The organism is Aeromonas sp. FDAARGOS 1407 (genome assembly GCF_019048725.1).
GTDB lineage: Bacteria > Pseudomonadota > Gammaproteobacteria > Enterobacterales > Aeromonadaceae > Aeromonas > Aeromonas enteropelogenes.
This window is the reverse complement of record NZ_CP077399.1, coordinates 565001-620851: the sequence shown is the minus strand read 5'-3', so window position 1 is coordinate 620851 and position 55851 is coordinate 565001. Positions and strand designations below refer to the sequence as shown.

The following is a 55851-nucleotide window of genomic DNA, read 5'->3' as shown; positions in this document are numbered from 1 at the left end:
CCCGCTTCGATGCGCAGGATATCGAGCTCAACATCGTCTATGAAGATGAACACATTCTGGTGATCGACAAGCCGGCCGGCCTGGTGGTTCACCCGGGTGCAGGCACGCCGGATGGCACCATCCTCAATGCCCTGCTGCACCGTTACCCCGGCATCGCCGAGGTGCCCCGTGCCGGCATCGTGCACCGTCTGGATAAAGACACCACCGGCCTGATGGTAGTGGCCAAGACGGTACCGGCCCAGACCCACCTGGTGGAAGCGCTGCAGGCGCGCCAGATCACCCGTGAATACGAGGCGATCGCCATCGGTCACATGACCGCCGGCGGCACCGTCGATGCGCCCATCGGCCGTCACCCGACCCAGCGTACCCATATGGCTGTGGTGCCCAATGGCCGCCCCTCCGTCACCCACTACCGGGTGCACGAGAAGTTCCGTGGCCACACCCGTCTGCGTCTGCGTCTGGAAACCGGTCGTACCCACCAGATCCGTGTGCACATGGCCCACATCAAGCACCCGCTGGTGGGCGATCCGGCTTACGGTGGTCGTCTGCGCCCGTTGCGCAACGCCACCCCGGAACTGACTCAGGCACTGCGCAACTTCCACCGTCAGGCCCTGCACGCCACCATGCTGCAGCTGGCCCACCCCATCACCGGTGAGGTGATGCAATGGCACTCTCCCACGCCCCAGGACATGGTGGAGTTGATGGAAGTGCTGCGCGCCGACACCCTGGCCAACCCGGACGAGCTGGTCTGGAAATGATGCAGAGGGCGGGGACGGGCTGACGCCGATTGTCGTGCCGCCTCCTGCCAAAACGGGGCCCCTTGACTTGTAGCCAGGGGCCCCGTTTTTATATGAATGAATGCAAAAGGAGCCACAGATGAAATGGATTGAACCCGACTGGCCGGCACCGGCCCATGTCCGGGCCCTCTCGACCACCCGGGACGGGGGATTGAGCGAAGGGGTCTTCGCCGGTCTCAACCTGGGGGCCCATGTTGGCGATGAAATGGCACTGGTCGAGGCCAATCGGGCCCGCCTGCAACAGGAAGCCGTGATCCCCGGGCCACTGAACTGGCTCAACCAGGTGCATGGTATCGTCGTTCATCCGGTCAGCCATCAGTATGAGAGTGCGCCAGATGCTGACGCCGCCTGTGCCCATGAGGCGGGGCTGGCCTGTATCGTGATGACAGCCGACTGCCTGCCGGTGCTGTTCTGCGATCGTGCCGGCTCCCGGGTGGCCGCCGCCCATGCCGGCTGGCGCGGACTGCATGCCGGTGTGCTGGAGGCGAGCATCAATGCCATGGGCTGCGAGCCTGCCGAGATCCTGGCCTGGCTCGGCCCGGCCATCGGCCCGCAAGCGTTCGAGGTAGGTGGCGAAGTGCGCGAGGCCTTTATAGCGGAGCAGGTTGAGGCGGTGAACGCCTTTACCCCTTCAGCCAACGCAGGCAAGTGGCTGGCGGATATCTACCAGCTGGCCCGACTGCGCCTCGCCCGTGCCGGCGTGACCGCCGTCTATGGCGGTGAGTACTGCACCTTCAACGACGGGGAGCAATTCTACTCCTACCGTCGTGACGGCCAGACCGGCCGCATGGCCTCGATTATCTGGCTCGCCGAGTAAAGCGTTACCGGTTCCCTCCTCATGAGGGGGCCGGGATCCTGCCAATCCCTTGTTTGCAGAAAAAATAACCACTCCTGCCCCTTGAAATAGCCCGTACGGGCCTCATCTTTCATCTCAGAAAGTTATGTTGTTTGCCGCGCACGCGGCGTCTGTTTGAAGGGGGAGTGCAATGCGCCTCGATCGCCTGACCAGCAAATTCCAGATTGCTATTTCCGATGCCCAGTCTCTGGCACTGGGTCGTGACCACCAATTTATCGAACCCGTCCATCTGATGTCTGCCCTGGTCAACCAGGATGGCGGTTCTATTCGTCCGCTGCTGACCCTGACCGGGATGGATATCAATGCCCTGCGCTCGCGCCTGGGTGAAGAGCTCGATCGCCTGCCCCGCGTCAGCGGTGTGGAAGGGGATGTGCAACTGTCCAATGGCCTCGGCCGGCTGCTCAACGTCTGTGACAAGCTGGCCCAGCAGCGCAAGGATCAGTTCATCTCGTCCGAACTCTTTGTGCTGGCGGCCCTCGACGAGAAGGGGACCCTCGGCGAGCTGCTGCGCGCCCAGGGGCTGACCAAGGAGAAACTGGAAGCCGCCATCGACAAGGTGCGCGGGGGCAAGAAGGTGGACGACGCCAACGCCGAGGAGAACCGCCAAGCGCTGGAGAAGTACACCATCGATCTCACCGAGCGGGCCGAGATCGGCAAGCTCGACCCGGTGATCGGCCGCGATGACGAAATTCGCCGCACCATCCAGGTGCTGCAGCGCCGCACCAAGAACAACCCGGTGCTGATCGGCGCCCCCGGTGTCGGCAAGACCGCCATCGTCGAGGGGCTGGCCCAGCGCATTGTCAACGGCGAAGTGCCGGAAGGGCTCAAGAACAAACGGGTATTGTCGCTCGACATGGGGGCCCTGGTGGCCGGTGCCAAGTACCGCGGCGAGTTCGAGGAGCGGCTCAAGGCCGTGCTGAACGATCTGGCCAAGGAAGAGGGCAACGTCATCCTCTTCATCGACGAGCTGCACACCATGGTCGGTGCCGGCAAGGGCGAAGGGGCCATGGACGCGGGCAACATGCTGAAACCCGCGTTGGCCCGTGGCGAGCTGCACTGCGTCGGGGCCACCACCCTGGATGAGTATCGCCAGTTCATCGAGAAGGATGCCGCCCTCGAGCGTCGCTTCCAGAAGGTGCTGGTGGAGGAGCCGAGCGTGGAGGACACCATCGCCATCCTGCGCGGCCTGAAAGAGCGTTATGAGCTGCACCACCATGTGCAGATCACCGACCCTGCCATCGTGGCGGCGGCCCAGCTGTCGCACCGCTATATCGCGGATCGCCAGCTGCCGGACAAGGCCATTGACCTCATCGACGAGGCCGCAGCCAGCATCCGGCTGCAGATCGACTCCAAGCCCGAGTCTCTCGATCGTCTCGAGCGGCGCATCATCCAGCTGAAACTCGAACAGCAGGCGCTGATGAAGGAGGACGACGACGCCAGCCGCAAGCGGCTGGAGCTCATCAATCAGGAGATCGGCGAAAAGGATAGGGAATACAACGAGCTGGAAGAGGTGTGGAAGGCCGAGAAGGCCGCCCTCGCCGGCACCCAGCACATCAAGGCGGCGCTGGAGCAGGCCCGTCAGGATCTGGAGGTGGCACGTCGCGCCGGGGATCTGGGCCGCATGTCCGAGCTGCAGTACGGTCGCATCCCCGAGCTGGAGAAACAGCTCGATCTCGCCACCCAGGCGGAGATGCAGGAGACCAGCCTGCTGCGCAACCGGGTCACCGACGTGGAGATCGCAGACGTGCTGGCGCGCTGGACCGGCATTCCGGTCGCCCGCATGCTGGAAGGGGAGCGGGAGAAGCTGCTGCGGATGGAAGATCAGCTGCATAGCCGGGTGATCGGCCAGGAGGAGGCGGTGGACGCCGTCTCCAACGCCATCCGCCGCTCCCGCGCCGGGCTGTCTGACCCGAACCGTCCCATCGGCTCCTTCCTGTTCCTCGGCCCCACCGGGGTGGGCAAGACCGAGCTGTGCAAGGCGCTGGCCGAGTTCCTGTTCGATACCCAGGATGCCATGGTGCGGATCGACATGTCGGAGTTCATGGAGAAACACAGCGTGGCCCGTCTGGTAGGCGCGCCTCCGGGATACGTGGGTTACGAGGAGGGGGGTTATCTCACCGAGGCGGTGCGCCGTCGCCCCTATTCGGTGATCCTGCTGGATGAGGTGGAGAAGGCTCATCCGGATGTGTTCAACATCTTGCTGCAGGTGCTGGATGACGGTCGCCTGACCGATGGTCAGGGTCGCACCGTGGACTTCCGCAATACCGTGGTGATCATGACCTCGAACCTCGGCTCGGATCTTATCCAGGAGCACCACAGCGAGAAGGACTACGACGAGATGAAGGGCATGCTGATGGAGGTGCTGACCCGCAGCTTCCGTCCCGAGTTCATCAACCGGATCGACGAGACCGTGGTGTTCCACCCCCTCGGCGAGGAGCACATCAAGTCCATCGCTCGCATCCAGCTCAAGAGCCTGATGGGCCGCCTGGAGGCCCAGGGTTACGAGGTGGAGGTGACCGAGGAGCTGCTGACCAAGCTGGTTCACGCCGGGTTCGACCCCGTCTACGGGGCGCGTCCCCTCAAGCGGGCGATCCAGCACAAGGTGGAGAACCCGCTGGCCCAGGCGCTGCTCTCCGGCCGCATCGTTCCGGGCAAGAAGCTGGTGCTTGGAGCCGACAGCAACGGCTTGACCATGAGTCAGTAACCTCTCCTTTGTCCGTGTTTACAACGCCAGCCCTCGGGCTGGCGTTGTCATATCCATGAAATGGAAATAAAAAAACGGCAATCCTAGGATTGCCGGGAGGAATGTATTCAATGCGACCTGACGTGGGTTGAGCGGGTCGCAGGGGCTAGCCCCGGTTTCGCAGAGGGACAGGATGGCCGCTCTGCTTACAGCCTGCCCGGACTGCGCTCGCTCAGTCCGCACCGCCACACTTTTGCTGCGTCCGGTTCACTCGGCCGGACGCACTCCATTCGTTACAGCATGCCCTGAACGGCTGCCTTCATCTCGGCCGGCCAGACACCAACCTGCACCTGACCGATATGTTCCTTTTGCAGCAACAACATGGCCAGACGGGATTGGCCGATACCGCCGCCGATGGTCTGGGGCATCCGCTCTGCCAGCAGATCCTGGTGCCAGTCGTACTGCAGGCGATCCTCGTCGCCAGTGATGGCGAGCTGACGGCGCAGCGCCTCGGCGTCTACCCGGATCCCCATGGAAGAGATCTCGAAGCTGTCTTCCAGCACCGGGTTCCACACCAGGATGTCGCCGTTCAGACCCGCCAGACCCAGTTCACTGTGGCTGCTCCAGTCGTCGTAGTCCGGGGCGCGCACGTCGTGGCGCTCACCGTGGGAGAGGGCTCCGCCGATGCCGATCAGGAACACGGCACCCAGCTCCTTGGCGATGGCTCGCTCGCGCCCCTTGGCATCGAGATCCGGGTAGCGGGTCAGCAACTCTTCGCTGTGGAGGAACTGAATTTCGCTCGGCAGGAAGGGGGTCAGTTCGTGCTCGGCACAGACGGCGCGCTCGGTGGCCTTGATGGCGGCCCAGATGCCGCGCACGGTTTCCTGCAGATAGGCCAGATCGCGGCGCTCGCTCGGCATCACCTTCTCCCAGTCCCACTGATCCACATAGACGGAGTGGATGGGGCTGAGTCTGTCTTCGTCCGGGCGCAGGGCCTTCATGTGGGTGTAGATCCCTTCGCCTGGCGCGAAACCGAAGCGACCCAGGGTCTGGCGCTTCCATTTGGCCAGGGAGTGCACCACCTCGTAGCTGTGCTCCGGCAGAGTCTTCACCTTGACCTGCACTGCATTCTCGCTGCCGGACAGGTTGTCCTGGGTACCGTCACCGACCCGGCTCAGGATGGGGGCTTGCACCTCCATCAGACCCAGCTGTTGGGCGAGTTGGCGAGAGAACATCTCCTTGACGAAGCAGATCTGCTGTTGGCTGCGAATGTAGTGCTGTTTCATTGCTGAATTCCTGTTTCAAACCCCGTTGGATGTGGTGATTCTTCAACAGTCAGCAAGCTAAATTCAATATTCGATAATAAAAATAGGCTTTGTGTGTTTTTTTCTTCAAAATATGCCGGTTTTTAATGAAAGATCGTCAACGGGAGTAGAAAAAAGTGCCGGAAAATTATCGGATCGATAATCTCGATCAGGCCATCCTCACCGCATTGATGGACAATGCGCGGATCCCATACGCCGAATTGGCCAAGCAACTGGCGGTCAGCCCGGGCACCATTCATGTGCGGGTGGAGAAGATGAAGCAGGCGGGGATCATCGAGGGCACCCGAGTGCAGGTGAACCCCAAGAAGCTCGGCTATGACGTCTGCTGCTTTATCGGGATCAACCTCAAGAGCGCCAAGGACTACCCGTCGGCCCTGGCCAAGCTGCAGGCGCTGGACGAGGTGGTGGAGGCCTACTACACCACGGGTCACTACAGCATCTTCATGAAGGTGATGACCCGCTCCATCGATGAGCTGCAGATCGTGCTGATCAACAAGATCCAGACCATTGACGAGATCCAGTCCACAGAAACGCTCATTTCGCTGCAAAACCCCATTCTGCGGGACGTGAAGCCTTGAGTCGGGTTGCATGAGAGGGGCGTAGAGATCCCTCTCCCGTGCGAAACCCTGATTTCACGGCAAAACCGTATCCTGCGGGATGTGAAGCCCTGATGAAGCAGGTTGGCCGGGATCAGGGCTCGATATAGGGGATGCCGTACTTGTTGTAGAGGGCTTTGAGGCGGCCATCCCGCTTCATGTGCAGCAGTTCTCTATCATAGGCGGCCATCTGGGCAGGGGTCTGTGCGTCGGCGCGGGCACGGGTCCAGGTATTGAAGTAGGGGCTGCTCTTGAGGGGCCTTGGCAGGTAATCCACCAGAGCGCCGAGTTTCTCCTCATGGATCTGGGCGAAGGCGGTGACCAGCGGCATGGGGACGACATCAATGCGATTGGCGATCAGCTTGCGCAGTTGCAACTGGTTCATGGTGACCTCCTGGAAGTGATAGCTTGGGTCTGCCATGGCGGCGGCCAGTTCGGGGGTGTAGGAGAAGTCTTTGGTGACGCCGATGCGCCAGGGTTTGAGGTCGGCCAGGGTTTCATAACGGATCGTCAGCAGATCGCTCTTGCGCACAAAAAAGTGCCAGCTGTGGCGCAGGTGCGCCTGCTGCGGATAGAGCAGATAGCTCTCTCGTTCAGGCTTGTAGGAGTGGGTCATCACCACATCGCAGACACCGCTCTCGGCATTGCGGGTGAGACGGGCACCGGAGTCGGTCAGTTCTATCTTGATGGGGAGCCCAAGCTTGCCAAAGATGGCGGTCACTATGTCGATATCGAGCCCCTGCGGCTGCCCGGCGGCATTCATGAACTTGAGCGGGGCTTCCAGAGTGCCGCAGATCACCAGCTCTCTGGCGTTAAGCCAGAGCGGGAAGAGTAGCCACAGCAGGGGGATCACGCGCACACTATGCCTCCTGACCCCTCAGGAAGATGATGTTGGGGGCCTGCTCCCAGTATATTGGTTTATAAGGTGTAAAGAGGTGATCCCGCATGGCAAACCCTGAAATCGAAAGCCCGCTCGATGGTGTCGACAAGCTGACGGTGCTGCTCTACCGCATCGGCCTGAGTGGTGCAGCCTTGCTACTGCTCGGGCGCGGGGCATCGCTGCTGAGCGGTATCGAGCCGATTGCGCCAGCCAGCTGGTTGAGCCTGCTGGCACTGGCCAGTGCGCTTTGCAGTTTCTCCATCCATCTCTATGACAAGCGTATCCGTCTGATGCTGCAAGGGTTTGGCTGGGGAGCGCTGGCGTTCGCCGCGCTGGGGGCGCCGGATGCTCTGGTGCTGGGAGCGGCACTGGCCACCCTCTCAGGTTTGGCATTCAAGGAGCAGTTCTGCTTCGCCATCCCGGGGATCAGGTTGGTGCCCGTGTTGCTACCGCTGTTATGGTTGCTGGAGTGGGGTCGGCTGGAGTGGGCCGCTGCCCTGGCAGCGCTGGTCAGCGGGGCCTTGTTAACTCTGCTGGCGCTGGCCAAGTGGCGAATGCCCCTGCACTTCGACATCGGTGACAAGGGGCGTTACCAGATTTAGAAGGGATGGTTGGCGCAGCCACTGGAGTTGCGCCAACTTGCCGGCTGTCTTTAGGTCTGCTGGCAGACTTTGAGCTGCTGGTTGAGGGCCTGCATGACCTGGCGACGGCTGATGATGCCGATCACCTTGCCCTGCTGCAGCACGGGGTAGATCTTGGGTTTGGCTCCCGTCATCTGGCGTGCCAGCTCCAGTATGCTCTCGTCTGGGCCCACCGAAAGCGGTGCCCGGTTCATCATGTCTTCCACCCGGGTGTGGGTATCGCAGTGGTAGCTGCCGGTGAGCAGGCTGGGAATGCAGTCCTGCTCTGACAGAAAGCCGATCAGCTGCTTCTCGTCGTCCAGCACCGGCAGGCCGCTCAGGCCCGAGTGATGCAGGCGATCGAGCGCTTCGGCCAGGCTCAGTCCGGCGGTGAGCGAATGAGTCAGGCGGCTCATATGATGGTGAACTTTCAGCATGGTGGTGGCTCCCTTGGTGTGCATGGGGGCTACTATGGCGGAGCCGTGGGGCGGTGCGCCAATGGCTTGTACCGCAGGGATTGATAGGCAGCGGAAATGGCTGCTGAAGCGGTGGGATTGCCGGGGTATTCATGGAAGAGGAGATCTTATGAGGGCATTGGTAACGGGCTGTGGTCGGCGACTCGGCTTCTATCTGTGCGAACAACTGGTGGCGGCGGGATGGCGGGTGACCGGCAGTTATCGCAGCGAGCGGCCCGAACTGGCGCGGCTGCGCGAACTCGGGGTCGAACTGGTGCAGGCGGACTTTGGCTGTGAGGAGGAGGTCAGCCGACTGATTGAGGTGCTGGCCACCCACCGCGATCTGGGGCTGGTGATCCACAACGCCTCGGCCTTCGAGCCCCAGGCGGCAGATCCTGCCGCACAGCTGGCCCAGTTCGAACAGTACTACCGGGTGCACATGGCGGCCCCCTTCCAGCTCAACCGGGCACTGGCGCCCCAGCTGGCGCGCAACGACAACGCCAGCATCATCCATATCACGGATATCTACATCCATGCCCCGCCCCCGCATTTTGCCAGCTATGTGGCCACCAAGGCGGGAGCCCATTCGCTCGCCATGAGTTTTGCCCGCGAGCTGGCGCCGGCCGTGCGGGTCAATACCATAGAGCCCGGCCCCATCCTGTTTCTCGATGAGCATGACGATGCCTGGCGTCAGCAGGTGCTGGCGAAGACGCCGCTGGCCCGTGAAGGGGGGCTTGAGCCCATCTGGCAGGCGGTGCAACTACTGATGCAGAACAGTTACATGACGGGGGCTAGCATCAAGGTGGATGGGGGCCGTGCCCTGGCCACCCTGTGAGGCCAGCTGCAGGGTGACTGGGTGCAGGCCAATCTGCTGATTATGGCCGTGGCCCGCAGCCAGCGGGCTGCGTAGGGAGAGCGCCACCTTGGCGGCGTGTACCTCGCCGGTGCCATACCATTCGGCCAGCAGGGGGGCCAGGTAGCTATCGACTCTGGCCGTCGCAAAATCAGCGTTCGGGCTGCTGGCCAGGATATCGATATCGAGCGGTCGGTCGTGCACCTTGCACAGGGGGTCATTGCGATCCCGTCCGTGGGCCACTTCAAGGGTGACAAACCACTGCTTGAGTACTGTGGTTTCCAGCCGGCTTTCAATGACAAACAGGCAGTTGAGAAAATCGTGGCGGGAGTGCATGCCCACCGGTTTGGTCCGGATCACCGAGCTTAGCTGTAGCCAGCCAAACTGGGTGATCAGCTCGTCCAGCGCCTGGCCGACATGGCGGTGGGGCTCGAGATTGGATCCTATGCTGCACAGATAGAACATGCTCACCTTCCCTGGGTTGGGCTCATCTGAAATGTATACGCAGTTCACGGTTATCATATTAACTATGACGTAACATGGATTTATCTATTGTGATCCGGCACTGATTGGCAGAAGGAGACTTGCATGAGTGTGGAACTGAAATGGGCACTGCTGACGGCTGCAGGCGCGCTGGCGATGATCTTGGTTATCTGTGTGGCCTCCGTCGGTCTGGCGTGAATCACGCTCTCGTTCGTAGCATCAACCGGCCTTTGGGCCGGTTTTGTTTTTTGAGCTGTGCGGCTATGCTGGCGCACCGGTGAAAATGAAGAGAAGAGATGATGGCCAAGGTTCGCCCGCGTTCCCTGCTGCAGGTGGTGTTGATGGGATTTGTGCTGGTACTGATGCCGCTTGGCGGCATGATCTGGCATAACAGCAATGCTCTTTCCCACCTCAGCAAGCTGACCAGCGACGAGATGGAGCGGGCAGTCAAGGATACCCGCCGTGCCACCTTGCTGACGGCGCAGGCCATCGATATCGAGCGAACCCTGCGTCGTTATGTGGTGCTGGGGGATATCAGGAGCTTGGCCAGCTACCGCCAGCAGCTGTCGAGTTACCGCGAGCTGCTGGCGGAGCATCGCCACTCCATCGCCGACAGCGATGTTTACGGCGGACTTGAACAGGCGATCGAGTGGCTCGGTAGCCTGCAGGATATGACTCAGGCCAGGGCCGCGGTGGAGAACGACAAGCTCGTCCATTTCAATCAGCTCGGCCAGCAACTCGAACAGGTTACCCGCAGCCGGGTTGATGAGCGGATGGATCGGGTCCGCCTTACCATCGCCGGGCTGACCCGCGAGATCTGGTGGGTGAGTGGTGTAGTGGCCGTGCTCAGCCTGCTGCTGGTGCTGATCTTCACCTACCTTATTATTCACCCGGTGCGACAGATTGAGTCGCGCATTCTGAGCCTGGGGGCCGGCGTTGAACCGGATGCGGAGCCGGTGGATGGGCCGGCCGAACTGGTCTTGCTGGGAGAGCGGATCGTCTGGTTGCACGGCAAGCTCAAGGAGCTGGAACAGCAGAAGTACCAATTCCTGCGTCATGTCTCCCACGAGCTCAAGACGCCGCTGGCGGTGCTGCGGGAAGGATCGGATCTGCTCTGCGAACAGGTGGTTGGGCCGCTCACGCCGGATCAGTTGGAGATCTGCCAGATGCTGGACGAGAACAGCCGCCGTCTGCAGACCCTGATCGAGCGGCTGCTCGACTTCAACCGCCTCAGCCAGCAGGAGGTGTTCGAGCTGGAGCCGGTGCCGCTCAACCCTATTCTCGACAAGCTGGTCGCCGAATACCGGCTGGCATTGGAGTCCAAGCAGATCCGTGTACACTTGCCGACCGAGCCGGTGAGCCTGCTGGCCGAGCCCTATCGGCTGCAGTTGATCCTCGATAATCTGTTTTCCAATGCCGTCAGTTATGGTGCCAGTGGCGGCAATATCTGGATCCGCGCTGGCGAGGAGGCGCAGGGACACTGGCTGGTGGTCGCCAATGAGGGGCCCGAGATCCCCGAGGCCGATCAGCAGCGGATTTTTGAACCCTTCGAGCAGGGTAGCACGGTACGGCAAGGCATTCTGAAAGGCTCAGGCATGGGCCTCTCCATTGCCCGCGAGTCTGCCCACAGCCTGGGAGGGACATTGGTTCTGGTGAAAGATGAACAGGCGGATGTCTGTTTCAGGTTGACGTTGAAATGAGGACTATGAAGATACAACGCGTATTGCCAGCCCTGATCGCAGGGTTGATAGCGGGTTGCTCCTTGCTGCCACAACATGAACAGCGGGAGTCCTCCGATATCGCTTTTGCCAAGCGGATGGAGTTTGCCAACAAGGAGATGCAGGTGCGCCTGCAATACTCCGACTGGTTGCTGGCCAGCCATCCCCAGCAACGGGTCCAGGAGCGTCAGCGGCTCAAGGGGGCCGATGATCTGGAGAGCCGGGTCAGTCTGGCCATGGTGGACTCCCACCCGGCCGAGTCGGTGGCCAACCGCCGTGCCGGTCTGGCCAGACTCAAACAAATGCTGCCCGAGCTCGGTCTCGATACCCAGGCGTTTCTGCGCAGCTGGATTGCCCTCGGCGAGGCGGTCTTGGAACGGGATAGCCGGCGTGACGACCAGAGCCAGGAGATCCAGCGGCTGCGCCGCCAGATAGAGCAGCTTTCCGCCATCGACGACCAGCTCAACCAGCGCAAGCTCAACGAACATCGCGAGGTCCTGCCATGAGCCGGATCCTGCTGGTGGATGACGACGTCAGCCTGCTCAAGCTGATGAGCATGCGCCTGCGCAGTCAGGGTTATGAGGTGGATACCGCCGACAGCGCGGAAGGGGCCCTCGACCGGTTGCGCCAGCAACGGGCTGACCTGGTGCTGAGCGATCTGCGGATGGCGGGCATGGACGGTCTGGCACTGTTCGAGCGGATCCAGACCCAGTGGCTGGGGCTGCCGGTCATCATCATGACTGCCCACGGCACCATCCCGGATGCGATCCAGGCGACTCGCTCCGGGGTGTTCAGTTTTCTCACCAAGCCCGTCGACAAGGACGAGCTGTTTGCCACTATAGAGCATGCCCTGAGTCTGACTCGTCCCAAGCAGCAACAGGAGTGGCAATCGCTGATCCTGACCCGTAATCCCCAGCTGGAACAGGTGCTGATCCAGGCTCACAGCATGGCTGCCATGGAGGTGCCTGTGCTGATCATGGGGCCGTCCGGTTCAGGCAAGGGGGTGATGGCCCAGGCGCTGCATCAGGCGAGCCACCGCAGTGACAAGCCGCTCTATACCATCAACTGCGCCGCCATCCCCTGGGCTTCGCTGGATCTGCAACTGTTCGGTGAAGACGGTCACTCCGGCCTGTTCGAGCAGGCCAGGGGGGCGACCCTGTTTCTCGACGAGATCGGCGGGTTGTCGGAGTCGCTGCAGGCCAAGTTGCTGCAGGTGATGGAAGAGTACGGTCAGGGAACCCCCGAGGTGCGGGTGCTCAGCTCCAGCCATCAGGATCTGGTGAAGGCGATGGAGGAGGGACGCTTTCGTGAGGATCTCTTCTATCGCCTCAACGTGGCCAACATCACGCTGCCGTCGCTCAGCGCCCGCAGTGAGGACATTCCCCTGCTGGCTCGCCAGGCGCTCGATGAGTATCGCAGCCGCCACGAAGAGTGCGCCGTCATGGGCTTTTCGCCGGAGGCGCTGGCCATGCTGGCCGCTGCCGCCTGGCCCGGCAACGTGCGCCAGCTCTGCAACGTGGTGGAACAACTCGCCAGCCTCTGCTGCAGCCCGGTGATCGGCGCCGCCATGGTGGAGTCGGCCCTGAGTAGCGGTGGGGGCGGCATTCCCTCGTTCAACGAGGCGCGTGCCGAGTTCGAGAAGGAGTATCTGATCCGCTTGCTGCGCACCACCGAGGGTAACGTGACCCTGGCGGCCAACATGGCGGGCCGAAATCGAACCGACTTCTACAAGTTATTGAACCGCCACGGTATCGAGGCGGCCAACTTCAAGTCGAAGGGGTGACGGGGAAGAGACGGGAAAGCGGGCCTGGCAGCAGGCCCGTTTGTTTATCCGGAAAGCCGGCCCGGATCGGGGGAAGGGCTCAGGCCGGATCGGCCACGCCGGCGTCGGTCTGGGTCTTGCGGGAGAGCCAGAGACCGCTTGCCTTCATCAGATAGCCGAACAGGGCACCGATCACCAGAGAGGGCAGCACCAGCCGCCACTCACCAGCCGCGCCGAAGGTGGCACAGCAACCGGCAAAGGTGCCGGGAATATAGCCGAGCCACTGTTGCCTGGCCTGCACGCACATCAGGGTGGCCACCACGCCGGTCATCACATACCCCGCCACGCCGGCACCCCACCAGGCTTCGCCATTGAGCAGCAAGAGCGCCCACAGCATGCCGCTGGCATTGCACAGCAGGGTCTGCAGCAGCGCCTTGTAGCCGCCGCTGGAGGCAAAGTAGCTGGTACAGCCGAGGAAACCGACCCAGGAAAGCAGGCCGAACGCGACGGCAATCCAGCCCCAGAGGGCGGAGAGAATACCTGTGGTGATGGCGATGGCGATCAGTGGGCTCATGGCGCGATCCTGCTGTGGATTTCGAAGAAAAAGCAGCCTACGCCTGACTGGCGGGGCGGCAAGCGGGGGGCGAATTGTGTGTGATCTGCATCACTCTTTGCAACTCGGGAATACGCTTGCGCTCGCGAAAAAAATTCACTGGCGACCGGTCTGGCCCTGTTCCATAGTTAGGGGCCCTGTCCTGCTCATGGAGTGAGTCTGATGGTGCCAAATGTGCTCGTGCCCCTGCTGGTGTGCGTACTTCTGTTTCTGGTCGGAACCATGGCCAAGGCGCTGCCCCTGCACCCCCTCATGTAAATTTGTGTGAAATAAAAATCTGCCGGGGCGGGTCTTATCTGTATCGCCTCTATTCGTCGCCCCGGGAGTTTTTCATGCTGATCAAACGCTCTTCTTCACATCACCTCACCGAACGGGATGTTACCCCGGAAGCCGTCTATCAGGATCGCCGCCTGATCCTCAAGGGATTGGGCCTGGGGGCCGCGACCCTGGCATTCCCGACCCGGGCGGGTGTGCTCGATCTGTTTGGTGCTGACAAGGCATCCCCTGCGCCTGCAACCAAGGCGCTCAACAGCCCGCAGGCCGCGAGACCGGCTGGCATGGTGCTGACGCCGGAAGAGAAAGCCATCAGTTACAACAACTTCTACGAGTTGGGGACCGACAAGGGGGATCCGGCCCGCAATGGCCACAGCCTCAAACCCGAGCCCTGGACTCTGAAGGTGGAGGGGGAGGTGGCCAAGCCCTTCACCCTGGATGTGTGGGATCTCATCAACAATACCGAGCTGGAGGAGCGCATCTACCGGCTGCGCTGTGTCGAGGCCTGGTCCATGGTGCTGCCCTGGAACGGCATCTCGCTGGCGGATCTCATCCGCCGGGCCGAGCCGACCAGCCGTGCCAAGTTCGTGGCATTCGAGACCCTGTTTGACCCGAAACAGCTGCCGGGTCAGGCCTCCCGCAGCCTGGGGGGCGGCATCGATTATCCCTATGTGGAGGGACTGCGCATCGACGAGGCGATGCACCCGCTCTCCTTCCTGGCGATGGGGCTCTATGGCAAGACGCTGCCGGCCCAGAACGGGGCGCCGATCCGGTTGGTGGTGCCCTGGAAGTACGGCTTCAAGAGCATCAAGAGCATCGTCTCCATCCGGTTGGTGGAGGAGATGCCTCCCACCACCTGGAACCTGCTGGCCCCCAACGAATATGGCTTCTACGCCAACGTCAATCCACAGGTGGATCACCCGCGCTGGAGCCAGGCCAGCGAGCGCTTCATCGGCGAAGGGGGGCTGTTCGGTGCCAAGCGCCAGCCAACCCTGATGTTCAACGGCTATGCCGACGAGGTGGCCTCGCTCTATCAGGGCATGGATCTGCGCAAGTGGTATTGAGACAAGTTGGAGCTGACACCATGACATTGCGACTGACGGCGCGTCACATCACCTTGCTGCGGGCGTTGGTGCATCTGGGAGCGCTCGGCTTTTTGCTATGGCTGGGGTTTGCCATTCCGGCCGGACGGCTGGGGGGCGATCCCGTCCCCGAGCTGATTCATTATCTCGGCAAGGGGGCGCTCAACCTGCTGCTGCTCACCCTGCTGGTGTCGCCGCTCGCCAAGCGCTGGCGTCAGGGGCAGCTCATCAAACTGCGCCGCCCCCTTGGCCTCTGGTCTTTGGCCTGGGCCCTGCTTCATTTCATGACCTGGCTGGGGCTGGATCTGCAGTTTGACTGGGGGCTCATCGCGGGGGAGCTGGTCAAGCGCAGCTACATAGTAGTGGGCATGGTGGCGCTGCTGTTGCTGATTGCGCTTGGCATCACCTCGCTGCCGGCCTTGCAGCGCGCCATGGGGCCGGCCTGGCAGAAGCTGCACAACTGGGTCTATGCCATCGCCCTGCTGGTGCCGGTGCATTACTGGTGGTCGGTGAAAAGCGGCTGGCTGGAGCCCCTCATCTATCTGGCGCTGGCCTGTGCCTTGCTGCTGCCACGGCGGGACAGGTTGCTGCGCCCCTGGCGCGGACGCTGGAAAGCAAAAGAGGCCTAGTCGGCCTCTTTTTGTTTGATCTCGCCGGTGTAGGCATCGACGATGAGATGGACTTTCTCGTCCTGGCGATTGAGGGTGCGGACCTCGAACTTGTCGCCTTCCAGCTCCACTTCCCGGATGTCGTGATACCCTTGAGCCAGCAAGAGTTTGACCAGTCCGGCCATGTCGAGACGGTTCTCGAGCGCCCAGCCTGTGGCACTGAAAAGGCAGAGGATTAGCAGGAAACTGCGCGGGATCATATTCATTCCGGATTCATGGCTGGCAGACTATAAACCCCATTATGTTAGGTTTTTGGAGATGAATCATCCATGAATAGAGCGCTCCCTCTGCTCGGGCTCTTGTTGCCGGTACTGGCGCAGGCGATCACGCCTGATGAGGCCCAGTTGCAACAAGCTGTCCGCGAGGGACGGGTTCGGCCCTTCCAGGAGATGATGGAGGTGGCAGCCAGATTGCCGGTACGGGTGCTGCGGGTGGATCTGGGGGAAGAGGATGGTGTCTGGCTCTATGAACTGCGAGTGATCGACCGGGAGAACAGCGTGCTCAAGGTGGCCTATCGGGCCGACAACCTGGAGATGGTGTGGGCCAAGGGTCACCACCTGGAGCGGCTGTTCGTGCCCAGAGCGGATCCGGTTGACGAAGAGTAATCCCTGTTTGGAAAGCTGCTGATGCGAATTCTGATAGTTGAAGATGAAAAGACCCTGGCGGGCCAGTTGGCGGAACAGCTGAGGCTGTCCGGTTTTGTCACCGATCTCTGCCACGACGGCAACGAGGCGGGCTTTCTCGGCGAGACCGAACCCTATGACGCCATCATTCTCGATCTGGGTCTGCCGGGGCGCGATGGCCTGAGTGTGCTCAAGGAGTGGCGCAGCAAGGGGATCGACACCCCCGTGCTGGTGCTCACCGCCCGCGGCCAGTTGCACGAGAAGATCGAAGGGCTCAATGCCGGCGCGGATGACTACCTCACCAAGCCGTTCCAGGTGGCCGAGCTGGTGGCCCGGGTCCATGCCCTGGTGCGCCGTGCGGCGGGCAATGCCAGCTCGATCCTGGAGATCGGCGGGGTTCGCCTCGACATGGCGGCCTCCCAGGTGTGGTATGAGGGCACCCCCATCAAGCTCACTGCCCACGAGTTCCGGGTGCTGGGCTACCTGATGCAACACAGGGGCAAGGTGGTGTCGCGCAGCGAGCTTATCGATCACATCTATGCCCAGGATTTTGACCGCGATTCCAACACCGTTGAGGTGTTCATCGGCCGGATCCGCAAGAAGACTCATCCCGACTTGATTGAAACGGTGCGTGGCCTCGGATACCGGATCAACGAATGAGGCTGGTCAGAACTCTGCGGGGACGGCTGGTCGCCATCGCCCTGGTGTGGTGCGGCCTGTTCCTGTTTGCCACCGGCTTCAGCCTGCAGACCATGATGCGCAACTACTGGCAGGAGGCGGAAGCCGATGGCCTGCGTCTGCAGCTCTATGACCTGCTCTCCCGGCTGGAGGTGGCGAAAAATGGCCTGCCGGTGGTGAGTGAGCCCTTGTCGGATCCCCGCTTTCGCCAGCCCTATTCCGGCCACTACTGGCAGCTGGAGCTGGAGCATCACGTCATCGGCCGCTCCCGCTCCCTGTGGGACACCAATCTCAATACCCAGGGGCTGAAATCCGCCTTCGGCGACCCGGATCTGTTTCTCGGGCGGGGCCCCAACAAGGAGCCCCTCCTGATCATGACTCGCACTGTGCTGCTGCCGGGGTCGGACAAGGTGTTCACCCTGGTGATGGCGAAAGACAGCAGCGCCCTGACCCAGACCCTGAAGAAGACCCGGATCAGCCTCTTCTTAGGCCTCGGTTTTGCTGCTGCCGGTCTGGTGCTCGGCTTCATGTTCCAGATCGTCTACGGCCTGCGCCCGCTGCATCTGCTGCGCCGCGAATTGAGCCGGGTGCATCAGGGGCATCAGGAGGGGTTCAGGCTGCGCTACCCGCTGGAGATCCAGCCGCTGGTGGAGGACATCAACCGGTTGCTGCACCACTACAGCGAGCTGCTGCAGCGGGCCCGCTCCCACACCGGCAACCTGGCTCACGCCCTCAAGACGCCGCTGAGTATCATGCGCAATCAGGTAGCCCAGCTGCCGCCTGAGGATCAGGCCGCCATCGGCGAGCAGCTCGACCAGATCCAGCGTCACATCGACTATCACCTCGGCAAGGCGCGGGTGACCGGGGCGGCCAAGATCCTGGGGGTCTCGACGCCGGTGCGGGCCAGGGTGGAGTACATCTGCCGCGCCTTCTCCCGCCTCTATCCGGGCAAGACGGTGGATTTGCAGGTGCCCGCCAATCTGGCGGTCGGGGTGGAGGAGCAGGATTTTGACGAGATGGTGGGCAATTTGCTGGAAAACGCCTTCAAGTGGTCTGCCAGCCAGCTGCGCATCTCCAGCGCCGAACTGGGGGGCTGGATCACCCTGCGCATTGAGGATGATGGCCCCGGCATGAGCGAGGATCAGATCGCCAAGGCGGTGCTGCGCGGAGTGCGCCTTGACGAGAAGGTGCCGGGCTCTGGGCTTGGCCTCAATATCGTATCCGATCTGGCGGAAGCCTATCGGGGCAGCTTCATTATGGGCCGCGCCGAGCTGGGCGGTCTGGCGGCCTCGCTCTCCCTGCCCAAGGTGGCAAGAGTAGAGAGCTAGGCATAAGATATGGCACTTGTTTCAGCCTGAGGAAGAGAACCATGACTGACGATCCGTGGGCACTATGTCATCTTGACGATTCATTCGATGCCTCTGTGCTGGGCACCAAAGGCGCCCAGATCCAGTGGTTTGAAGACAGGGACGGCCTGATCCAGTTCCTGCTGGAGGATTTTGTCGATCTGCTGGCCGATGTCGGCGAGCTGGACGAGGAGCAGACCGAACAGGCACGCGAACGCTTCACCCTGCTGGTGGAACAAAGCTTCGATGATCGCACTCTGATGGACGCGATCAACGATCTCGCCTCCGGTCTGCGCCGCATCGCCTGGTTGGGGCCGCTCTCCGAGCTGGCGGAGATCAGCGACGAATTTGCCTCCGGCCTGCGCCGCTACTTCTGGAGCCAGTACGATGGCGACGAGGATGACCCGGATGCCTGGGTGCCGGAAGAGCTCTGGCCCCAGCTGGTGGAGTGCGCTCAGGAATATATGGAGGAAGGGGACTTCTGATCCTGTCCCCGGCTTCTGTTGCAGCAGAGATAAAAACGGCGCCTGGATGGCGCCGTTTTTGTTGCACTTTGTCAGGTTCTGGCGTTGTCAGGCACCGGCCGGTACCGCGTGGGCGGTGTTGGGCAGCGCAGGGCCTGTGTACTTCTCAATCTGCAGCTGGGCCATGTGGCCGCAGTTGCCTTGGGCCAGGCTGGAGGAGCCTTCATCGAAGGTGAGGCAGTTGACGTTGCCGTTCTTGCAGATGCTGCCCACGTCACCCGGCTTGGCCGGATCGAACCAGGCCCCTTCGCAGATCCGCACCACCCCCTGGCGAATATCCTCGGAGATGAGCGCCCCCACCAGGATCTGGCCGCGATCGTTGAAGGCGCGTACCAGATCCCCCTGGGCGATGCCGCGAGCCTTGGCATCCGCCGGGTTGATCATGATGGCTTCGCGATCGGCGATGGCGAACTTGTCTCGCAGCGGAGTGTTGTCCAGCTGGGAGTGCAGCCGCTGGGTCGGGTGCGAGGTGTTGAGGGACAGGGGATAAGCGGTGGCCACCTCGCTCTTGATCCACTCTTTCGGTTCATACCACTTGGGATGACCGGCGCAGTCGGCGTAATCCATGCCTGCCACCGTATTGGAGAAGATCTCGATCTTGCCTGACGGGGTGCCGAGCGGATTGAGCAGCGGGTTCTCGCGAAAATCGGCGTGGCGTACCCACTCTCGGCTCGCCTCGGGCACCGGGAAGCGCACATAGTTGTTGGATTCCCAGAACATGTTGAACGGCGGCAGCGCCACCCTGGCACCGCGCGCCTGGGCCGCCATGCCGTCGTACATCTGCTTGAGCCACAGCATCTCGTCCTTGCCTTCGGTGTACTGATCCTGCACACCCAGCTTGGCCGCGATGGCGCTGAAGATGTCGAAGTCGTTGCGCGCTTCAAACTGGGGCGGCACGCACTGGTGCATCGGGAAGACGTAGCGCTGGGAGTAGTCCCCGCCCATCTCCAGATCGTTGCGCTCATAGCTGGTGGTCACCGGCAGGACGATGTCGGCCTGCTTGGCGGTGGCGGTCCAGTAGGGCTCGTGGACGATCACGGTCTGCGGCTTGCGCCAGGCCTGGATCAGGTTGTTGGTGTCCTGATGGTGGTGGAAGGGGTTGCCGCCCGCCACATAGACCAGCTTGATGTCCGGATAGGTGACCTTGCGACCGTTGAAGTCGATGGTCTTGCCCGGATTGGCGAGGCAGTCTGCGATTCGAGCCACCGGGATCGGCGCCGGGCTGTTCTTCGGTGCGTTGCCGGCTGAGATCCCCGCCAGGATGCCGCCCTTGGCGGTGGGGCTGCCGCCGGAGGAGTAGTGGTAGCTGAAGCCAAAGCCACCGCCCGGCAGGCCGATCTGGCCCAGCATGGCGGCCAGGGTGACCAGCATCCAGTTGGGCTGCTCGCCGTGCTGCTGACGCTGCATGCCCCAGCCCGCCATGATCATGGTGCGTTTGCCGGCCATGTCGAGGGCCAGCTGGCGAATGACCTTGGCGTCGACGCCACATACAGTGCTCGCCCATTCGGCGCTCTTCGGCTGGCCGTCGTCCTTGCCGAGCAGGTAGGCGAGGAACTTGTCGAACCCGACGGTGTAGCGGTCGAGGAAGGCCTGATCGTGTTTCTTCTCGCTATACAGGGTGTGGGCGACCCCCAGCATCATGGCGACGTCTGTGTAGGCGTTCGGGGCGATCCATTCGGCATTCAGCTGTTTGGCGGTCTCGTTGTAGATGGGATCGATGCTGATGACGCGGGTACCCTTCTCCCTGAGCGCCTTGAAGCCGGCCTGACCCTCGTGATCCGGCATGTTCCAGCTGTTCTTAAGGGTGACTTGGGCGTTGACCCCCCAGAGCACCACCAGCTCGGCGTTTTCCACCACGTTGGGCCAGGCAGTCTGCTGCTCGTACACCTCGATGGAGCCCATCACGTGGGACATGATCACCTGGGCGGCACCGGTGGAGTAGTCACCGGCATAACCGGTAAAGCCGCCGGCCAGGTTCATCAGACGGTGCAGCAGGGTACGGCTGTTGTGGAACATGCCGACGCTCTTCCAGCCGTAGGAACCGGCGTGGATGGCCTGCGGGCCAAAGTCGCTCTGTACCCGTTTGATTTCGCCGGCGACCAGCTCGATGGCCTTCTCCCAACTCACCCGCACCCATTCGTCGGCACCGCGCAGTTCGGTCTTGGCCCCCGGGCCATGTTCCAGCCAGCTCTTGCGTACCATGGGGTACTTGATGCGGTTCTTGGCGTGGACCTGGAACGGCGCCATGTCGATGAGATCGTTCGGGGCCGGATCATCGGCCACCGGCTGGACGCGCACCATGCGCCCCTCTTCGACGATGGCTTCGAAGGCACCCCAGTGGGCGCCGGTGAGGATGCCCTTCTGGGCCGGCACCAGGGTCGGGAACTGGCTCAGCGCCGTGCTGATGGCCTGGGCCAGGGCGCTTTTCGGGAACAGGCCGCCGAGCAGGGGCAGGGCGGCGCAGGCACCCAGACCCTTGAGCAGGGTGCGGCGGGACAGATTGGTTTTCTTGTCGTTGTAAAAAGTCATAACGGTTTTCCTCTGTGCCAGCCTTAGTGGGCCGCGCTCATGTCACTGGCGTGTTTCTGGACATACTGGGTCAGCATGCGCGACTGTTCGGGGGTCAGGGAGGTGCGAGATTCCATCCCCTTGATGACGCCGATCCACTGGTTGGCATTGAAGTGATCCAGCGCGGTGAGGCCGTGGCAGCCGGTACAGTTATTGGACATCAGGGTGGAGGCGTATTGCCACAGCTTGCCCTGATCGCCGATGAGCTGGCTCTGGTCAACCCAGGCGGTCAGGCTGACCTGATGCCAGGTGAGGTTGGTGGCGCTGTCGGTTTCGCTCTTGCCGGTGACCAGCTCCTTCTTGGCTGCGTCGCCGACCAGGGCGCTCAGGATCCGTTTGCCGGGGGCGGCGTAGAAGACTTCGCTCACGCCATCCTGCTGCCAGCCGTCGATGCGCACCTGGGCACGGCCGTTCTCGTTGGCCAGCACTTCCACCTGGGTGGAGGGCATCAGGGTGCCTTCGTCAGTCTTGGCGTTGGCATCGAGGAACAGCGGGGTGGTGGCGATGGCGTAGCGGGTAGTGACGCTGGCCGGGGTCTGGGCGGCAGCCTGGGCCAGTTCGCTGGCGCCGGCGGCGGCCAGGCCGCTCATGTCGGGCATGATGTGGGCGACGCCGCGGTGGCAGTCGATGCAGGTCTGGCCATCCTTGATGGCGACCGGGTGCTCGGCGCGGGCGTTGGGGCGCTGGGCCAAGATGTCCATCGCCTCATAACTGTGGCAGCTGCGGCAGGTGGCCGAGTCGTTGGCCTTAAGCTCGTCCCACACCGACTGCGCCATGCGCAGCTTGTGGGCCTCGTATTTTTCCGGGGTGTCCAGGGTGCCGATCGCCTCGTGGTAGATATCCTTCACGGCGCGGATCTTGGTCCACAGATAGGAGGTGGGATCCCCCGGAATGTGGCAGTCGGCGCACTCGGCGCGGATCCCCTTGGTGTTCTGGAAGTGAACGCTGCCCTGGTACTCGGCAAGCGGGGTCTGCATCGAGTGGCAGGAGACGCAGAATTCGGTGGAGCTGGTCTTGTGCAGCACAGTCACTGTCACCCCCAGTGCCGCGACGCCCAGCAGGGCTCCGAGCAGCAGGAGCCAGAACCAGGTTTTTCGGGTCAGTTTTCCAATCATGACGACATTGTCCTACAGTTATTTTGTACCAATATAGTAGTACCTCCATGGTAGTGGTATCGGTGGTTGTAAGACGTTGACCTTTGTCATGCTTTATATTTTTTGAATGGCGTCACACTTCGTGATTAATTTATTTTTTGGAGTTATTGCTGAATTAAATTCACCACTTGGATCGCTGCCTGTTTTCTGACCCTTTCCTTTGCAGCTGTTAGCCTCCTCGCAAAACCCTCCCGGATTCATTGATATAGTCATGAGTGAGCCCCCATGGAGCGTCGCTGATGAGCCCCTTCTCCCTGTTGTGTGTTGCCGCCGATGTACAGATGCTGGCCGAGTTCGAGCAGGAGCTGGCCCCGTTGCTGAGTCACTTCAATCTGGTGGTGGTGGCCGGACAGCAGTCCGCTGAACAGGCGCTGGACGAGCTGGAAGGCAAGGGGCAACTGCCCGCCGTGGTGGTGTGCGACAGCGATCTGGGGGATGGCCGGGGGGCCGACTTCCTCATCCACCTTGGCGATCGCCACGATGCGTGCCGCAAGATCCTGCTGGGCAGCCAGCCGGAGATGAAATCCATCATAGAGGCGGTCAACCTGGGCCGGCTCGACTACTACCTGCAGCTCCCCTGGCGCGATGGCAGTCTCCGCCGGGCGGTGATCGAACAGGCCAGCCATTTCGTGCTGCAGCACCCCGAGGTGGATCTGCTTAGCTATGCCGCCGTGCTCGACAACCAGAAGCTGCTGCGAGCTCACGTCGATCGCAAGATGGCCGAGTACCGCCAGGGCTTCATGGATTACACCCATTGCAGTGATGAAGAGCTCTCCCGGGTGGTGATCGAGGGGCTCTACCAGTTCTTCGAAGGGGATGACGAGGCCAAGGTCTGTCTCCACTACAGTCCGGGCCATGTGCTGACCCGGGAAGGGGAGCCGAATCGCTTTCTCTGGTTCATCGCCAAGGGGGAGGTGGTACTGCGCAAGCGCGATGAGCAGGGGATTGAGCAGGAGGTGGTGCACTATCGTACCGGCTCCCTGGTGGGGGGCATGTCCTTCGTCACCGGCGAACCCGCTTTCACCACGGCGGTGACCCTGACCGGGGCCGAGGTGATCAAGCTCGACAAGCTGCAGTTTTCCCGCGTCATGCAGGCCCGAAGCGAACTGCTTCCCTCCTTCACTAGCCTGTTGCTGCGCCACTTCAACCGCCGTCTGCAGAACAGCATTCGCACCGAGATCCGCTTGCAGCAGACCCTCAACTCCCTCGATGCGGCCTATGCCCAGCTGGTGGAGAGCGAGAAGATGGCTGTGCTGGGGCAGCTGGTGGCTGGCGTAGCCCATGAGCTCAACAATCCGGTGGCGGCCATCATCCGCGGCAGCGAAACCCTGCGGGCCGCCATCCCCGATCTGGTCAACCTCGAGCTGCCCGCCGCCATCAAAGGTCTGGGCAACCAGACCCTCTGCCAGGCCCTGACGGCCCAACCGGTCTCGACCAGCGAGATCCGCGACAAGACCCGCCAGGCGGAGGGGCGTTTCGGTGATCGCCAGCAGGCGCGGCTGGCGGTGCAGATGCATCTGGATGACGAGCTGAGCTGGCAACGCTGGTTTGCCGGCCGCACTGGCGCACAGCGGGAGGCCCTGCTGGCGCAGCTGGAGCTGTTCCAGCAGACCGGCAGCTTCCTGCGCAATATAGAGGTGTGTGCCCGCCGCATCGGCGATCTGGTCAAGAGTCTCAAACAGTATGCCCGCCAGGACGGGGATGAGCCCTCGCTGGTGGACTTGCACGAGGGGCTGGAAGACACCTTGATGATCTTCGAAAACCGCCTCAAGCAGCACGAGCTGTGCAAGGAGTACCAGCCGCTGCCGCCGGTGCGCTGCCATCCCATCGCCCTGCAGCAGGTGTGGACCAACCTCATCGGCAACAGCCTGGATGCCATGAGCGGCCCTGGCCGGCTCACCATCCGCACTGCCCTGCTGGATCCCGAGTTGGTCATGGTGGAGGTGGAGGACACGGGCTGCGGCATTCCTCCCGAACTGCGGGAGCGGATCTTCGATCTCAACTTCACCACCAAGCGAGAGGGCCATTTTGGCCTCGGCATCGGCCTGAGCGTGGCGTTGCAGATAGTGCAGCAGCACCACGGCCGGATCGAGGTGGCCTCCGAACCTGGCCGCTACACCCGGATGCGGGTCTGTCTGCCGCTGGATGGCAGGGGGCACGCCAGCCATGGGGGAGAAAATCATCACAAGGAACACGCGGCCTGACGCGGCCGCCGACATCAACCGGCGGGGCCGTCGCGAGATGCCGCCAAGGAGGAAAAACAATGAAAAACTACCTGATCCTGTGTGTGGATGACGAGCGGGAAGTGCTGGAGGCGGTGATCCACGATCTCGCCCCCTTCCGTACCCACTTCGAGCTGGAGGCCGCCGAGAGTGTCGATGAAGCACGCGCCGTGGTGGATGAGTGGGAGAGCGAGGGGGGCAAACTGGCCCTGATCCTCTGCGACCACATCATGCCGGGGACTCTCGGCATCGACTTTCTCATCGAGCTGAACCAGCGCGCCAGTACCCGGGCCAGCCGCAAGCTGCTGCTGACCGGTCAGGCGGGGCTGGAGGCGACCGTCGAGGCGGTTAATCGCGGCGGCCTGCACTACTATCTGGCCAAGCCGTGGAAGCTGGAGACGCTGCAAGAGGCGGTGCGGGAGCAACTCACCGATTATCTGCTGGCGGAGGATGGCGACAACGCCTTTCATTACGCCTCCCTGCTCAACCAGGCCAGGCTGTTTGCCGCTATTCACGACCATCCGTTCGACGAATAGCGGCGGTTGGGCTTTGCCGCACTGGGTTGTATACTGTCTGCATATACAGTATTGCAGGTAGCCACAGATGCGACTCTTTATCGCCGAGAAGCCCACTCTCGGCCGCGCCATAGCCGATGCACTGCCCAAGCCCCACAAGAAGGGGGAAGGTTTCATCGAGACCGCCCAAGGGGATGTGGTCACCTGGTGCATCGGCCATCTGCTGGAGCAGGCCGAGCCCGATGCCTATGACGCCGCCTTCAAGCAGTGGCGGATGGAACATCTCCCCATAGTGCCGGATCAGTGGCAACTGGTGGCCAAGCCCAAGACCAGGACCCAGCTCACCGTCATCAAGCGCTTCATCAAACAGGCCGACTGCGTGGTCAACGCCGGTGACCCGGACAGGGAGGGGCAACTGCTGGTGGATGAGGTGATCGATTTTCTCGGCTACCCCAAAACCAAACCGGTGCAGCGCTGCCTCATCAGCGATCTCAATCCGCCGGCGGTGCGCCGCGCCCTCGACAAGCTCAGGGACAACAAGGAGTTCGTGCCGCTGGCGGTGTCGGCCCTGGCTCGTAGCCGGGCCGACTGGCTCTATGGCATCAACATGACCCGCGCCTACACCCTGCTGGGGCGCAAGGCGGGCTGCAGCGAGCTGCTCTCGGTGGGGCGGGTGCAGACCCCGCTGCTGGGGCTGGTGGTGCGCCGGGATCTCGAGATCGAGGTCTTCGTCCCCAAACCCTTCTACGAAGTGCTGGCCCATCTGGTGACCGATGGCAACGAATGCTTTACCGCCAAGTGGCTGCCCTCCGAAGCTTGCCTGCCGTGGCAGGATGAAGAGGGGCGGGTGCTCAGCCGGGCGCTGGCCGACAAGGTGGTGAGCCGGATCAACGGCCAGCCGGCGCAGGTGGAGTCGGTGGAAGAGCAGGCTCGCAAGCAGGCGGCGCCGCTGCCCTACAACCTCTCCAGCCTGCAGATCGATGCGGCCAAGCGCTTCGGCATGGATGCCAAACGGGTGCTGGACGTGTGCCAGAGCCTCTATGAGCGCCACAAGCTCATCACCTATCCCAGATCCGACAGCCGCCATCTGCCAAGTGATCACTTCAGCCGGGCCCCCCAGGTGCGTGAGGCCATCGCCGCCACGGCCCCCGCTCTGGCCAAGGCGGTGAGCGAGGCGGACGGCAAGATCCGCAGCAAGGCGTGGAACGACAGCAAGGTGGATGCCCACCACGCCATCATCCCCACTGAAAAGCGCGGTAACGAGGGGAGCCTGGGGGCCGACGAGGCCAAACTCTATGGCCTGATCGCCCGCCAGTACCTGCTGCAGTTCTATCCGCCGTTCGAGTACAACGACAGCAAGGTGCTGCTGCGTATTGCCGGCGGCCTGTTCCAGGCCAAGGCGCGTCGCATCCTCAAGGCGGGCTGGAAGGCATTGCTCGGGGTGGAGGAAGATGACGATGAAGAGAAAGCCGGCACTCTGCCCGCCCTGAAGGAGGGAGAGCAACTGTTATGCGAGCGGGGTGAGCTGCTGGAGAAGATGACCCAGCCGCCCAAGTCGTTTACCGATGCCACCCTGCTGGCTGCCATGACGGGGATTGCCCGTTATGTGCAGGATCCCGAGATCCGCAAGACCCTGCGGGAAACTGATGGCCTTGGCACCGAGGCGACCCGGGCCGGCATCATAGATCTGCTGTTCAAGCGCCGCTTCCTGGTGCGTCAGGGCAAGGTCATCAAGGCGACCCCCACCGGGCGGGCGCTGATCCAGGCCTTGCCGACCAGCGCCACTACCCCGGACATGACGGCGTTATGGGAGCAGAGTCTCGGTCGGATTGCCGAGCGCCACGGCAGCTACCAGCAGTTCATGGGACCGCTGACCGAACAGTTGCACGGGCTGGTGGAGGGAGCCAGGCAGGATTCCGGGGCCGGTTTCAGCGCCCTGCCCAAGGAGGCGCCCGGCGCAGCCAAGCGGCGTTTCACCCGGCGCAAGGGGACGGCCAGCACGACCGGCGGATCCCGACCACGCAAAACGACCAGCAAGTGCCAAATCAGGGCGGCATGACGAAAAAAGGCGCCCGTCCTGGGCGCCAAAGGCATTGTTGTCAGGCTGCCCGGGCGGGCAAGTTGGCGCGGATCCTGTGCTGGTAGTGCAGAACCACACCGAGGAACACCAGATCCTTGAAGATGAAGAACTCGGTGACCGGCACGCCGTCGACCACCTTCCAGACCCCTGTCAGGGTCAGCAGGAAGCTCAGGGTAACCAGGAAGGTGACGATAGCCCCCATGCTGCTCCAGTAACCGATGCGGGGTTGCCACAGACCTACGACCAGCCCGACGGCGATCACTATCTCGGCCAGCCCGATCAGGTTCGATACGCCCTGTTCCGACAGGGGGCCATAGAGCCAGCTCATCAAGGGGTGGCTGGCTACCAGTGGCTTGATGGCGGCCGCCTCGGTCGGGGTGAACTTGAACACGCCGATCCAGAGCAGGGTCAACACCACGCCCGCCAGGGCGATCAGAAAGCCTTTGTCATGTTGCTGCATGGGGGAGCCTCGCTTAAGGGGTCAGGGTGACGGGCGGGAAGTCGATATCGGTCGCCGCCAGATGGTTGCCATAGTTGGTCAGGGTATTGACCACCACCTGTCCGAGCACCTCCAGCAGCAGTTCGTCATCCACACCGGCGGCGCGGGCGCTCGCCAACTGCTCGTCACTGATGACCCCACGCTGGCTGACCAGCGCCGTTGCCAGCTGCAACAGCGCGTGATCGAGGGGATCCGCCGCCTGGCCGAGACGGGCTGCGCGGATCTCCTGGGCCGAGAATCCGGCCTTGCCCGCCAGCAGGGTGTGGGCAGACAAGCAGTATTGGCAGGCGTTGGCCTGGCCGATGGCCAGTGCCAGCAGTTCTCGTTGAGGGGCGGTGAGGCGTCCCTTGCCGAGGGCATCGGCAAAAGCCAGGAAGCCGTTAAGCAGGGCTGGCGAGTGGGCCAGGGTGGCGTAGAGGTTGGGCACCATGCCCAGAGTGCGTTGCAGGGTGGCCAGGGTCGGGGCGGCAGACGGTTGCGGCTGGGATACGGGTTGGATACGGCTCATGATGTACTCCTGTGTGTTGGTGAAGGTACGGGAGACAGTGTGCCGTCGTTCTTGATACGGTTTATCACCATTTATCTTTAAATAGATACTATTCGTCTCAAATATGGATCCACTCTCCACCCTGTTGGCCCATGCCACCCCCGAAGCCAGGCTCTTCTTCGCCGGCAACCTGTGCCAGCACTCCCCCAGCGACGATTACCCGGGCGGCGGACATCTCCATCTGCTGCGCAGTGGAGCCCTGACGCTGCGTGAAGAGGGAGGGGACAGCCTGCTGCTCGAGGAGCCGACTCTGATCCTGTTTCCCTGGGGGCGCCGGCACAGGCTTGAGCCCAGAAAGCTGGGGGGCTGCGATCTGGTGTGTGCCAACGTGGCGTTCGGGCAGGGGGGCGCATCGCCGCTGCAGCAGGCGTTGCCGGACTCGCTGGTGTTGCCGCTGCGAGCGCTGCCTGCCCTGACGCCGGTGCTGGATCAGCTGTTTGACGAGGCCTTTCACCCCCGCTATGGGCAGGAGCCGGTGCTCTCCCGCCTGCTGGAGGTGCTGTTGATCCTGCTGCTCCGTCATCTGGTCGAGCGGGGGGAGTGCCAGCAGGGGATGCTGGCGGGTCTGTCCGATCCCCAGCTGGCGAGGGCTATTTCGGCGATGCATCAGCGCGGAGATGAACCCTGGACCGTGGCCACGCTGGCGCGGGAGGCCGGCATGTCGCGGGCCCGTTTTGCCGCACGGTTTCAGGAGCGGATCGGTCAGGCGCCGCTCGGTTATCTGACCCGTTGGCGCATGGCGCGTGCCTGCCAGCAATTGTTGGCGGGGGAATCCATGGTGCAGGTGGCGCTGGGGGCGGGATACAGCGGTAGCGTCGCTTTCGGCCGGGCGTTCGAGCGGGAGCTGGGGATGAGTCCGGGGCGCTGGCTTAAGGCACAGCGGGAGCGGGCAGAATAGAAACGGGGCAGCCAGTGGCTGCCCCGTTCTCATGATCGATCAACCCGTGTAGACACCCTCTTCCGGGTAGCGGATGCGAGTCTCGACCGGGCGAGCCAGCATGAAGGCCAGGGTGAGGGGGCCAAGACGGCCACAGATCATCACCAGCACCAGGATGAGTTTGCCCGGCTCGCTCAGGGAGCTGGTGATACCGGTGGAGAGGCCGACGGTAGCAAAGGCCGAGATGGTCTCGAACATGATTTTGTCGAACGGCAGATCCTCGGTGATCATCAAGAGGAACATGGCCAGCATCAGCCCCATGACGCTGACCATGATGATGGCCAGCGAACGGGTCACTATCTGGGGCGACAGGGTGCGGCCAAAGGCAGTGACGTGGGGGCGCTTGGTCAGGAAGGCCTTGGTGGCGAGCAGGACCACCGCAAAGGTGGTGACCTTGATACCGCCCCCCGTGGAGGTGGCGCCGGCCCCGATGAACATCAGCATCATCATGAACAGCAGGGAGGCGGGCACCATCTGGCCGATGTCGATGGAGTTGAACCCCGCCGTCCGGGCGCTGGCCGACTGGAAGAAAGCCGCCAGCAACTGGCTGCCCAGGCTGGCTTCACCCAGAGTGCCCGGGTTGTTGTGCTCAAGCAGCCAGAACATCAGGGTACCGATCAGCAGCAGGGCGGGCGTCATCACCAGCATCAGTTTGCTATGGAGCTTGAGCCTGCGCCAGCGGCGGTTGCGCACCAGATCGACGATGACGGTAAAGCCAAGCCCCCCCAGGATCAGCAGGCCGGCGATGGTGAGGCTGATGAGAGGGTCATCTCGATAGTCCATGAGATTGTTGGCAAACAGCGAGAAGCCGGCGTTGTTGAAGGCCGATACCGCATGGAAGAAGCTGACGTAGAAGCCGTGGACCCAGCCCATCTCGGGCACCCAGCGAATGGCCATGATGGCGGTGCCGATCAGCTGGGCGATGAAGGCGAACAGCACGATGCGCTTGACCAGCTGGACTATGTTGACCGATCCCTCCTGGCCCAGCGCCTCCTTGGCCAGCACCTGCTGGCGCAGGCCGACCCGCTTGCTGAACATGGCGATCAGCAACAGGGTCATGGTCATCTGGCCCAGACCGCCAATCTCCATCAGGATGAGCAGGAAGATCTGCCCTTGCAGGGTGAAGGCGGTACCTGTATCCACGACCCCGAGGCCGGTTACGCTGATGGCCGAGGTAGCGGTAAACAGGGCGTTGATGAAGGTGACTTCGCCCTTGTGGCTGGAGGGCTGTACCAGAAAGATGGTGCCGACCAGCAGGATGAGCAGAAAGCTGCCGAGGATCAGCCGGGCTTCGCTCCAGCGGGACTCATCCTTCTGATACAGGGCGAAGGTGTAATTGCTGCGCCAGTTGATCATAGGGTTTCAAGCCAGTGATCGATGGCGTGTTTGTTGCCAGCCAGGATCAGGATATCTCCCAGCTGCAGCTCCATCTTGCCGGTCAGCACGTTGTGCAGGGTTTCGCCGCGCTTGATGGCGAGCAGCTGGAAGTCACTCTGTTGCAACAGGTGGAAGTCGCTGAGGGCCTTGCCGTTTAGCTGCAGACCGATGACGAACTCGGTCAGCACCATGTCATGGCCCAGTTCCAGATAGTCGAACAGACGGTTGTCGAGCATGCTCTGGGCGACCCGGCGACCCATGTCCCACTCAGGGTTGATCACCTTGTCGGCCCCCACCTTCTGCAGGATCTTGGCGTGAAACTTGTCGCGCGCCTTGACCCACACCTTCTTCACGCCGGCTTCTTTCAGCACTAGGGTGGTGAGGATGCTGGTCTCCAGATTGTCACCGATGGCGACGAAGACGATGTCGAAGTTGGCAAGCCCCAGCTCGGCCACTGTGGCCTCATCGGTGGCATCGGCAACGATGACATGGTTGCACAGGGTGGCGATCTGGCGGGTTCTGCTCTCGTCGATGTCGATAGCCAGTACCTCGGCATCCTGTCGTTGCAGCTCTTCGCACAGGGCGCTACCAAACAGGCCCAGGCCGATGACGGCAAACTGGTTGTTCATGAGTGGTTCCTCAACAGTTGGATCTGTCTACTCTAAACCACTGTTATTCGGCCGGAAAGAGCCCAGGTTTTTCGTCATCGACCAACTTGAGGTAGACTGCGCCTTCGCACCAAGCCGGGACAGACCGATGAAACTGAATGCCAACGCCTCCCTGTTGAGTCTCAACACCCTTGCCCTCGATGCTCATTGCCTCTGGCTGGCCGAGGTGGAGCAGGTCGCCGATCTGGGCAACCTGCGCGCCGACTCCCAGCTCGGGTCTTTGCCGCGTCTGACTCTGGGCGGCGGCAGCAATGTGCTGTTTACCACCGATTTCCTCGGGCTGGTGATCCTCAACCGTCTGAAAGGGATCGAGATGCAGGATGACGGCGATCACTGGTTGCTCCATGTGGCGGCGGGCGAGGATTGGCATCAGCTGGTGTGCCATGCCCAGCAGCAGGGGTGGCATGGACTGGAAAACCTGGCGCTGATCCCGGGTACGGTCGGCGCAGCACCGGTGCAAAACATCGGGGCCTATGGTGTCGAGCTGGCCACCTTCTGCGACTATGTGGATGCGTTCAACTGGCAGAGCGGCGAGATGGAGCGGATCGCGGCGGACCAGTGCCGTTTCGGCTATCGCGACAGCATCTTCAAGCATGAGTATCAGGATACTCACCTGATCACCGCCGTTGGCCTGCGTCTGCCCAAGGCCTGGCAACCCGTTGCGGGCTACGGCCCGTTGGCAGCCCTTGGTGAATCCCCAACGGCCCGGGCCATTTTCGATACCGTCTGCGCAACCCGGATGGCCAAGTTGCCTGACCCCGCTGTGCTCGGCAATGCGGGCAGCTTCTTCAAGAACCCCGTGGTGCCGGCCGAGCTGGCGCAGCGGCTCAAGCAGCAGTATCCGCAGATGCCCAGCTACCCGGCCGGAGAGGGTGAGGCCAAGCTGGCCGCGGGCTGGCTCATCGATCAGTGTGGCCTCAAGGGCTTTGCCATCGGTCGCGCCGCCGTCCATCAGGAGCAAGCGCTGGTGCTGGTCAACCTCGGTGGCGCCAGTGCCATGGAGCTGATCGCCCTGGCGGCCCACGTGCGTGACAGCGTGGAGCAGAAGTTTGGTGTGGTGCTGGAGCACGAGGTGCGCTTCATGGGTGCGCAGGGAGAAACCTGGCTTGACGAGGTGCTGGCATGACATTGACACCCATCAGACAGACCCTGATTTCCCTGCTCAGCGACGGTCAGTTCCACTCCGGCGAACAGCTGGGTGAGCAACTCGGCATCAGCCGTGCGGCGGTGAGCAAGCATATGGCTGCCCTCAAGGGGCTGGGGCTGGATCTGTTCAGTCTGACCGGCAAGGGTTATCGATTGGCTGTGCCGCTGGCCCTCTACGATCAGGCCCAATTGCAAGCCTTGGCCCCGATGGCGCCAATCCACTGCTTCCCGGTCATCGACTCCACCAACCAGTTCCTGCTGGAGCGGGTCAACCAGGCCCGCGCCGGCGAGTGTTGCCTGGCCGAGTGTCAGACCGCCGGCCGTGGTCGTCGTGGCAAGCCGTGGATTTCGCCATTTGGTTGTCAGCTGATCTTGAGCATGTACTGGCGGCTGGAGCAGGGGATGGCTGCTGCCATGGGATTGAGCCTGGCAGTGGGCGTTGCCGTGGTGGAGGCGCTGGAATCCCTGGGTTATCAGGGAGTTGAGCTCAAGTGGCCCAACGATCTCTACTATCAGGGGCGCAAACTGGCAGGGATCCTGGTGGAGATGAGCGGCAGTGCCGGTGCCAGTTGCCATCTGGTGATCGGGGTAGGGCTCAATCTGGCCATGCCTGCCCGGGAAGGGGAGAGAATTGATCAGGCCTGGGCCGAACTGCGCCACATCAGCCCAGAGCTGGTTGATCGCAACCAGTTGGCTGCCAGGGTGATAGAGCACCTGCAAACCGCCATGCAGACCTTCGAACAGAGCGGATTGGGGAGCTTCGTCGACGCGTGGAACCGGCTCGATCATTTTGCCGGTCGCCCTGTCCGTCTGCTGATGGGCGATCAGGAGGTCCGCGGCATCGCCAGGGGGATCGACGATCGCGGTGCCCTGCGTCTGGAGACGGAGGAGGGGATCAAGTTCTATCTGGGCGGTGAAATCTCCCTGCGCCGGGGAGACTGAGGGTACAGTGACAGTTATAAACGAAGAGGGGGCCACTGGCCCCCTCTTCGTTTATCCGTTGTCTGTTCAAGCCGTCACTTGCGCAGTTTGATCTGTTCGATGGCATGCTCTTGCCCCTTGGTCAGGATCAGGTTGGCTCGCTCCCGAGTTGGCAGGATGTTTTCTTGCAAATTCAGATAGTTGATATCTTGCCAGATGTTGCCGGCAATCCGGGTCGCTTCGCTTTCCGCCAGTTTGGCATAGTGGTGGAAGTAGGAGTCCGGATCCGAGAATGCACCGCTGCGAAACTTGAGGAAACGCTCGATATACCAAGTGCGCAGCAACTCGGCATCGGCATCCACATAGATGGAAAAGTCGACGAAATCAGACACGAACACGCGGTGTGGATCCTGCGGGTAGTCCATGCCGCTTTGCAGCACATTGAGCCCTTCTAGGATCAGGATGTCCGGCTGCTCCACCACCTTCTTCTCGTCGGGAATGATGTCGTAGATAAGGTGGGAATAGACGGGGGCCTCCACCTTTTCGTGTCCGGCACGAATGTTGGCGACAAACTCCACCAGATGACGGATATCGTAGGATTCGGGGAATCCCTTGCGGCGCATCAGGCCGCGCTCCTCCAGCACCTTGTTGGGATAGAGAAAACCGTCGGTAGTGACCAGCTCTACCCGCGGATGCTCCGGCCAGCGTTCCAGCAGCGCTTGCAGGATGCGTGCCGTGGTGCTTTTGCCACCGGCCACGCTGCCCGCGATGCTGATGATGTAGGTGCCCTTGCCTCGGGACTGGCCGAGAAACTGCTCCAGCACCCGGCTGCGACGCTGCTTGGCCTTGACGTAGAGATTGAGCAGACGGGAGAGCGGCAGATAGATCTCTTCGACTTCCCGCAATGACACCTTCTCGTTGATCCCGCGCAGGGTCTGCAGATCGTGCTCGGTCAGGGTCAGGGGGACCGAATCGCGCAATAACGCCCATTGTTCGCGGGTGAATTGCAGATAGGGGTTATGCTCTGTCGTCATGGTGTCGTCACTGTTTCTTGGGCACGGCGACCATACACCAAGGGTGGGGGAGCGACAAGCGACCTGGCGGGATTGCCCGATTTGTCGCCATGTTTTTGCAAACTCGGCGGCAATAAAGCACTTTTTGCCGGGCTCAATGGTTGCATCCCCCAAATCCTTACAATAAAATGCGCGACGCTTAGATGTCTGTCGTCTATTTGCCGAGCAAAAGCGATAAAAACAACGGGTGCAAGCAGAATTACCGTTGTGACAATCTGGTATTTGGAGGGGTTCCCGAGCGGCCAAAGGGATCAGACTGTAAATCTGACGGCTCTGCCTTCGAAGGTTCGAATCCTTCTCCCTCCACCATATTTCTCTGCGGTTTGAGTTCTTTGGGTTAGAGAAATGCGGGCATCGTATAATGGCTATTACCTCAGCCTTCCAAGCTGATGATGCGGGTTCGATTCCCGCTGCCCGCTCCAAGATGCTGATATGGCTCAGGCGATACCAAGAGCTACACCCTCGGGTGAGGTCGGCAGTCGAATCTGCCTGTCAGCACCAACCTCTCTTCCCCACCAGATTCAAATCCATCATATAAACTGTTCTGTGGTTAGCTTGCCACCGCGTACTCAGCGTTAGTTTAGAGGGACGATCATGTCTAAAGAAAAATTTGAGCGTAGTAAACCGCACGTTAACGTGGGTACCATCGGCCACGTTGACCACGGTAAAACCACCCTGACTGCTGCTATCACCAACGTGCTGGCCAAGCACTTCGGTGGTAAAGCTTTCGCCTTCGACCAGATCGACAAGGCACCGGAAGAGCGTGAGCGTGGTATCACCATCAACACCTCCCACGTAGAATACGACACCGCTACCCGTCACTACGCTCACGTAGACTGCCCGGGTCACGCCGACTACGTTAAAAACATGATCACCGGTGCTGCCCAGATGGACGGCGCAATCCTGGTAGTAGCTGCGACTGACGGCCCGATGCCGCAGACCCGTGAGCACATCCTGCTGGGTCGTCAGGTTGGCGTTCCGTACATCATCGTGTTCATGAACAAGTGCGACATGGTTGATGACGAAGAGCTGCTGGAACTGGTCGAGATGGAAGTTCGCGAGCTGCTGTCCGAGTACGACTTCCCGGGTGATGACCTGCCGGTAGTCCGTGGTTCCGCACTGAAAGCGCTGGAAGGCGAAGCTCAGTGGGAAGAGAAGATCATCGAGCTGGCCGGTCACCTGGATTCCTACATCCCGGAGCCGGAGCGCGCGATTGACCAGCCGTTCCTGATGCCTATCGAAGACGTATTCTCCATCGCTGGCCGTGGTACCGTAGTAACTGGTCGTGTAGAGCGCGGTATCGTTAAAGTAGGTGAAGAAGTGGAAATCGTGGGTATCAAAGATACCACCAAGACCACCTGTACCGGTGTTGAGATGTTCCGCAAGCTGCTGGACGAAGGTCGTGCAGGCGAGAACATCGGTGCACTGCTGCGTGGCGTGAAGCGTGAAGACGTAGAGCGTGGTCAGGTACTGGCCAAGCCGGGCACCATCAAGCCGCACACCAAGTTCGAATCTGAAGTGTACGTACTGTCCAAAGAAGAAGGTGGTCGTCACACCCCGTTCTTCAAAGGGTACCGTCCGCAGTTCTACTTCCGTACTACCGACGTGACCGGTACCATCGAACTGCCGGAAGGCGTAGAGATGGTCATGCCGGGCGACAACATCAAGATGGTTGTTACCCTGATTGCGCCGATCGCGATGGACGACGGCCTGCGTTTCGCCATCCGTGAAGGTGGCCGTACCGTAGGTGCGGGTGTTGTAGCTAAAGTTATCGCTTAATCTTTGGCTTACATAAATAAAGCAAAGCCCCTATAATAGGGGCTTTCTTATGCAGGGGCGTAGTTCGAATTGGTAGAACAGCGGTCTCCAAAACCGATGGTTGCGGGTTCGAGTCCTGCCGCCCCTGCCATATACCTCGTCTCGTACGGGGCTTTTGTGTCTTTGGTTACGTCAGATACAGGTGGGTTGTATGAGTGTTAGTTCTGAGAGCCAGGGCGGAAGCAAGGATACCCTGCTTTGGGGCCTGGTTTTCATTATCCTGGCGGCCGCTGTAGTGGGTAATTATCTGCTGAGTGATGTCATGGTTGCCGTCCGCGCCCTGGGTGTGGTCGTTGTGATTGCTGCTGCTGGTGCAGTGGCCCTGCAAACCACCAAGGGAAAGGCAACACTGGCATTCGCCCGTGAGTCTCGCCTGGAAGTCCGCAAGGTCGTATGGCCGACCCGTCAGGAAGCCATTCAGACAACCCTGATTGTGCTGGCGGTGACTGCCGTGATGGGCCTGTTGCTGTTCGTTCTGGACGGTGCCTTGGTCTGGTTGGTCAACCTGATTACCGGTGTGTAAGGATAAGCCATGACTGAACAACGTGAACAACGTATGAGATGGTATGTCGTGCAGGCATTTTCCGGCTATGAAGGCCGTGTTGCCAAGTCTCTGCGTGAACATATCAAGATGCATGGCATGGAAGACATGTTCGGTGAAGTACTGGTCCCGACCGAAGAAGTGGTCGAGATGCGTGCCGGCCAGAAGCGCAAGAGTGAGCGCAAATTTTTCCCGGGTTATGTCCTGGTCCAGATGATCATGGATGAAACCACGTGGCACCTGGTACGCAATGTACCGCGCGTCATGGGCTTCATCGGCGGTACTTCCGACCGCCCGGCGCCGATCTCCGACAAAGAGGCCGATGCCATTCTGAATCGTCTGCAGGATGCCCACGACAAGCCGCGTCCGAAAACCCTGTTTGAACCGGGTGAGATGGTACGGGTTGCTGATGGTCCGTTTGCCGACTTCAACGGCACCGTTGAAGAGGTGGATTACGAGAAGAGCCGCGTGAAGGTCTCCGTACTGATCTTCGGTCGTTCTACTCCGGTTGAACTGGATTTTGGTCAGGTCGAAAAAGGCTGATCGAATTCTGTACGTTTAACGGTTGTCAGGGGCAGCGAATATCTCTATAATTCGCTGCCCCTTTATTAGTTGGGGAGCCGTTTGCAGGAGCATGTCTCCGAGGCGCTAGAACCCATATTTGAGGTAATTTCCTAATGGCTAAGAAAGTCACAGCTTATATCAAGCTGCAGGTTGCTGCTGGTGCAGCCAACCCGTCTCCTCCCGTTGGTCCTGCACTGGGTCAACACGGTGTTAACATCATGGAATTCTGTAAGGCGTTCAACGCCCGTACAGAGAAGCTGGAAAAAGGTTCACCGACTCCGGTCGTGATCACCGTTTACAGCGACCGTTCCTTCACCTTCGAAACCAAGACTCCGCCCGCTTCCTTCCTGCTGAAGAAAGCTGCTGGCATCAAGTCTGGTTCTGCCAAGCCGAACAAAGACAAGGTTGGTAAGGTGACCGTTGCTCAGCTGCAAGAAATCGCCAAGACCAAAGAGCCGGATATGACCGGTGCCGATCTGGATGCAAAAGTACGTTGCATCGCCGGCTCCGCTCGTTCCATGGGTCTGGTAGTGGAGGATTAAGACAATGGCTAAACTTTCCAAGCGTATGCGCGTTATTCGCGAAAAAGTTGACGGTACCAAAGAGTACTCCATCAACGAAGCCATTGCCCTGCTGAAAGAACTGGCTACCGCCAAGTTCGTTGAAAGCGTTGACGTTGCTGTCAACCTGGGTATCGACGCTCGTAAATCCGACCAGAACGTACGTGGTGCAACTGTACTGCCTCACGGTACCGGTCGTGACGTTCGCGTTGCCGTATTTACCCAAGGTGCCAACGCCGAAGCTGCCAAAGCTGCCGGTGCTGACCTGGTAGGTATGGATGACCTGGCCGAGCTGGTCAAAAAAGGCGAGATGAACTTCGACGTCGTTATCGCATCCCCAGATGCCATGCGCGTTGTTGGTCAGCTGGGTCAAATCCTGGGCCCGCGTGGTCTGATGCCGAACCCGAAGGTTGGTACTGTAACTCCGAACGTTGCCGAAGCCGTCAAGAACGCCAAGGCTGGTCAGGTTCGTTACCGTAACGACAAGAATGGTATCATCCATACCACTCTGGGTAAGGTTTCTTTCAACGAAGTTCAGCTGAAAGAAAACTTGGAAGCTCTGCTGGTTGCCCTGAAAAAAGGCAAACCCTCTTCCGCCAAAGGTCAATTCATCAAGAAAGTCAGCATCTCCACCACCATGGGTGCCGGTGTTGCCGTAGACCAAGCTTCTCTGGAAGCTCAGGCCTAATTGATGGGTTTTACAAGGCGCAAAATTTAATCTATAATTTTGCGCCTTGATTGGTTGGGGGTTTCGACCTCCGTCCAAGACCGCAGGAGGCTGCAAAGCCTTAATGTTTCCTGCGTAGACGGTGCCGGAAACCCAGCGAGAAAGATTCTTTCTCTTCTGGAATCCTGCTACCGCATCGTTCCCCTCTGTTGTTAAAGGTAGGGGGGATGTGTCAGTACTGGGTCTACAGACCCGGATTCAATCCAGGAGTTAAGCCAATGGCATTGGGACTCGAAGACAAAAAGGCAATTGTTGCTGAAGTCAACGAAGCTGCCAAAGGCGCCCTGTCCGCAGTTGTAGCCGATTCTCGCGGTGTGACTGTAGACAAGATGACCGTCCTGCGTAAGACCGCTCGTGAAGCTGGTGTGTACATGCGCGTTGTGCGTAACACCCTGCTGCGTCGCGCGGTTGAAGGTACCGAATACGAGTGCCTGAACGACGCATTTACCGGTCCTACCTTGATTGCTTTCTCCAACGAACACCCGGGCGCTGCCGCTCGTCTGTTCAAAGAGTTTGCCAAAGCGAACCAAAAGTTCGAAATCAAGGCTGGCGCTTTTAACGGTGAGTTTATCGCCGCAGCACAAATTGATCGTCTGGCCACGCTGCCGACCTACGAAGAAGCAATTGCGAAGTTGATGGCTACCATGAAGGAAGCCTCTGCTGGCAAGCTGGTTCGTACTATCGCTGCTGTTCGCGACCAGAAACAAGCTGCTGCTTGATTCTCGCCTATCTAGGCTGTTTGAGTTTATTCAACATCAGGAATTTTTGTCATGTCTATCACTAAAGACCAAATCATCGAAGCCGTTGCTTCCATGTCCGTAATGGAAGTTGTTGAGCTGATCGAAGCTATGGAAGAGAAGTTCGGTGTTTCTGCCGCTGCTGCCGTAATGGCTGGCCCGGCTGCTGCTGAAGCAGTAGAAGAGAAGACCGAGTTCGACGTAGTTCTGACTGCTGCCGGTGCTAACAAAGTTGCCGTTATCAAAGCCGTTCGTGGCGCCACCGGTCTGGGCCTGAAAGAAGCCAAGGACCTGGTAGAAGCTGCTCCGGCTAACCTGAAAGAAGGCATCTCCAAAGACGAAGCTGAAGCTCTGAAGAAAGAGCTGGAAGCTGCCGGTGCTTCTGTTGAGATCAAATAATCTGCATTTATGTAGATTAGCCTGATAAAACAGGCTAGGGCTGGTGAATTTTTGTTCACCAGCCTTTTTGCGCTGTAGACTGAGAGCATTTCACACCGTTTACGACTCTCGGTGCACCAGCAATCCGGACTGTTTTCTTTCGTCCGGGCCAACACAAAACGGTGTTGAGACAGAGCTGTCCCGCGGGACAGAGTGGGTCACTTATCAGCGAGCTGAGGAACCCTATGGTTTACTCTTATACCGAAAAAAAACGCATTCGTAAGGACTTCGGTAAGCGAGACCAGGTACTGGACACGCCTTATCTGTTGTCCATTCAGCTGGACTCCTTCAAGCAGTTCATCGAGGCTGACCCGGAAGGTGAATATGGCCTAGAGGCCGCTTTCCGTAGCGTTTTCCCGATCACCAGTTACTCCGGTAGTGCTGAGCTTCAGTATGTCAGCTATCGCCTGGGTGAGCCGGTATTTGACGTAAAAGAATGCCAGATCCGTGGAGTGACCTACTCCGCGCCGCTGCGTGTCAAGCTTCGTATGGTTCTGTACGACCGTGAAGCAGCTGCCGGCACCGTCAAAGACATCAAGGAACAAGAAGTATACATGGGCGAAATTCCGCTCATGACCGAGAACGGCACCTTTGTTATCAACGGTACCGAGCGGGTAATCGTCTCCCAGCTGCATCGTAGCCCGGGCGTCTTCTTCGACCACGATAAAGGCAAAACACATTCATCCGGTAAGGTGCTCTATAACGCTCGCGTTATCCCCTACCGTGGCTCCTGGCTGGACTTCGAGTTCGATGCGAAAGACAACCTGTTTGTCCGTATCGACCGTCGTCGTAAACTGCCGGCATCCATTATTCTGCGCGCCCTGGACTTCAGTTCCGAAGAAATCCTGGCCACCTTCTTCGAGACCATCGGTTTCGAAGTGAAAGATGGCAAGTTGATGATGGATCTGGTGCCTGAGCGCCTGCGTGGTGAAACTGCGACCTTTGACATCGTGGCCAATGGCGCCGTGGTGGTTGAAACCGGTCGTCGTGTGACCGCGCGTCACATCCGCCAGTTGGAAAAAGATTCCGTCACCCAGATCGAAGTGCCGGTTGAGTATGTTGTTGGCAAAGTTGCTGCCAAGGACTACGCACATCCGCAGACTGGCGAGCTGGTTGTCGCTGCCAACCAGGCCCTGAGCCTGGAAGCCATCGCCAACCTGTCCCAGGCCGGCTTCAAGCATTTCGAGGTTCTGTTCACCAACGAACTGGACCACGGTGCCTATATGTCCGAGACCCTGCGCATCGACTCCAGCACCAACCGTCTGGAAGCGCTGGTAGAGATCTACCGCATGATGCGTCCGGGCGAGCCGCCCACCCGCGAGGCCGCTGAGCAGCTGTTCGAGAACCTGTTCTTCTCCGCCGAGCGTTACGACCTGTCCACCGTTGGTCGCATGAAGTTCAACCGTCGCCTGGGTCGTGAAGACGAAACCGGCGTGGGTGTGCTGACCAAGGACGACATCGTCGAGGTGATGAAGCGCCTGATCGACATCCGTAACGGCAACGATGAAGTGGACGATATCGACCACCTGGGTAACCGTCGTATCCGTTCCGTCGGCGAAATGGCTGAAAACCAGTTCCGTGTCGGTCTGGTGCGTGTCGAGCGTGCGGTCAAGGAGCGTCTCTCCCTGGGCGACCTGGACACCCTGATGCCGCAGGATCTGATCAACGCCAAGCCGATTTCCGCCGCAGTCAAAGAGTTCTTTGGTTCCAGCCAGCTGTCCCAGTTCATGGACCAGAACAACCCGCTGTCCGAAGTGACCCACAAGCGCCGTATCTCCGCGCTGGGCCCGGGCGGTTTGACTCGTGAGCGCGCCGGCTTTGAAGTCCGAGACGTACACCCGACCCACTACGGTCGTCTGTGCCCGATCGAGACTCCTGAAGGTCCGAACATCGGTCTGATCAACTCCCTGTCCGTGTACTCTCGTACCAACGAGTACGGTTTCCTCGAGACTCCGTACCGCAAGGTCATTGACGGTGTGATCACCGACGAAGTGGACTACCTGTCTGCTATTGAAGAAGGCAAGTACGTGATCGCACAGGCTAACGCCGCGACCACCGAAGATGGCCGTCTGAAAGATGAATTGATCCCGTGCCGTCACAAAGGTGAATCCACCTTTATGAACGCCGACCAGATCCAGTATATGGACGTGAGCCCGCAGCAGATCGTATCTGTGGCAGCGGCCCTGATCCCGTTCCTGGAACACGATGACGCGAACCGCGCATTGATGGGTTCAAACATGCAACGTCAGGCTGTACCGACCCTGCGTGCTGACAAGCCGCTGGTAGGTACCGGTATGGAACGCGCTGTGGCCGTTGACTCCGGTGTAACCGTAGTCGCCAAGCGTGGCGGTATGATCGACTATGTCGATGCCTCCCGTATCGTTATCAAGGTAAATGAAGATGAGCTGTTGCCAGGCGAAGCCGGCATCGACATCTACAACCTGACCAAATACACCCGTTCCAACCAGAACACCTGTATCAACCAGCGTCCTTGCGTGATGTTGGGTGAGCCGGTGATGGCTGGCGACGTACTGGCTGACGGCCCGTCCACCGACTTGGGTGAGCTGGCGCTCGGTCAGAATATGCGCGTCGCGTTCATGCCGTGGAACGGTTACAACTTCGAAGACTCGATCCTGGTGAACGAGCGTGTTGTTCAGGAAGATCGCCTGACCACCATCCACATCCAGGAACTGGCCTGTATCTCCCGTGACACCAAACTGGGTCCGGAAGAGATCACTGCCGACATCCCGAACGTGGGTGAAGCCGCGCTGTCCAAGCTGGACGAGTCCGGTATCGTCTACGTGGGTGCCGAAGTGAAGGGCGGCGACATCCTGGTTGGTAAGGTGACCCCGAAAGGTGAAACCCAGCTGACTCCGGAAGAGAAGCTGCTGCGCGCCATCTTCGGTGAGAAGGCCTCCGATGTGAAGGACTCCTCCCTGCGTGTGCCGAACGGTGTGTACGGTACCGTGGTTGACGTGCAAGTCTTTACCCGCGATGGCGTGGAAAAAGACAAGCGCGCCAAAGAAATCGAAGAGATGCAGCTGAAGGAAGCGAAGAAGGACTTGACCGAAGAGTTCAAGATCCTGGAAGACGGCATTTTCGGCCGCTCCCGCAACCTGCTGCTGGCCGCCGGTTACAGCGAAGATCGTCTGAACAAGCTGGAGCGTTCCAAGTGGTTTGAACTGGCCATCGAAGATGAAGCCAAGCAGACCGAACTGGAGCAGATCGCTGAGCAGCACGTTGAGCTGAAAGCCGAGTTCGACAAGAAGTTCGAGAACAAGCGTCGCAAGATTATCCAGGGTGATGATCTGGCGCCGGGCGTACTGAAAATCGTCAAGGTTTATCTGGCAGTCAAGCGTCGCATCCAACCGGGTGACAAGATGGCGGGCCGTCACGGTAACAAGGGTGTTATCTCCAAGATCTGCCCGGTCGAGGATATGCCTCATGACGAATTCGGCCGTCCGGTCGACATCGTACTGAACCCGTTGGGTGTACCGTCTCGTATGAACATCGGTCAGATCCTCGAAGTTCACCTGGGCCTGGCGGCCAAGGGGATCGGCGAGAAGATCGACCGCATGGTCAAAGAGCAGCGTGAGCTGCACGAGATGCGCAACTTCCTGCAACAGGTCTATGACCTGGGCGAGAAGGACTCCCAGCAAGTGAACATCGCCGAGCTGTCCGACGACGACGTGCGTACCCTGGTGGGTAACCTGCGTAAGGGTCTGCCGGTTGCTACGCCGGTCTTTGATGGTGCCAAAGAGCGCGAAATCAAGGCCCTGCTGAAGCTGGCCGATCTGCCGGAATCCGGTCAGATTGATCTGTTCGATGGCCGCACTGGTAACCGCTTCGAGCGTAAGGTAACCGTAGGTTACATGTACATGCTGAAGCTGAACCACTTGGTCGACGACAAGATGCACGCGCGTTCTACCGGTTCTTACAGCCTGGTTACCCAGCAGCCGCTGGGTGGTAAGGCTCAGTTCGGTGGTCAGCGTTTCGGTGAGATGGAAGTGTGGGCCCTGGAGGCTTACGGTGCGGCATATACCCTGCAGGAGATGCTGACCGTCAAGTCTGACGATGTGAATGGCCGTACCAAGATGTACAAGAACATCGTGGATGGCGACCACCGTATGGAGCCGGGCATGCCCGAATCCTTCAACGTATTGCTGAAGGAAATCCGCTCTCTGGGTATCAACATCGAGCTGGACGAAGAGTAAGAGCTCGCTCTTATTGTTCGAGAATTGACGTGGGCGCCCCGCTGTTTTGGCAGCTGGGGCGCCGAGGTTAGACTCCTGACAGGGGAAACACGTGAAAGACTTACTCAAGTTTTTGAAGGCTCAGACCAAGACCGAAGAGTTTGACAGTATCAAGATCGGTCTGGCCTCTCCTGACATGATCCGCTCCTGGTCATTCGGTGAGGTCAAAAAGCCTGAGACCATCAACTACCGGACTTTCAAGCCGGAGCGTGATGGTTTGTTCTGCGCCCGTATCTTCGGACCGGTGAAGGACTACGAGTGTCTGTGCGGCAAGTACAAGCGCCTGAAACACCGTGGTGTGATCTGTGAGAAGTGCGGCGTTGAAGTGACCCAGACCAAGGTCCGTCGTGAGCGTATGGGCCACATCGAGCTGGCTAGCCCGACTGCCCACATCTGGTTCCTGAAGTCTCTGCCGTCCCGTATCGGTCTGCTGCTGGACATGACCCTGCGCGACATTGAGCGCGTGCTCTACTTCGAATCTTTCGTGGTAATCGAGCCGGGCATGACCAACCTCGAACGCAGCCAGATGCTCTCCGAAGAGCAGTACCTGGATGCGCTGGAAGAGTGGGGCGACGAATTTGACGCCAAGATGGGTGCCGAAGCAATCCTGGCATTGCTGCGTGCCATCGATCTGGAAGGTGAAGTCAAGACCATGCGCGAGGAGCTGGATCAGACCAACTCCGAGACCAAGCGCAAGAAGACCACCAAGCGTCTGAAGCTGATGGAAGCCTTCCTGCAGTCCGGCAACAAGCCGGAGTGGATGATCATGACAGTGCTGCCCGTGCTGCCGCCGGACCTGCGTCCGCTGGTACCGCTGGACGGCGGCCGTTTCGCGACCTCCGATCTGAACGATCTGTACCGTCGCGTGATCAACCGTAACAACCGCTTGAAGCGTCTGCTGGATCTGGCTGCGCCGGACATCATCGTGCGCAACGAAAAGCGCATGCTGCAAGAGTCTGTCGATGCCCTGCTGGACAACGGCCGTCGTGGCCGCGCCATCACCGGTTCCAACAAGCGCCCGCTGAAATCCTTGGCCGACATGATCAAGGGTAAGCAAGGTCGTTTCCGTCAGAACCTGCTCGGTAAGCGTGTCGACTACTCTGGTCGTTCCGTTATCACCGTAGGTCCGACCCTGCGCCTGCATCAGTGTGGTCTGCCTAAGAAGATGGCGCTGGAACTGTTCAAGCCGTTCATCTATGGCAAGCTGGAAACCCGCGGCCTGGCAACCACCATCAAGGCTGCCAAGAAGATGGTTGAACGCGAAGAAGCTGTCGTTTGGGATATCCTGGACGAAGTGATCCGCGAACACCCGGTCCTGCTGAACCGTGCACCGACCCTGCACCGTCTGGGTATCCAGGCATTCGAACCGACTCTGGTCGAAGGCAAGGCAATCCAGCTGCACCCGCTCGTTTGTGCTGCGTATAACGCGGACTTCGACGGTGACCAGATGGCTGTTCACGTACCGCTGACCCTGGAAGCCCAGCTGGAAGCGCGTGCGCTGATGATGTCTACCAACAACATCCTGTCACCTGCCTCCGGTGAACCGATCATCGTTCCTTCTCAGGACGTGGTCTTGGGTCTGTACTACATGACCCGTGCCCGTATCAACGCCAAGGGCGAAGGTATGGTGCTGTCCGGTCCGAAAGAGGCCGAGAAGGTTTACCGTGCCGGCCTGGCTGACCTGCATGCGCGCGTCAAGTGCCGCATCACCGAGTACGTGAAGAACGAAGCCGGTGAACTGGTTGCCAAGACCGAAATGAAGAACACCACCGTTGGTCGTGCGATCCTGAGCCTGATCCTGCCGAAAGGCATGGAATACGCCCTGATTGACGAGCCGAAGGTGCTGAGCGCTGCCGAGCAAGCCGATCTGGACGCCAATCCGCAAAACTGGATCAAGTGCGTATCCAACAAGGCGCTGGGCAAGAAGCTGATCTCTCGTCTGCTGAACACCTGCTATCGCAAGCAGGGCCTGAAGGACACCGTTATCTTCGCTGACCAGCTGATGTATACCGGTTTCCACTATGCGGCCCTGTCCGGTGCGTCCGTTGGTATCGATGACATGGTCATCCCGGATGCCAAGAAAGACATCATCGCCGCAGCCGAAGCCGAAGTTGCCGAGATCCAGGATCAGTTCCTGTCCGGTCTGGTGACTGCGGGCGAACGCTACAACAAGGTTATCGATATCTGGGCCAGCGCCAACGAGCGCGTCTCCAAGGCCATGATGGAGAACTTGTCCAAAGAGCGTAACGTCAACTCGCTGGGTGACGAAGAAGAACAGGCCTCGTTCAACAGCATCTTTATGATGGCCGACTCTGGTGCGCGGGGTTCCGCAGCCCAGATCCGTCAGCTGGCCGGTATGCGTGGCCTGATGGCCAAGCCGGATGGCTCCATCATCGAGACCCCGATCATCGCGAACTTCCGTGAAGGTCTGAACGTACTGCAGTACTTTATCTCCACTCACGGTGCTCGTAAGGGTCTGGCGGATACCGCACTGAAGACCGCGAACTCCGGTTACCTGACTCGTCGTCTGGTAGACGTGGCGCAGGACATGGTGATCACCGAGGACGATTGCGGCACTACCGACGGTCTGTGGATGACTCCGCTGATCGAGGGTGGCGACGTAGTCGAGCCGCTGCGTGAGCGCGTGCTGGGTCGTGTGGTGGCGGAAGACGTCATCAAGCCGGGTACCGAGGACGAGATCCTGGTGGCTCGCAACACCCTGCTCGACGAGCAGCTGTGTGACCTGCTGGAGCGTAACTCCGTTGACCGTGTGAAGGTACGTTCTGCCATCACTTGTGAGACCGACTTCGGTAACTGTGCCCACTGCTATGGTCGCGACCTGGCCCGTGGTCACTTGGTTAACAAGGGTGAGGCTGTCGGTGTTATCGCCGCCCAGTCCATCGGTGAACCGGGTACCCAGCTGACCATGCGTACCTTCCACATCGGTGGTGCCGCATCTCGTGCCGCAGCAGAAAGCAGCATCCAGGTGAAGAACACCGGTAGCATCAAGCTGCAGAACGCCAAGTTCGTTCACAACAGCGAAGACAAACTGGTTATCACCTCTCGTTCAACCGAACTGACCATCATGGACGACATGGGCCGTACCAAGGAAAGCCACAAGCTGCCTTACGGTGCCGTGCTGGAAGTGAAGGACGGTCAGGCCGTGAACGCTGGCGATACCGTTGCCAACTGGGATCCGCACACTCACCCGATCATCACCGAAGTGGCAGGTCGTCTGCACTTCGAACACATGATCGACGGCGTGACCATCACTCGTCAGACCGACGAGCTGACCGGTCTCTCCTCTATCGTCGTGCTGGACGTCAACGAGCGTCCGAGCGCCGGTAAAGAGATGCGTCCGACCGTGAAACTGGTCGACCTGAACGGCAATGATGTGATGATCCCGGGTACCGATGTAGCCGCCCAGTACTTCCTGCCGGGCAAGGCGATCGTGAACCTGGAAGATGGTGCCAACGTGGGTGTGGGTGACGCGGTTGCGCGTATCCCGCAGGAATCCGGCGGTACCAAGGACATCACCGGTGGTCTGCCGCGCGTTGCGGATCTGTTCGAAGCACGTCAACCGAAAGAGCCGGCTATCCTGGCCGAAATCTCCGGTACCATCTCCTTCGGTAAAGAGACCAAGGGCAAGCGCCGTCTGGTCATCACCCCGACCGATGGTGGCAACGTCTACGAGGAGATGATTCCGAAGTGGCGTAACCTGAACGTGTTCGAAGGTGAAAAAGTTGAGAAGGGTGAAGTACTGGCGGACGGTCCCGAGTCTGCTCACGACATCCTGCGTCTGCGCGGTATCAGCCCGGTCGCCAACTACATCGCCAACGAAGTGCAGGACGTTTACCGTCTGCAGGGCGTTAAGATCAACGACAAGCACATCGAAGTCATCGTTCGTCAGATGCTGCGCAAGTGCGAGATCCTGACTGCTGGCGACACCGACCTGATCGAAGGCGAACAGGTTGAAGTGGCTCGCGTGAAGATTGCCAACCGTAAGCTGGTTGCCGAGGGCAAGACCCCTGCGACCTACCGTCACGTGCTGATGGGTATTACCAAGGCGTCTCTGAGCACTGAGTCCTTCATCTCCGCGGCTTCCTTCCAGGAAACCACTCGCGTTCTGACCGAAGCCGCCGTAGGTGGCAAGCGTGACGAACTGCGTGGTCTGAAAGAGAACGTCATTGTGGGTCGTCTGATCCCGGCCGGTACCGGTTTTGCGTACCACCATGGCCGGATCAACCAGCGTGCTGCCGCAGCTCGTGCTGTTGGCACCCCGCAGGTGACCGCTGATGAGGCTCAACAGAACTTGGCGGATCTGCTGAACGCAGCCGGTAGCTTCGACGAAGAGTAATCTCTTCTCCATGATTAAAAAGGGCTCCTTCAGGGAGCCCTTTTTGTTGGTGTTTTCCTCGTCAAAGTCAGGTCTGGCACGGTTTTCAGGATGATCCAGAGCAAAGTTGTAGAGTAAAAAATCAAAAAAAGTTGACTTTAATGCCCTGCAATTTAAAACTCGGAAAAGTTGAACGGTTATTACAGGGGTAGAACATGACTGTCGGTATCGAGGAGGCCATGCTTCCCGAAGAACAGCTGATCAGCCGCACTTTTACAGATGAAGACAGGGAATTGTTGCGCTCATATGACGGGCTCATCGATGGCTTGGCCGAGTTGTTCGGCAAGCATTGTGAAGTGGTGCTTCACTCCCTGGAGAATCTGCATGAGTCAGTGATCAAGATCGCCAACGGATTCAATACCGGACGCTCCCTGGGGGCGCCCATCACCGATCTGGCCTTGCGTATGCTCAAGGATATCGAGAGCACGGGGCAAGATTACACGCATAGCTATTTTGCTCGCAGCCGCACCGGTGCCCTGATGAAGTCGAGCACCATCGCTATCCGGAACAGCGAGCGGCAGGTGATCGGCCTTATCTGCATCAATCTGCACATCAATGCCCCCTTCCACGAGTTCGTGGCCGAATTTTTCCCGACGCCGCAGCAGGTTGCGCGTCAGTCTCCCGAGACATTTGCCAACAGCGTCGAGGAGCTGGTTGCCCAGACGGTGGACAATACCATCGATGAAATCAACCGCGATCCGACCGTGGCCAACAATGCCAAGAACCGGTTTATCGTGACCCAGTTGTTCGAGAAAGGAATTTTCGACATCAAGGATTCGATCAACCTGGTGGCGGACAAACTGAATATTTCCAAACATACCGTTTATCTCTACATCCGGCAGCGCAAGCAGGGTGAAGACGAAAACGAATAATCATTCCAGAAGGGGATACATGAATGGCTAAAGAAGTTATTGCAACCGACAAGGCACCCGCTGCGATTGGTCCGTATGTTCAGGCGACCAAGGTGGGTGAGATGATCTTTACTTCAGGACAGATCCCGCTTGATCCGGCTACCATGGAGATTGTCGAAGGCGGTATCGAAGCCCAGGCTGAGCAGGTAATGAAGAATCTGGTTGCCGTGCTGAAAGCGGCTGGCGCTGATGCCGGCAAGGTGGTGAAGACCACCTGCTTCCTGAGCGACATGAATAACTTCGTGGCCTTCAACCAGGTTTATGCCCGTTACTTTGGCGACGCAGCTCCGGCACGCTCCTGTGTGGAAGTTGCCCGTCTGCCGAAGGATGTGCTGGTTGAAGTGGAAGCCATTGCCCACCTCTGATCGCTCTGGTTGAACAAGCCCCTCCTGGCAGGGGCTTTTTTGTTTTTGGCGTACAATGGACAGGCATCAGCACAGGAGCCTGATATGAGTTTGAGTTTTGCCCTCCTGGTGACCGGACCTGCCTATGGTACCCAGTCTGCCAGTACCGCCTATCGTTTTGCCCGTAGCCTGTTGGCGCAGGGGCATACCCTTTCCCATCTGTTTTTCTATCAGGACGGTGTCTACAACGGCAACGGCCTCCATGCGCCCGCTTCCGATGAAACGGATCTGGTGCGTCTGTGGCGAGAGTTGGCGATAGAGCAGGGGATCCGGATCGATGTCTGTGTCGCCGCCGCCATGCGCCGTGGCGTACTCGATGAACAGGAGGCCAAGGGGGTTGGACATGATCACTTCAATCTGCAGGCCCCCTTCTGCCTGAGCGGTCTGGGGCAGCTGGCCGAGGCGACCTTGACGGCCGATCGGCTGGTCCAGTTCTAGGAGAGGGTCATGACCAAAAAAATTGCATTTATCTGCCGCCGTGGGCCTCATGGCTATGCGGCCGGGCGAGAGGGACTGGATGCCCTGCTGGCCACGTCGGCGCTTACCGAATCAGTGGCACTCTTTCTGATCGGTGACGGCGTGCTGCAACTGGTCAAGGAGCAGCAACCTGCCGCTATTCTGCAGCGTCACTATGCACCGACCTTCAAGATGCTGGAACTCTACGATATCGAGGAGGTCTATGTCTGTGCTGACTCACTGGCCGAGCGCGGGCTGACCCTCGATGATCTGCTCATTCAGGTCGAGAGCATGCCACGGGAGGCATTGGCTCGCTGCTGGGCACAATGTTCGGCTCACATCAGTTTCTGAGGTCTTCATGTTGCATCTGATTATGAACTCCCCCTTCCAGAGCCAGGCGTTGGCGCAAGCGTTGGCATACTGTCAGCCGGAAGACGAGCTGGTATTGATGCAGGATGCGGTGATCGCCGCATCGGCGTCACACTGGTGTGAACAGCTGGCAGGCATACCGCTCTATGTCATGCAGGAAGACCTGCAGGCTCGCGGGTTGTCTCATCGCGTGGGGGCAGAGATCGATATGGCGGGTCTGGTCGCCTTGATTGCACAAAAAGGGTCCCCACTGACCTGGGGGGGGTGACAGGATTATTTTCAATATAATTCAGATGGTTATTATGGCTTTCGGTGGTTTGCGCTGCGCCGTCCATGCCGCGAATTGTATAAATCTTGACTCCCTAGACAACAGGGCATAAAATTTCGCGTCCCCGTATCTGCGGGGAGGATTTTTCACATGTTTATGAAGTCATTATCAGGAGCCTTTTGATGGCAACTATTAACCAGTTGGTTCGCAAGCCACGCACTAAGCTCGTTGTTAAGAGCAACGTGCCTGCGCTGGAAGCGTGCCCTCAGAAGCGTGGCGTGTGCACCCGTGTATACACCACCACCCCGAAGAAGCCTAACTCTGCACTGCGTAAAGTATGCCGTGTACGTCTGACCAACGGCTTCGAAGTCACCTCCTACATCGGCGGTGAAGGTCACAACCTGCAAGAGCACTCTGTTGTTCTGATCCGTGGCGGTCGTGTAAAAGACTTGCCTGGTGTTCGTTACCACACCGTTCGTGGTGCGCTGGACTGTGCCGGTGTTAAAGACCGTAAGCAGGCTCGCTCCAAGTACGGCGTGAAGCGTCCGAAAGCTTAATGGTTCTCCGTTAAGTAAGGCCAAACGTTAATTCGTTTCTAGTTAGATAACTTTCTAGTTTTGGGTAACCCCTGAAGTTCACGGAGAATTGAAATGCCAAGACGTCGTGTTGTTGGTCAGCGTAAAATCCTGCCGGATCCCAAGTTCGGATCAGAGCTGCTGGCTAAATTCGTCAACGTAGTAATGGTTGACGGTAAGAAATCTGTTTCCGAAGCCATCGTATACGGTGCTCTGGATATCATTGCCGCTAAATCCGGCAAAGAGCACCTGGCTGTATTTGAAGAAGCTCTGGATAACATTCGTCCGGCGGTCGAGGTTAAATCTCGTCGCGTCGGTGGTGCAACCTATCAGGTACCGGTAGAAGTTCGTCCGGTTCGTCGCAATGCTCTGGCAATGCGCTGGTTGGTTGATGCCGCTCGTAAACGTGGTGAAAAATCAATGGCTCAGCGTTTGGCTGGCGAGCTGCTGGATGCCGCTGAGAACAAGGGTTCGTCTGTCAAGAAACGTGAAGACGTTCACCGTATGGCTGAAGCGAACAAGGCCTTCGCTCACTTCCGCTGGTAATCCGCTTGCGCAGGGTCTTCTGGCTCTGCGCACCTTTAATTATCTAGGGACAAGCGCCTTAGTAAGAGGATGACAATGGCTCGTACAACCCCCATTGAGCGTTATCGTAACATCGGTATCTCCGCTCACATTGACGCCGGTAAGACTACTACTACCGAGCGTGTACTGTTTTACACCGGTGTAAGCCACAAGATCGGTGAAGTTCACGATGGCGCTGCCACCATGGACTGGATGGAACAGGAACAAGAGCGTGGTATTACCATCACCTCCGCCGCGACCACCGCTTTCTGGTCCGGTATGGGTAAACAGTTCCAACCGCACCGTATCAACATCATCGATACCCCGGGCCACGTTGACTTTACTATCGAAGTAGAGCGCTCCATGCGTGTTCTGGACGGTGCCGTAATGGTGTACTGTGCCGTAGGTGGCGTACAGCCACAGTCTGAAACCGTATGGCGTCAGGCTAACAAGTACAAGGTTCCCCGTATCGCGTTCGTCAACAAGATGGACCGTACCGGTGCCAACTTCCTGCGTTGCGTTGAGCACATCAAGACCCGTCTGAAAGGCACTCCGGTTCCTCTGCAGCTGAACATCGGCTCCGAAGAGAACTTCAAGGGTGTTATCGACCTGGTCAAGATGAAGGCCATCAACTGGAACGAAGCTGACCAAGGCGTTTCCTTCGACTACGAAGACGTCCCGGCCGAGCTGCTGGAACAAGCGCAAGAAATGCGCATGAACCTGGTTGAAGCTGCTGCAGAAGCCTCTGAAGACTTGATGGAAAAATACCTGGGCGGCGAAGAGCTGACCGAGGAAGAGATCAAGCAAGCTCTGCGTCAACGTGTGCTGAACAACGAAATCATCCTGGTAACCTGTGGCTCCGCGTTCAAGAACAAGGGCGTACAGGCAATGCTGGATGCGGTTGTTGAGTACCTGCCTGCTCCGACCGACGTTGCTGCTATCGACGGCCTGAAAATGGACGGCGAAACCAAAGACGTACGTCACGCTTCTGACGACGAGCCGTTCTCTGCTCTGGCGTTCAAGATCGCTACCGACCCGTTCGTTGGTAACCTGACCTTCTTCCGCGTGTACTCCGGTGTGGTTAACTCCGGTGACTCCGTGCTGAACTCCGTCAAGGACAAGCGCGAGCGTTTCGGCCGTATCGTTCAGATGCACGCCAACAAGCGTGAAGAGATCAAAGAAGTTCGCGCAGGCGATATCGCTGCTGCCATCGGTCTGAAAGACGTGACCACTGGTGACACCCTGTGTGACGAAAAAGCGCCGATCATCCTCGAGCGTATGGAATTCCCTGAGCCGGTAATCTCCATCGCGGTTGAGCCGAAAACCAAGGCTGACCAAGAGAAGATGGGCTTGGCACTGGGCCGTCTGGCTCAGGAAGACCCGTCCTTCCGCGTATGGACCGACGAAGAATCTGGCCAAACCATCATCGCCGGTATGGGCGAGCTGCACCTGGACATCATCGTTGACCGTATGCGTCGCGAGTTCAAGGTTGAAGCCAACGTAGGTAAGCCGCAGGTTGCCTACCGTGAAACCATCCGCAACACCGTTAAAGACGTTGAAGGCAAGCATGCCAAGCAGTCTGGTGGTCGTGGTCAGTACGGTCACGTTGTGATCGACATGTACCCGCTGGAAGAAGGCAAAGGCTACGAGTTCGTTAACGACATCAAAGGCGGTGTCATTCCTGGCGAATTCGTCCCGGGTGTCGACAAAGGCATCCAGGAGCAGCTCAAGTCTGGTCCGCTGGCTGGTTACCCGGTTATGGATCTGGGCGTGCGTCTGCACTTCGGTTCCTACCACGATGTTGACTCTTCCGAACTGGCGTTCAAGATCGCTGCTTCCATGGCCTTCAAGGCTGGCTTCATGAAAGCCAACCCGGTTCTGCTGGAACCGATCATGAAAGTAGAAGTCGAAACTCCGGAAGATTACATGGGCGACGTTATCGGTGACCTGAACCGTCGTCGTGGTCTGATCGAAGGTATGGAAGATGGCCCGTCCGGCAAGATCGTACGTGCCCTGGTGCCGCTGGCTGAAATGTTCGGCTACGCCACTGACCTGCGTTCCGCCACTCAAGGTCGTGCCTCCTACGCAATGGAATTCGGTAAGTATGCAGATGCCCCGAACAACATTGCCCAGGCTGTGATCGAAGAGCGCAAATCCAAGTAATTTAAGATTCCCCGCCTACGACGGTAGGCGGGTTTAACCTAGAAGGACTACGTCGTGTCTAAAGAAAAATTTGAGCGTTCCAAACCGCACGTAAACGTCGGCACCATCGGCCACGTTGACCACGGTAAAACCACCCTGACTGCTGCTATCACCAATGTGCTGGCCAAGCACTTCGGTGGTAAAGCTTTCGCCTTCGACCAGATCGACAAGGCACCGGAAGAGCGTGAGCGTGGTATCACCATCAACACCTCCCACGTAGAATACGACACCGCTACCCGTCACTACGCTCACGTAGACTGCCCGGGTCACGCCGACTACGTTAAAAACATGATCACCGGTGCTGCCCAGATGGACGGCGCAATCCTGGTAGTAGCTGCGACTGACGGCCCGATGCCGCAGACCCGTGAGCACATCCTGCTGGGTCGCCAGGTAGGCGTTCCGTACATCATCGTGTTCATGAACAAGTGCGACATGGTCGATGACGAAGAGCTGCTGGAACTGGTCGAGATGGAAGTTCGCGAACTGCTGTCCGAGTACGACTTCCCGGGTGATGACCTGCCGGTAGTCCGTGGTTCCGCACTGAAAGCGCTGGAAGGCGAAGCTCAGTGGGAAGAGAAGATCATCGAGCTGGCCGGTCACCTGGATTCCTACATCCCGGAGCCGGAGCGCGCGATTGACCAGCCGTTCCTGATGCCTATCGAAGACGTATTCTCCATCGCTGGCCGTGGTACCGTAGTAACCGGCCGTGTAGAGCGCGGTATCGTTAAAGTAGGTGAAGAAGTGGAAATCGTGGGTATCAAAGATACCACCAAGACCACCTGTACCGGTGTTGAGATGTTCCGCAAGCTGCTGGACGAAGGTCGTGCAGGCGAGAACATCGGTGCACTGCTGCGTGGCGTGAAGCGTGAAGACGTAGAGCGTGGTCAGGTACTGGCCAAGCCGGGCACCATCAAGCCGCACACCAAGTTCGAATCTGAAGTGTACGTACTGTCCAAAGAAGAAGGTGGTCGTCACACCCCGTTCTTCAAAGGCTACCGTCCGCAGTTCTACTTCCGTACTACCGACGTGACCGGTACCATCGAACTGCCGGAAGGCGTAGAGATGGTCATGCCGGGCGACAACATCAAGATGGTTGTTACCCTGATTGCACCGATCGCGATGGACGACGGCCTGCGTTTCGCCATCCGTGAAGGTGGCCGTACCGTAGGTGCGGGTGTTGTAGCTAAAGTTATCGCTTAATCGATACTTTATATGCACACATAAAAGGGGTGGCTTCGGCCATCCCTTTTACTTTTGGGGCTTTAAATGGCTTGTGAGATACTTTTGCGAAATCATTGATAGAGGTAGCAGCTGTGAGTAAACCCGCCATTTTTCTGGATCGCGATGGTGTCATCAACAAGGACACGGGTTATGTCAGTCAGGTTGATGACTTCCATTTTCTACCCGGGGCGATTGAGGCCATGCAATTGCTGAAGAAAAAAGGCTATTTGCTGGTCGTGGTGACTAACCAATCCGGCATCGCCCGTGGTTACTTCACTGAAGATGACTTCATGAACCTGACCGAG

The 55851-nt window shown here is 59.6% G+C and carries 54 protein-coding genes and 4 tRNA genes (2 of these 58 only partly in view); 45 read left to right on the top strand and 13 right to left on the bottom strand.

Going from position 1 to position 55851, the window contains the following annotated elements:
* The 3 genes from rluD to clpB form a co-directional block, all read left to right on the top strand.
* Nucleotides 1-758, top strand: partial view of a 23S rRNA pseudouridine(1911/1915/1917) synthase RluD gene (gene rluD / locus I6L37_RS03000; protein ID WP_042072517.1) — the 3' portion only. The gene continues 223 nt to the left of window position 1, outside the view; 758 of the gene's 981 nt are visible here — the last part of the coding sequence; its start codon lies off the left edge, out of view; its stop codon occupies nucleotides 756-758.
* Between the two features lie 118 nt (nucleotides 759-876).
* Nucleotides 877-1614 (top strand): peptidoglycan editing factor PgeF, encoded by a 738-nt coding sequence (gene pgeF, locus I6L37_RS02995; RefSeq protein WP_216993237.1) that lies wholly within the window; start codon nucleotides 877-879, stop codon nucleotides 1612-1614.
* Between the two features lie 169 nt (nucleotides 1615-1783).
* A complete protein-coding gene (gene clpB / locus I6L37_RS02990; RefSeq protein WP_216993236.1) occupies nucleotides 1784-4357 on the top strand; it encodes an ATP-dependent chaperone ClpB in 2574 nt (857 codons plus the stop codon).
* 272 nt (nucleotides 4358-4629) lie between these two features.
* On the opposite strand, the gene asnA is transcribed toward clpB, so the two are convergent.
* Complete coding sequence (gene asnA / locus I6L37_RS02985) at nucleotides 4630-5622, bottom strand: aspartate--ammonia ligase (RefSeq protein ID WP_216993235.1); 993 nt, start codon at nucleotides 5620-5622, stop codon at nucleotides 4630-4632.
* 155 nt (nucleotides 5623-5777) lie between these two features.
* On the opposite strand from asnA, the gene asnC reads away from it, so the two are divergent.
* Entirely contained in the window at nucleotides 5778-6239 is a 462-nt protein-coding gene (asnC, locus tag I6L37_RS02980) for a transcriptional regulator AsnC (protein ID WP_042025306.1), read from the top strand.
* 112 nt (nucleotides 6240-6351) lie between these two features.
* Here the strand turns inward: asnC and I6L37_RS02975 are convergent, their stop codons facing one another.
* Nucleotides 6352-7116: an ABC transporter substrate-binding protein gene (locus I6L37_RS02975; protein WP_216993234.1), complete on the bottom strand. Its 765-nt coding sequence runs from the start codon at nucleotides 7114-7116 to the stop codon at nucleotides 6352-6354.
* 86 nt (nucleotides 7117-7202) lie between these two features.
* Here I6L37_RS02975 and I6L37_RS02970 point away from each other — a divergent pair, with 86 nt between their 5' ends.
* Nucleotides 7203-7739: a DUF2301 domain-containing membrane protein gene (locus I6L37_RS02970; RefSeq protein WP_026457418.1), complete on the top strand. Its 537-nt coding sequence runs from the start codon at nucleotides 7203-7205 to the stop codon at nucleotides 7737-7739.
* 50 nt (nucleotides 7740-7789) lie between these two features.
* Here the strand turns inward: I6L37_RS02970 and I6L37_RS02965 are convergent, their stop codons facing one another.
* Entirely contained in the window at nucleotides 7790-8194 is a 405-nt protein-coding gene (locus tag I6L37_RS02965) for a CBS domain-containing protein (RefSeq protein ID WP_216993233.1), read from the bottom strand.
* 148 nt (nucleotides 8195-8342) lie between these two features.
* Here I6L37_RS02965 and I6L37_RS02960 point away from each other — a divergent pair, with 148 nt between their 5' ends.
* Nucleotides 8343-9047, top strand: coding sequence for an SDR family NAD(P)-dependent oxidoreductase (locus tag I6L37_RS02960; RefSeq protein ID WP_216993232.1), 705 nt, complete (start codon nucleotides 8343-8345; stop codon nucleotides 9045-9047).
* Here the strand turns inward: I6L37_RS02960 and I6L37_RS02955 are convergent.
* Nucleotides 8973-9530 carry a 2-amino-4-hydroxy-6-hydroxymethyldihydropteridine diphosphokinase gene (locus I6L37_RS02955; protein WP_216993231.1) on the bottom strand — a complete coding sequence of 186 codons (558 nt, stop codon included), beginning with the start codon at nucleotides 9528-9530 and terminating at the stop codon, nucleotides 8973-8975. The genes I6L37_RS02960 and I6L37_RS02955 overlap by 75 nt on opposite strands.
* A gap of 123 nt (nucleotides 9531-9653) precedes the next feature.
* On the opposite strand from I6L37_RS02955, the gene I6L37_RS02950 reads away from it, so the two are divergent.
* From I6L37_RS02950 to I6L37_RS02935, 4 genes are all read left to right on the top strand, one after another.
* Nucleotides 9654-9746 (top strand): YnhF family membrane protein, encoded by a 93-nt coding sequence (locus tag I6L37_RS02950; RefSeq protein WP_124239460.1) that lies wholly within the window; start codon nucleotides 9654-9656, stop codon nucleotides 9744-9746.
* A 101-nt stretch (nucleotides 9747-9847) separates the two neighbouring features.
* The gene (locus I6L37_RS02945) at nucleotides 9848-11248 is read left to right on the top strand and encodes an ATP-binding protein (protein ID WP_042072622.1); all 1401 of its coding nucleotides are present in this window, start codon (nucleotides 9848-9850) and stop codon (nucleotides 11246-11248) included.
* 5 nt (nucleotides 11249-11253) lie between these two features.
* Nucleotides 11254-11772: a hypothetical protein gene (locus I6L37_RS02940; protein WP_026456990.1), complete on the top strand. Its 519-nt coding sequence runs from the start codon at nucleotides 11254-11256 to the stop codon at nucleotides 11770-11772.
* Nucleotides 11769-13049, top strand: a complete 1281-nt coding sequence (locus I6L37_RS02935) for a sigma 54-interacting transcriptional regulator (protein WP_216993230.1) — start codon at nucleotides 11769-11771, stop codon at nucleotides 13047-13049. Before I6L37_RS02940 ends, I6L37_RS02935 begins: the two co-directional genes overlap by 4 nt.
* A gap of 79 nt (nucleotides 13050-13128) precedes the next feature.
* Here the strand turns inward: I6L37_RS02935 and I6L37_RS02930 are convergent, their stop codons facing one another.
* Nucleotides 13129-13602 carry a DUF1097 domain-containing protein gene (locus I6L37_RS02930; protein ID WP_042072502.1) on the bottom strand — a complete coding sequence of 158 codons (474 nt, stop codon included), beginning with the start codon at nucleotides 13600-13602 and terminating at the stop codon, nucleotides 13129-13131.
* A 371-nt stretch (nucleotides 13603-13973) separates the two neighbouring features.
* Here I6L37_RS02930 and msrP point away from each other — a divergent pair, with 371 nt between their 5' ends.
* On the top strand, nucleotides 13974-14978 hold the full coding sequence (gene msrP, locus I6L37_RS02925; RefSeq protein ID WP_061476777.1) for a protein-methionine-sulfoxide reductase catalytic subunit MsrP: 1005 nt from the start codon (nucleotides 13974-13976) through the stop codon (nucleotides 14976-14978).
* 20 nt (nucleotides 14979-14998) lie between these two features.
* On the top strand, nucleotides 14999-15625 hold the full coding sequence (gene msrQ, locus I6L37_RS02920) for a protein-methionine-sulfoxide reductase heme-binding subunit MsrQ (RefSeq protein WP_216993229.1): 627 nt from the start codon (nucleotides 14999-15001) through the stop codon (nucleotides 15623-15625).
* Here the strand turns inward: msrQ and I6L37_RS02915 are convergent.
* Nucleotides 15622-15870, bottom strand: coding sequence for a PepSY domain-containing protein (locus I6L37_RS02915; RefSeq protein WP_216993228.1), 249 nt, complete (start codon nucleotides 15868-15870; stop codon nucleotides 15622-15624). The two genes, msrQ and I6L37_RS02915, sit on opposite strands and share 4 nt — an antisense overlap.
* A 63-nt stretch (nucleotides 15871-15933) precedes the next feature.
* Here I6L37_RS02915 and I6L37_RS02910 point away from each other — a divergent pair, with 63 nt between their 5' ends.
* From I6L37_RS02910 to I6L37_RS02895, 4 genes are read left to right on the top strand one after another with little or no spacing between them, the layout of a single operon-like run.
* Nucleotides 15934-16269 carry a PepSY domain-containing protein gene (locus I6L37_RS02910; RefSeq protein WP_026458645.1) on the top strand — a complete coding sequence of 112 codons (336 nt, stop codon included), beginning with the start codon at nucleotides 15934-15936 and terminating at the stop codon, nucleotides 16267-16269.
* Nucleotides 16270-16290: 21 nt separating this feature from the next.
* Nucleotides 16291-16947 (top strand): response regulator transcription factor, encoded by a 657-nt coding sequence (locus I6L37_RS02905; RefSeq protein WP_042025200.1) that lies wholly within the window; start codon nucleotides 16291-16293, stop codon nucleotides 16945-16947.
* Nucleotides 16944-18293 (top strand): sensor histidine kinase, encoded by a 1350-nt coding sequence (locus I6L37_RS02900; RefSeq protein ID WP_042025199.1) that lies wholly within the window; start codon nucleotides 16944-16946, stop codon nucleotides 18291-18293. Before I6L37_RS02905 ends, I6L37_RS02900 begins: the two co-directional genes overlap by 4 nt.
* A 41-nt stretch (nucleotides 18294-18334) precedes the next feature.
* Nucleotides 18335-18796, top strand: a complete 462-nt coding sequence (locus I6L37_RS02895; protein ID WP_026457286.1) for a hypothetical protein — start codon at nucleotides 18335-18337, stop codon at nucleotides 18794-18796.
* Nucleotides 18797-18883: 87 nt separating this feature from the next.
* Here the strand turns inward: I6L37_RS02895 and torA are convergent, their stop codons facing one another.
* Both torA and I6L37_RS02885 read right to left on the bottom strand, forming a co-directional pair.
* On the bottom strand, nucleotides 18884-21364 hold the full coding sequence (torA, locus tag I6L37_RS02890) for a trimethylamine-N-oxide reductase TorA (protein WP_216993227.1): 2481 nt from the start codon (nucleotides 21362-21364) through the stop codon (nucleotides 18884-18886).
* Nucleotides 21365-21387: 23 nt separating this feature from the next.
* Nucleotides 21388-22518: a NapC/NirT family cytochrome c gene (locus tag I6L37_RS02885; protein ID WP_026457288.1), complete on the bottom strand. Its 1131-nt coding sequence runs from the start codon at nucleotides 22516-22518 to the stop codon at nucleotides 21388-21390.
* 278 nt (nucleotides 22519-22796) lie between these two features.
* Between I6L37_RS02885 and I6L37_RS02880 the strand changes: the two genes are divergently transcribed.
* The 3 genes from I6L37_RS02880 (at nucleotide 22797) to I6L37_RS02870 (ending at nucleotide 27353) form a co-directional block, all read left to right on the top strand.
* Entirely contained in the window at nucleotides 22797-24761 is a 1965-nt protein-coding gene (locus I6L37_RS02880) for an ATP-binding protein (RefSeq protein WP_216993226.1), read from the top strand.
* Nucleotides 24762-24820: 59 nt separating this feature from the next.
* A complete protein-coding gene (locus I6L37_RS02875; protein WP_201942202.1) occupies nucleotides 24821-25315 on the top strand; it encodes a response regulator in 495 nt (164 codons plus the stop codon).
* A gap of 67 nt (nucleotides 25316-25382) precedes the next feature.
* Nucleotides 25383-27353, top strand: a complete 1971-nt coding sequence (locus I6L37_RS02870; protein WP_216993225.1) for a DNA topoisomerase III — start codon at nucleotides 25383-25385, stop codon at nucleotides 27351-27353.
* Nucleotides 27354-27393: 40 nt separating this feature from the next.
* Here I6L37_RS02870 and I6L37_RS02865 read toward each other — a convergent pair whose 3' ends face one another.
* Entirely contained in the window at nucleotides 27394-27834 is a 441-nt protein-coding gene (locus tag I6L37_RS02865; protein WP_216993224.1) for a DUF417 family protein, read from the bottom strand.
* Nucleotides 27835-27847: 13 nt separating this feature from the next.
* Nucleotides 27848-28381 (bottom strand): carboxymuconolactone decarboxylase family protein, encoded by a 534-nt coding sequence (locus tag I6L37_RS02860; protein WP_042072493.1) that lies wholly within the window; start codon nucleotides 28379-28381, stop codon nucleotides 27848-27850.
* Nucleotides 28382-28484: 103 nt separating this feature from the next.
* On the opposite strand from I6L37_RS02860, the gene I6L37_RS02855 reads away from it, so the two are divergent.
* Nucleotides 28485-29318 carry an AraC family transcriptional regulator gene (locus I6L37_RS02855; RefSeq protein ID WP_216993223.1) on the top strand — a complete coding sequence of 278 codons (834 nt, stop codon included), beginning with the start codon at nucleotides 28485-28487 and terminating at the stop codon, nucleotides 29316-29318.
* A gap of 39 nt (nucleotides 29319-29357) precedes the next feature.
* Here I6L37_RS02855 and I6L37_RS02850 read toward each other — a convergent pair whose 3' ends face one another.
* Together I6L37_RS02850 and I6L37_RS02845 are read right to left on the bottom strand one after the other, a co-directional pair.
* Complete coding sequence (locus I6L37_RS02850; protein ID WP_216993222.1) at nucleotides 29358-30713, bottom strand: TrkH family potassium uptake protein; 1356 nt, start codon at nucleotides 30711-30713, stop codon at nucleotides 29358-29360.
* Nucleotides 30710-31363, bottom strand: coding sequence for a TrkA family potassium uptake protein (locus tag I6L37_RS02845; RefSeq protein WP_026457411.1), 654 nt, complete (start codon nucleotides 31361-31363; stop codon nucleotides 30710-30712). The genes I6L37_RS02850 and I6L37_RS02845 overlap by 4 nt, the downstream gene beginning before the upstream one ends.
* A gap of 127 nt (nucleotides 31364-31490) precedes the next feature.
* Here I6L37_RS02845 and murB point away from each other — a divergent pair, with 127 nt between their 5' ends.
* A complete protein-coding gene (gene murB, locus I6L37_RS02840; protein WP_216993221.1) occupies nucleotides 31491-32528 on the top strand; it encodes a UDP-N-acetylmuramate dehydrogenase in 1038 nt (345 codons plus the stop codon).
* Complete coding sequence (gene birA, locus I6L37_RS02835; RefSeq protein ID WP_216993220.1) at nucleotides 32525-33490, top strand: bifunctional biotin--[acetyl-CoA-carboxylase] ligase/biotin operon repressor BirA; 966 nt, start codon at nucleotides 32525-32527, stop codon at nucleotides 33488-33490. The genes murB and birA overlap by 4 nt, the downstream gene beginning before the upstream one ends.
* A gap of 74 nt (nucleotides 33491-33564) precedes the next feature.
* On the opposite strand, the gene coaA is transcribed toward birA, so the two are convergent.
* Nucleotides 33565-34503, bottom strand: coding sequence for a type I pantothenate kinase (gene coaA, locus I6L37_RS02830; protein WP_026457408.1), 939 nt, complete (start codon nucleotides 34501-34503; stop codon nucleotides 33565-33567).
* Between the two features lie 263 nt (nucleotides 34504-34766).
* On the opposite strand from coaA, the gene I6L37_RS02825 reads away from it, so the two are divergent.
* The 23 genes from I6L37_RS02825 to gmhB form a co-directional block, all read left to right on the top strand.
* Nucleotides 34767-34851, top strand: a tRNA-Tyr gene (locus tag I6L37_RS02825).
* A 38-nt stretch (nucleotides 34852-34889) separates the two neighbouring features.
* Nucleotides 34890-34964: transfer RNA gene (locus I6L37_RS02820), tRNA-Gly, on the top strand.
* A gap of 4 nt (nucleotides 34965-34968) precedes the next feature.
* Nucleotides 34969-35043 (top strand) — tRNA-OTHER (locus tag I6L37_RS02815).
* Between the two features lie 93 nt (nucleotides 35044-35136).
* Nucleotides 35137-36321, top strand: coding sequence for an elongation factor Tu (gene tuf / locus I6L37_RS02810; protein ID WP_061476754.1), 1185 nt, complete (start codon nucleotides 35137-35139; stop codon nucleotides 36319-36321).
* A 53-nt stretch (nucleotides 36322-36374) separates the two neighbouring features.
* Nucleotides 36375-36451, top strand: a tRNA-Trp gene (locus I6L37_RS02805).
* Nucleotides 36452-36511: 60 nt separating this feature from the next.
* Nucleotides 36512-36883, top strand: a complete 372-nt coding sequence (secE, locus tag I6L37_RS02800; RefSeq protein WP_026456245.1) for a preprotein translocase subunit SecE — start codon at nucleotides 36512-36514, stop codon at nucleotides 36881-36883.
* Nucleotides 36884-36892: 9 nt separating this feature from the next.
* Nucleotides 36893-37444, top strand: a complete 552-nt coding sequence (gene nusG / locus I6L37_RS02795) for a transcription termination/antitermination protein NusG (RefSeq protein WP_005306318.1) — start codon at nucleotides 36893-36895, stop codon at nucleotides 37442-37444.
* 134 nt (nucleotides 37445-37578) lie between these two features.
* Nucleotides 37579-38007 carry a 50S ribosomal protein L11 gene (gene rplK, locus I6L37_RS02790; protein WP_026456244.1) on the top strand — a complete coding sequence of 143 codons (429 nt, stop codon included), beginning with the start codon at nucleotides 37579-37581 and terminating at the stop codon, nucleotides 38005-38007.
* 4 nt (nucleotides 38008-38011) lie between these two features.
* Nucleotides 38012-38713 (top strand): 50S ribosomal protein L1, encoded by a 702-nt coding sequence (rplA, locus tag I6L37_RS02785; RefSeq protein WP_026456243.1) that lies wholly within the window; start codon nucleotides 38012-38014, stop codon nucleotides 38711-38713.
* Between the two features lie 257 nt (nucleotides 38714-38970).
* On the top strand, nucleotides 38971-39471 hold the full coding sequence (rplJ, locus tag I6L37_RS02780; protein WP_005339895.1) for a 50S ribosomal protein L10: 501 nt from the start codon (nucleotides 38971-38973) through the stop codon (nucleotides 39469-39471).
* 51 nt (nucleotides 39472-39522) lie between these two features.
* Complete coding sequence (gene rplL / locus I6L37_RS02775; RefSeq protein ID WP_026456242.1) at nucleotides 39523-39888, top strand: 50S ribosomal protein L7/L12; 366 nt, start codon at nucleotides 39523-39525, stop codon at nucleotides 39886-39888.
* Nucleotides 39889-40112: 224 nt separating this feature from the next.
* Entirely contained in the window at nucleotides 40113-44141 is a 4029-nt protein-coding gene (gene rpoB, locus I6L37_RS02770) for a DNA-directed RNA polymerase subunit beta (RefSeq protein WP_042025333.1), read from the top strand.
* A 91-nt stretch (nucleotides 44142-44232) separates the two neighbouring features.
* Nucleotides 44233-48537: a DNA-directed RNA polymerase subunit beta' gene (gene rpoC, locus I6L37_RS02765; protein WP_042025334.1), complete on the top strand. Its 4305-nt coding sequence runs from the start codon at nucleotides 44233-44235 to the stop codon at nucleotides 48535-48537.
* Nucleotides 48538-48731: 194 nt separating this feature from the next.
* Complete coding sequence (locus I6L37_RS02760) at nucleotides 48732-49448, top strand: transcriptional regulator (protein ID WP_042025337.1); 717 nt, start codon at nucleotides 48732-48734, stop codon at nucleotides 49446-49448.
* A 23-nt stretch (nucleotides 49449-49471) separates the two neighbouring features.
* Nucleotides 49472-49852 carry a RidA family protein gene (locus I6L37_RS02755; RefSeq protein WP_026456688.1) on the top strand — a complete coding sequence of 127 codons (381 nt, stop codon included), beginning with the start codon at nucleotides 49472-49474 and terminating at the stop codon, nucleotides 49850-49852.
* A gap of 84 nt (nucleotides 49853-49936) precedes the next feature.
* Nucleotides 49937-50329 (top strand): sulfurtransferase complex subunit TusD, encoded by a 393-nt coding sequence (gene tusD / locus I6L37_RS02750; RefSeq protein WP_026456687.1) that lies wholly within the window; start codon nucleotides 49937-49939, stop codon nucleotides 50327-50329.
* A gap of 9 nt (nucleotides 50330-50338) precedes the next feature.
* Nucleotides 50339-50698: a sulfurtransferase complex subunit TusC gene (gene tusC / locus I6L37_RS02745; protein ID WP_026456686.1), complete on the top strand. Its 360-nt coding sequence runs from the start codon at nucleotides 50339-50341 to the stop codon at nucleotides 50696-50698.
* A 7-nt stretch (nucleotides 50699-50705) separates the two neighbouring features.
* Nucleotides 50706-50984: a sulfurtransferase complex subunit TusB gene (gene tusB / locus I6L37_RS02740; protein ID WP_216993219.1), complete on the top strand. Its 279-nt coding sequence runs from the start codon at nucleotides 50706-50708 to the stop codon at nucleotides 50982-50984.
* Nucleotides 50985-51166: 182 nt separating this feature from the next.
* On the top strand, nucleotides 51167-51541 hold the full coding sequence (gene rpsL / locus I6L37_RS02735; RefSeq protein WP_026456685.1) for a 30S ribosomal protein S12: 375 nt from the start codon (nucleotides 51167-51169) through the stop codon (nucleotides 51539-51541).
* Nucleotides 51542-51634: 93 nt separating this feature from the next.
* Nucleotides 51635-52105: a 30S ribosomal protein S7 gene (rpsG, locus tag I6L37_RS02730; RefSeq protein WP_026456684.1), complete on the top strand. Its 471-nt coding sequence runs from the start codon at nucleotides 51635-51637 to the stop codon at nucleotides 52103-52105.
* A 75-nt stretch (nucleotides 52106-52180) separates the two neighbouring features.
* On the top strand, nucleotides 52181-54286 hold the full coding sequence (gene fusA, locus I6L37_RS02725; protein ID WP_026456683.1) for an elongation factor G: 2106 nt from the start codon (nucleotides 52181-52183) through the stop codon (nucleotides 54284-54286).
* 54 nt (nucleotides 54287-54340) lie between these two features.
* Nucleotides 54341-55525, top strand: a complete 1185-nt coding sequence (tuf, locus tag I6L37_RS02720) for an elongation factor Tu (RefSeq protein WP_061476754.1) — start codon at nucleotides 54341-54343, stop codon at nucleotides 55523-55525.
* A gap of 113 nt (nucleotides 55526-55638) precedes the next feature.
* Nucleotides 55639-55851: the start of a D-glycero-beta-D-manno-heptose 1,7-bisphosphate 7-phosphatase gene (gene gmhB / locus I6L37_RS02715; protein WP_216993218.1), read on the top strand. 330 nt of this gene lie beyond the right edge of the window; 213 of the gene's 543 nt are visible here — the first part of the coding sequence; the start codon lies at nucleotides 55639-55641; its stop codon lies off the right edge, out of view.

Coding starts and splice junctions, on each gene's coding strand:
- I6L37_RS02910 (WP_026458645.1), top strand. CDS start 15,934: ATGAATAGAGCGCTCCCTCTGCTCGGGCTCTTGTTGCCGGTACTGGCG.
- I6L37_RS02950 (WP_124239460.1), top strand. CDS start 9,654: ATGAGTGTGGAACTGAAATGGGCACTGCTGACGGCTGCAGGCGCGCTG.
- I6L37_RS02850 (WP_216993222.1), bottom strand. CDS start 30,713: ATGATCAACTGGCGCAGCAATTACACCTTCGCCCTGTATCAGAAGGAT.
- tusD (WP_026456687.1), top strand. CDS start 49,937: ATGAGTTTGAGTTTTGCCCTCCTGGTGACCGGACCTGCCTATGGTACC.
- I6L37_RS02955 (WP_216993231.1), bottom strand. CDS start 9,530: ATGTTCTATCTGTGCAGCATAGGATCCAATCTCGAGCCCCACCGCCAT.
- birA (WP_216993220.1), top strand. CDS start 32,525: ATGACATTGACACCCATCAGACAGACCCTGATTTCCCTGCTCAGCGAC.
- clpB (WP_216993236.1), top strand. CDS start 1,784: ATGCGCCTCGATCGCCTGACCAGCAAATTCCAGATTGCTATTTCCGAT.
- pgeF (WP_216993237.1), top strand. CDS start 877: ATGAAATGGATTGAACCCGACTGGCCGGCACCGGCCCATGTCCGGGCC.
- I6L37_RS02970 (WP_026457418.1), top strand. CDS start 7,203: ATGGCAAACCCTGAAATCGAAAGCCCGCTCGATGGTGTCGACAAGCTG.
- I6L37_RS02760 (WP_042025337.1), top strand. CDS start 48,732: ATGACTGTCGGTATCGAGGAGGCCATGCTTCCCGAAGAACAGCTGATC.
- rpoB (WP_042025333.1), top strand. CDS start 40,113: ATGGTTTACTCTTATACCGAAAAAAAACGCATTCGTAAGGACTTCGGT.
- tusB (WP_216993219.1), top strand. CDS start 50,706: ATGTTGCATCTGATTATGAACTCCCCCTTCCAGAGCCAGGCGTTGGCG.
- tuf (WP_061476754.1), top strand. CDS start 35,137: ATGTCTAAAGAAAAATTTGAGCGTAGTAAACCGCACGTTAACGTGGGT.
- I6L37_RS02945 (WP_042072622.1), top strand. CDS start 9,848: ATGGCCAAGGTTCGCCCGCGTTCCCTGCTGCAGGTGGTGTTGATGGGA.
- msrQ (WP_216993229.1), top strand. CDS start 14,999: ATGACATTGCGACTGACGGCGCGTCACATCACCTTGCTGCGGGCGTTG.
- msrP (WP_061476777.1), top strand. CDS start 13,974: ATGCTGATCAAACGCTCTTCTTCACATCACCTCACCGAACGGGATGTT.
- rpsG (WP_026456684.1), top strand. CDS start 51,635: ATGCCAAGACGTCGTGTTGTTGGTCAGCGTAAAATCCTGCCGGATCCC.
- I6L37_RS02905 (WP_042025200.1), top strand. CDS start 16,291: ATGCGAATTCTGATAGTTGAAGATGAAAAGACCCTGGCGGGCCAGTTG.
- I6L37_RS02960 (WP_216993232.1), top strand. CDS start 8,343: ATGAGGGCATTGGTAACGGGCTGTGGTCGGCGACTCGGCTTCTATCTG.
- rplK (WP_026456244.1), top strand. CDS start 37,579: ATGGCTAAGAAAGTCACAGCTTATATCAAGCTGCAGGTTGCTGCTGGT.
- I6L37_RS02895 (WP_026457286.1), top strand. CDS start 18,335: ATGACTGACGATCCGTGGGCACTATGTCATCTTGACGATTCATTCGAT.
- I6L37_RS02935 (WP_216993230.1), top strand. CDS start 11,769: ATGAGCCGGATCCTGCTGGTGGATGACGACGTCAGCCTGCTCAAGCTG.
- I6L37_RS02885 (WP_026457288.1), bottom strand. CDS start 22,518: ATGATTGGAAAACTGACCCGAAAAACCTGGTTCTGGCTCCTGCTGCTC.
- rplL (WP_026456242.1), top strand. CDS start 39,523: ATGTCTATCACTAAAGACCAAATCATCGAAGCCGTTGCTTCCATGTCC.
- secE (WP_026456245.1), top strand. CDS start 36,512: ATGAGTGTTAGTTCTGAGAGCCAGGGCGGAAGCAAGGATACCCTGCTT.
- nusG (WP_005306318.1), top strand. CDS start 36,893: ATGACTGAACAACGTGAACAACGTATGAGATGGTATGTCGTGCAGGCA.
- asnA (WP_216993235.1), bottom strand. CDS start 5,622: ATGAAACAGCACTACATTCGCAGCCAACAGCAGATCTGCTTCGTCAAG.
- I6L37_RS02870 (WP_216993225.1), top strand. CDS start 25,383: ATGCGACTCTTTATCGCCGAGAAGCCCACTCTCGGCCGCGCCATAGCC.
- I6L37_RS02900 (WP_042025199.1), top strand. CDS start 16,944: ATGAGGCTGGTCAGAACTCTGCGGGGACGGCTGGTCGCCATCGCCCTG.
- I6L37_RS02845 (WP_026457411.1), bottom strand. CDS start 31,363: ATGAACAACCAGTTTGCCGTCATCGGCCTGGGCCTGTTTGGTAGCGCC.
- I6L37_RS02915 (WP_216993228.1), bottom strand. CDS start 15,870: ATGAATATGATCCCGCGCAGTTTCCTGCTAATCCTCTGCCTTTTCAGT.
- I6L37_RS02865 (WP_216993224.1), bottom strand. CDS start 27,834: ATGCAGCAACATGACAAAGGCTTTCTGATCGCCCTGGCGGGCGTGGTG.
- I6L37_RS02855 (WP_216993223.1), top strand. CDS start 28,485: ATGGATCCACTCTCCACCCTGTTGGCCCATGCCACCCCCGAAGCCAGG.
- murB (WP_216993221.1), top strand. CDS start 31,491: ATGAAACTGAATGCCAACGCCTCCCTGTTGAGTCTCAACACCCTTGCC.
- I6L37_RS02880 (WP_216993226.1), top strand. CDS start 22,797: ATGAGCCCCTTCTCCCTGTTGTGTGTTGCCGCCGATGTACAGATGCTG.
- tusC (WP_026456686.1), top strand. CDS start 50,339: ATGACCAAAAAAATTGCATTTATCTGCCGCCGTGGGCCTCATGGCTAT.
- I6L37_RS02930 (WP_042072502.1), bottom strand. CDS start 13,602: ATGAGCCCACTGATCGCCATCGCCATCACCACAGGTATTCTCTCCGCC.
- rplA (WP_026456243.1), top strand. CDS start 38,012: ATGGCTAAACTTTCCAAGCGTATGCGCGTTATTCGCGAAAAAGTTGAC.
- I6L37_RS02755 (WP_026456688.1), top strand. CDS start 49,472: ATGGCTAAAGAAGTTATTGCAACCGACAAGGCACCCGCTGCGATTGGT.
- coaA (WP_026457408.1), bottom strand. CDS start 34,503: ATGACGACAGAGCATAACCCCTATCTGCAATTCACCCGCGAACAATGG.
- I6L37_RS02875 (WP_201942202.1), top strand. CDS start 24,821: ATGAAAAACTACCTGATCCTGTGTGTGGATGACGAGCGGGAAGTGCTG.
- rplJ (WP_005339895.1), top strand. CDS start 38,971: ATGGCATTGGGACTCGAAGACAAAAAGGCAATTGTTGCTGAAGTCAAC.
- fusA (WP_026456683.1), top strand. CDS start 52,181: ATGGCTCGTACAACCCCCATTGAGCGTTATCGTAACATCGGTATCTCC.
- I6L37_RS02940 (WP_026456990.1), top strand. CDS start 11,254: ATGAAGATACAACGCGTATTGCCAGCCCTGATCGCAGGGTTGATAGCG.
- torA (WP_216993227.1), bottom strand. CDS start 21,364: ATGACTTTTTACAACGACAAGAAAACCAATCTGTCCCGCCGCACCCTG.
- I6L37_RS02860 (WP_042072493.1), bottom strand. CDS start 28,381: ATGAGCCGTATCCAACCCGTATCCCAGCCGCAACCGTCTGCCGCCCCG.
- rpsL (WP_026456685.1), top strand. CDS start 51,167: ATGGCAACTATTAACCAGTTGGTTCGCAAGCCACGCACTAAGCTCGTT.
- I6L37_RS02965 (WP_216993233.1), bottom strand. CDS start 8,194: ATGCTGAAAGTTCACCATCATATGAGCCGCCTGACTCATTCGCTCACC.